Annotated in this window: 48 protein-coding genes and 1 tRNA gene (2 of these 49 cut by a window edge); 21 read left to right on the top strand and 28 right to left on the bottom strand. The window is 67.7% G+C overall.

All coding sequences use genetic code 11. The features are described 5' to 3' along the window. Window positions 1-254 carry the 5' portion of a DUF2218 domain-containing protein gene (locus ACP7C5_RS04370; RefSeq protein ID WP_354288973.1) on the bottom strand. The gene continues 61 nt to the left of window position 1, outside the view, so 254 of the gene's 315 nt are visible here — the first part of the coding sequence; its start codon is at window positions 252-254; its stop codon lies beyond the left edge, outside the window. Beyond that, window positions 254-820: a PadR family transcriptional regulator gene (locus ACP7C5_RS04365; RefSeq protein ID WP_426263386.1), complete on the bottom strand. Its 567-nt coding sequence runs from the start codon at window positions 818-820 to the stop codon at window positions 254-256. Before ACP7C5_RS04365 ends, ACP7C5_RS04370 begins: the two co-directional genes overlap by 1 nt. Window positions 821-1,042: 222 nt before the next feature. On the opposite strand from ACP7C5_RS04365, the gene ACP7C5_RS04360 reads away from it, so the two are divergent. The 4 genes from ACP7C5_RS04360 to ACP7C5_RS04345 all read left to right on the top strand — a co-directional run bounded on the left by ACP7C5_RS04360 (window position 1,043) and on the right by ACP7C5_RS04345 (window position 3,516). Next, window positions 1,043-2,353, top strand: a complete 1,311-nt coding sequence (locus ACP7C5_RS04360; protein WP_426263301.1) for a replication-associated recombination protein A — start codon at window positions 1,043-1,045, stop codon at window positions 2,351-2,353. After that, complete coding sequence (locus tag ACP7C5_RS04355) at window positions 2,350-2,565, top strand: hypothetical protein (RefSeq protein ID WP_426263300.1); 216 nt, start codon at window positions 2,350-2,352, stop codon at window positions 2,563-2,565. Before ACP7C5_RS04360 ends, ACP7C5_RS04355 begins: the two co-directional genes overlap by 4 nt. After that, window positions 2,562-3,422 (top strand): hypothetical protein, encoded by an 861-nt coding sequence (locus tag ACP7C5_RS04350; RefSeq protein ID WP_426263299.1) that lies wholly within the window; start codon window positions 2,562-2,564, stop codon window positions 3,420-3,422. Before ACP7C5_RS04355 ends, ACP7C5_RS04350 begins: the two co-directional genes overlap by 4 nt. 18 nt (window positions 3,423-3,440) lie before the next feature. Beyond that, window positions 3,441-3,516 (top strand) — tRNA-Thr (locus ACP7C5_RS04345). Between the two features lie 74 nt (window positions 3,517-3,590). Here the strand turns inward: ACP7C5_RS04345 and ACP7C5_RS04340 are convergent. The 5 genes from ACP7C5_RS04340 to ACP7C5_RS04320 form a co-directional block, all read right to left on the bottom strand. After that, window positions 3,591-4,349, bottom strand: coding sequence for a DNA-binding domain-containing protein (locus ACP7C5_RS04340; protein ID WP_426263298.1), 759 nt, complete (start codon window positions 4,347-4,349; stop codon window positions 3,591-3,593). Further along, the gene (locus tag ACP7C5_RS04335) at window positions 4,346-5,197 is read right to left on the bottom strand and encodes a DUF692 domain-containing protein (RefSeq protein ID WP_426263297.1); all 852 of its coding nucleotides are present in this window, start codon (window positions 5,195-5,197) and stop codon (window positions 4,346-4,348) included. Before ACP7C5_RS04335 ends, ACP7C5_RS04340 begins: the two co-directional genes overlap by 4 nt. A 73-nt stretch (window positions 5,198-5,270) precedes the next feature. Further along, on the bottom strand, window positions 5,271-5,531 hold the full coding sequence (locus ACP7C5_RS04330; RefSeq protein ID WP_426263296.1) for a hypothetical protein: 261 nt from the start codon (window positions 5,529-5,531) through the stop codon (window positions 5,271-5,273). Window positions 5,532-5,613: 82 nt separating this feature from the next. Beyond that, complete coding sequence (locus ACP7C5_RS04325) at window positions 5,614-6,255, bottom strand: DUF1109 domain-containing protein (RefSeq protein ID WP_133189272.1); 642 nt, start codon at window positions 6,253-6,255, stop codon at window positions 5,614-5,616. Continuing rightward, complete coding sequence (locus tag ACP7C5_RS04320) at window positions 6,252-6,791, bottom strand: sigma-70 family RNA polymerase sigma factor (protein ID WP_189675202.1); 540 nt, start codon at window positions 6,789-6,791, stop codon at window positions 6,252-6,254. Before ACP7C5_RS04320 ends, ACP7C5_RS04325 begins: the two co-directional genes overlap by 4 nt. 234 nt (window positions 6,792-7,025) lie before the next feature. Between ACP7C5_RS04320 and ACP7C5_RS04315 the strand changes: the two genes are divergently transcribed. From ACP7C5_RS04315 to ACP7C5_RS04305, 3 genes are read left to right on the top strand one after another with little or no spacing between them, the layout of a single operon-like run. Further along, window positions 7,026-7,301 (top strand): DUF2282 domain-containing protein, encoded by a 276-nt coding sequence (locus tag ACP7C5_RS04315; protein WP_426263295.1) that lies wholly within the window; start codon window positions 7,026-7,028, stop codon window positions 7,299-7,301. A 60-nt stretch (window positions 7,302-7,361) separates the two neighbouring features. Beyond that, on the top strand, window positions 7,362-7,820 hold the full coding sequence (locus ACP7C5_RS04310; RefSeq protein WP_426263294.1) for a DoxX family protein: 459 nt from the start codon (window positions 7,362-7,364) through the stop codon (window positions 7,818-7,820). A gap of 1 nt (window position 7,821) precedes the next feature. Beyond that, complete coding sequence (locus ACP7C5_RS04305) at window positions 7,822-8,508, top strand: DUF1223 domain-containing protein (RefSeq protein WP_426263293.1); 687 nt, start codon at window positions 7,822-7,824, stop codon at window positions 8,506-8,508. Between the two features lie 22 nt (window positions 8,509-8,530). Here ACP7C5_RS04305 and ACP7C5_RS04300 read toward each other — a convergent pair whose 3' ends face one another. After that, the gene (locus ACP7C5_RS04300; protein WP_426263292.1) at window positions 8,531-9,436 is read right to left on the bottom strand and encodes a LysR family transcriptional regulator; all 906 of its coding nucleotides are present in this window, start codon (window positions 9,434-9,436) and stop codon (window positions 8,531-8,533) included. A gap of 114 nt (window positions 9,437-9,550) precedes the next feature. On the opposite strand from ACP7C5_RS04300, the gene ACP7C5_RS04295 reads away from it, so the two are divergent. From ACP7C5_RS04295 to ACP7C5_RS04250, 10 genes are all read left to right on the top strand, one after another. After that, window positions 9,551-10,096 (top strand): carboxymuconolactone decarboxylase family protein, encoded by a 546-nt coding sequence (locus tag ACP7C5_RS04295; RefSeq protein ID WP_426263291.1) that lies wholly within the window; start codon window positions 9,551-9,553, stop codon window positions 10,094-10,096. Window positions 10,097-10,165: 69 nt separating this feature from the next. Next, window positions 10,166-10,798, top strand: a complete 633-nt coding sequence (locus ACP7C5_RS04290) for a pyridoxamine 5'-phosphate oxidase family protein (RefSeq protein WP_426263290.1) — start codon at window positions 10,166-10,168, stop codon at window positions 10,796-10,798. Continuing rightward, a complete protein-coding gene (locus ACP7C5_RS04285; RefSeq protein WP_426263289.1) occupies window positions 10,795-11,274 on the top strand; it encodes a DUF1348 family protein in 480 nt (159 codons plus the stop codon). Before ACP7C5_RS04290 ends, ACP7C5_RS04285 begins: the two co-directional genes overlap by 4 nt. After that, window positions 11,271-11,522: an NADPH-dependent FMN reductase gene (locus tag ACP7C5_RS04280; protein ID WP_426263288.1), complete on the top strand. Its 252-nt coding sequence runs from the start codon at window positions 11,271-11,273 to the stop codon at window positions 11,520-11,522. Before ACP7C5_RS04285 ends, ACP7C5_RS04280 begins: the two co-directional genes overlap by 4 nt. Window positions 11,523-11,680: 158 nt before the next feature. Continuing rightward, window positions 11,681-12,973 (top strand): c-type cytochrome, encoded by a 1,293-nt coding sequence (locus ACP7C5_RS04275; protein WP_426263287.1) that lies wholly within the window; start codon window positions 11,681-11,683, stop codon window positions 12,971-12,973. Beyond that, window positions 12,970-13,434, top strand: a complete 465-nt coding sequence (locus tag ACP7C5_RS04270; RefSeq protein ID WP_133189294.1) for a (2Fe-2S)-binding protein — start codon at window positions 12,970-12,972, stop codon at window positions 13,432-13,434. The genes ACP7C5_RS04275 and ACP7C5_RS04270 overlap by 4 nt, the downstream gene beginning before the upstream one ends. After that, window positions 13,431-15,740, top strand: coding sequence for a molybdopterin cofactor-binding domain-containing protein (locus tag ACP7C5_RS04265; protein ID WP_426263286.1), 2,310 nt, complete (start codon window positions 13,431-13,433; stop codon window positions 15,738-15,740). The genes ACP7C5_RS04270 and ACP7C5_RS04265 overlap by 4 nt, the downstream gene beginning before the upstream one ends. Window positions 15,741-16,046: 306 nt before the next feature. Continuing rightward, on the top strand, window positions 16,047-16,574 hold the full coding sequence (locus tag ACP7C5_RS04260; RefSeq protein ID WP_426263285.1) for a DUF1440 domain-containing protein: 528 nt from the start codon (window positions 16,047-16,049) through the stop codon (window positions 16,572-16,574). A 26-nt stretch (window positions 16,575-16,600) separates the two neighbouring features. Further along, on the top strand, window positions 16,601-17,044 hold the full coding sequence (msrB, locus tag ACP7C5_RS04255; RefSeq protein WP_133189300.1) for a peptide-methionine (R)-S-oxide reductase MsrB: 444 nt from the start codon (window positions 16,601-16,603) through the stop codon (window positions 17,042-17,044). Between the two features lie 139 nt (window positions 17,045-17,183). Further along, window positions 17,184-18,065, top strand: coding sequence for an SGNH/GDSL hydrolase family protein (locus ACP7C5_RS04250; RefSeq protein WP_426263284.1), 882 nt, complete (start codon window positions 17,184-17,186; stop codon window positions 18,063-18,065). Between the two features lie 48 nt (window positions 18,066-18,113). On the opposite strand, the gene ACP7C5_RS04245 is transcribed toward ACP7C5_RS04250, so the two are convergent. The 6 genes from ACP7C5_RS04245 to ACP7C5_RS04220 are packed head-to-tail and all read right to left on the bottom strand — an operon-like array spanning window position 18,114 to window position 31,284. Then, window positions 18,114-20,042 carry an alpha-L-fucosidase gene (locus ACP7C5_RS04245; protein ID WP_426263283.1) on the bottom strand — a complete coding sequence of 643 codons (1,929 nt, stop codon included), beginning with the start codon at window positions 20,040-20,042 and terminating at the stop codon, window positions 18,114-18,116. An 8-nt stretch (window positions 20,043-20,050) separates the two neighbouring features. Beyond that, window positions 20,051-22,360 (bottom strand): GH92 family glycosyl hydrolase, encoded by a 2,310-nt coding sequence (locus ACP7C5_RS04240; RefSeq protein WP_426263282.1) that lies wholly within the window; start codon window positions 22,358-22,360, stop codon window positions 20,051-20,053. Beyond that, window positions 22,357-23,787: a glycoside hydrolase family 125 protein gene (locus tag ACP7C5_RS04235; RefSeq protein ID WP_426263281.1), complete on the bottom strand. Its 1,431-nt coding sequence runs from the start codon at window positions 23,785-23,787 to the stop codon at window positions 22,357-22,359. Before ACP7C5_RS04235 ends, ACP7C5_RS04240 begins: the two co-directional genes overlap by 4 nt. Continuing rightward, window positions 23,784-26,327 carry a glycoside hydrolase family 3 C-terminal domain-containing protein gene (locus ACP7C5_RS04230; protein ID WP_426263280.1) on the bottom strand — a complete coding sequence of 848 codons (2,544 nt, stop codon included), beginning with the start codon at window positions 26,325-26,327 and terminating at the stop codon, window positions 23,784-23,786. The genes ACP7C5_RS04235 and ACP7C5_RS04230 overlap by 4 nt, the downstream gene beginning before the upstream one ends. Further along, entirely contained in the window at window positions 26,324-28,924 is a 2,601-nt protein-coding gene (locus ACP7C5_RS04225; protein ID WP_426263279.1) for a beta-mannosidase, read from the bottom strand. Before ACP7C5_RS04225 ends, ACP7C5_RS04230 begins: the two co-directional genes overlap by 4 nt. Next, window positions 28,924-31,284 carry a beta-N-acetylhexosaminidase gene (locus ACP7C5_RS04220; RefSeq protein WP_426263278.1) on the bottom strand — a complete coding sequence of 787 codons (2,361 nt, stop codon included), beginning with the start codon at window positions 31,282-31,284 and terminating at the stop codon, window positions 28,924-28,926. The genes ACP7C5_RS04225 and ACP7C5_RS04220 overlap by 1 nt, the downstream gene beginning before the upstream one ends. Window positions 31,285-31,548: 264 nt before the next feature. On the opposite strand from ACP7C5_RS04220, the gene ACP7C5_RS04215 reads away from it, so the two are divergent. Both ACP7C5_RS04215 and galA read left to right on the top strand, forming a co-directional pair. Further along, entirely contained in the window at window positions 31,549-32,286 is a 738-nt protein-coding gene (locus ACP7C5_RS04215; protein ID WP_426263277.1) for a GntR family transcriptional regulator, read from the top strand. 39 nt (window positions 32,287-32,325) lie between these two features. After that, entirely contained in the window at window positions 32,326-35,226 is a 2,901-nt protein-coding gene (gene galA / locus ACP7C5_RS04210; protein ID WP_426263276.1) for a beta-galactosidase GalA, read from the top strand. Window position 35,227: 1 nt separating this feature from the next. On the opposite strand, the gene nagE is transcribed toward galA, so the two are convergent. The 6 genes from nagE to ACP7C5_RS04180 are packed head-to-tail and all read right to left on the bottom strand — an operon-like array spanning window position 35,228 to window position 43,502. Then, entirely contained in the window at window positions 35,228-36,937 is a 1,710-nt protein-coding gene (nagE, locus tag ACP7C5_RS04205; RefSeq protein WP_426263275.1) for an N-acetylglucosamine-specific PTS transporter subunit IIBC, read from the bottom strand. Further along, on the bottom strand, window positions 36,934-39,429 hold the full coding sequence (gene ptsP / locus ACP7C5_RS04200) for a phosphoenolpyruvate--protein phosphotransferase (RefSeq protein WP_426263274.1): 2,496 nt from the start codon (window positions 39,427-39,429) through the stop codon (window positions 36,934-36,936). The genes nagE and ptsP overlap by 4 nt, the downstream gene beginning before the upstream one ends. A gap of 27 nt (window positions 39,430-39,456) precedes the next feature. Continuing rightward, window positions 39,457-40,614: an N-acetylglucosamine-6-phosphate deacetylase gene (nagA, locus tag ACP7C5_RS04195; protein WP_426263273.1), complete on the bottom strand. Its 1,158-nt coding sequence runs from the start codon at window positions 40,612-40,614 to the stop codon at window positions 39,457-39,459. Next, a complete protein-coding gene (locus tag ACP7C5_RS04190) occupies window positions 40,611-41,645 on the bottom strand; it encodes an SIS domain-containing protein (protein ID WP_426263272.1) in 1,035 nt (344 codons plus the stop codon). The genes nagA and ACP7C5_RS04190 overlap by 4 nt, the downstream gene beginning before the upstream one ends. A 50-nt stretch (window positions 41,646-41,695) precedes the next feature. Next, window positions 41,696-42,436 (bottom strand): copper homeostasis protein CutC, encoded by a 741-nt coding sequence (locus ACP7C5_RS04185; RefSeq protein WP_426263271.1) that lies wholly within the window; start codon window positions 42,434-42,436, stop codon window positions 41,696-41,698. Between the two features lie 25 nt (window positions 42,437-42,461). After that, window positions 42,462-43,502 (bottom strand): N(4)-(beta-N-acetylglucosaminyl)-L-asparaginase, encoded by a 1,041-nt coding sequence (locus ACP7C5_RS04180; RefSeq protein WP_426263270.1) that lies wholly within the window; start codon window positions 43,500-43,502, stop codon window positions 42,462-42,464. A 138-nt stretch (window positions 43,503-43,640) separates the two neighbouring features. Here ACP7C5_RS04180 and ACP7C5_RS04175 point away from each other — a divergent pair, with 138 nt between their 5' ends. Beyond that, window positions 43,641-46,703, top strand: coding sequence for a TonB-dependent receptor domain-containing protein (locus ACP7C5_RS04175; RefSeq protein ID WP_426263269.1), 3,063 nt, complete (start codon window positions 43,641-43,643; stop codon window positions 46,701-46,703). A gap of 239 nt (window positions 46,704-46,942) precedes the next feature. Continuing rightward, on the top strand, window positions 46,943-48,385 hold the full coding sequence (locus tag ACP7C5_RS04170) for a carboxylesterase/lipase family protein (RefSeq protein WP_426263268.1): 1,443 nt from the start codon (window positions 46,943-46,945) through the stop codon (window positions 48,383-48,385). 7 nt (window positions 48,386-48,392) lie between these two features. On the opposite strand, the gene ACP7C5_RS04165 is transcribed toward ACP7C5_RS04170, so the two are convergent. The 8 genes from ACP7C5_RS04165 to nuoL all read right to left on the bottom strand — a co-directional run. Beyond that, the gene (locus ACP7C5_RS04165) at window positions 48,393-49,409 is read right to left on the bottom strand and encodes a GGDEF domain-containing protein (protein ID WP_426263267.1); all 1,017 of its coding nucleotides are present in this window, start codon (window positions 49,407-49,409) and stop codon (window positions 48,393-48,395) included. Window positions 49,410-49,528: 119 nt separating this feature from the next. After that, window positions 49,529-49,807, bottom strand: a complete 279-nt coding sequence (locus ACP7C5_RS04160) for a DUF1467 family protein (protein WP_133189345.1) — start codon at window positions 49,805-49,807, stop codon at window positions 49,529-49,531. A gap of 69 nt (window positions 49,808-49,876) precedes the next feature. Beyond that, window positions 49,877-51,514: a ribonuclease J gene (locus tag ACP7C5_RS04155; RefSeq protein WP_133189348.1), complete on the bottom strand. Its 1,638-nt coding sequence runs from the start codon at window positions 51,512-51,514 to the stop codon at window positions 49,877-49,879. A gap of 124 nt (window positions 51,515-51,638) precedes the next feature. Further along, the gene (locus ACP7C5_RS04150; RefSeq protein WP_133189351.1) at window positions 51,639-52,421 is read right to left on the bottom strand and encodes a type III pantothenate kinase; all 783 of its coding nucleotides are present in this window, start codon (window positions 52,419-52,421) and stop codon (window positions 51,639-51,641) included. Between the two features lie 30 nt (window positions 52,422-52,451). Continuing rightward, window positions 52,452-53,243, bottom strand: coding sequence for a biotin--[acetyl-CoA-carboxylase] ligase (locus tag ACP7C5_RS04145; protein WP_426263266.1), 792 nt, complete (start codon window positions 53,241-53,243; stop codon window positions 52,452-52,454). A gap of 5 nt (window positions 53,244-53,248) precedes the next feature. Further along, window positions 53,249-54,688, bottom strand: a complete 1,440-nt coding sequence (gene nuoN / locus ACP7C5_RS04140; protein ID WP_426263265.1) for an NADH-quinone oxidoreductase subunit NuoN — start codon at window positions 54,686-54,688, stop codon at window positions 53,249-53,251. Then, window positions 54,685-56,214, bottom strand: coding sequence for an NADH-quinone oxidoreductase subunit M (locus ACP7C5_RS04135; RefSeq protein ID WP_426263264.1), 1,530 nt, complete (start codon window positions 56,212-56,214; stop codon window positions 54,685-54,687). Before ACP7C5_RS04135 ends, nuoN begins: the two co-directional genes overlap by 4 nt. Before the next feature lie 154 nt (window positions 56,215-56,368). Continuing rightward, window positions 56,369-57,394: the 3' end of an NADH-quinone oxidoreductase subunit L gene (gene nuoL / locus ACP7C5_RS04130; protein WP_426263263.1), read on the bottom strand. It continues 1,128 nt past the right edge of the window; 1,026 of the gene's 2,154 nt are visible here — the last part of the coding sequence; its start codon lies beyond the right edge, outside the window; its stop codon occupies window positions 56,369-56,371.

The following is a 57,394-nucleotide window of genomic DNA, read 5'->3' as shown; positions in this document are numbered from 1 at the left end:
ACGGCGCCCTTCAGGCCCTCGAGCTGCTCGACCGACGTCGCGTCGATCCGCACCTCAAGCACATCGGGATGCGCGTCGAACGTGACCGTCGCATCGCCGGGATGCGCGGCGCCGCGCGCATCCTTGGGGAAGACGATCGTCCCATGGTCGGGGGTGAACACCACCGCCAGATTGTGCTCCCAATGCTTGCACGTCTGCTGGAGGTATTTGCTCGCCGAGGCGGTCGGCACGCGCGCGGTTGCGGTATAGGCCATCACAGCCGCTCGATCTTTTGCGCGGCGTCGTCGATCAGCGCGACGATCTGGTGGAGCGTTTCCTGCTCGACCTGCTCGTGGCGCAGCTTGTGCACCAGCACCTCGCGCAGATTGCCCATCGCGCGGCGCACCGCCGAACTCTCGGTCCGCGCCCGCTCGGCACCGACCTCGGCGAGCCGCGCGAACAGCGCCTCGACCAATTCGCCATTTTCGGCGAGCAGCGCCGTCCCGCCCTCGGTGATCGCGAAGAGCTTCTTCGCCCCCTCGGCCTGCCGCGCCTCGATCAGCTCCATTTCGTCGAGCAGCGTCAGCGTCGGATAGACCACCCCCGGGCTCGGCGCGTAGGCGCCACCGGTGAGATCCTCGATCGAGCGGATCAGGTCATAGCCGTGGCGCGGCTCGTCGGCGATCAGCTTGAGCAAGACGAGCCGCAGCTCGCCGCCGTCGAACATCCGCCGGCCGCGCGGGCCACCGCGCCCCTCACCCTCGCCCCGACCGCTGCCATGCCCGGCGCCGCGCCCGCCACCGAAGTGCCGCCCGCCGCCCGGTCCACCGCGCATGCCCATACGGCCGTGCCCGGGTTGGCAGCCGTGGCTGCCGCGTTCTGAAAATCCAAACATATCGTTCCTTCTGTATAACACGATGGCACTAAGATATATCTTAATGCACTCTTCGCAAGGGCTGCCGCGCACTTTTTTGAGACCCGGCTCGCGCCTCGCCCGCCCGAACCAGCCCAGGCCCCATCCCCACGGGTGGTTAGCGTGCGTCGGAACGCCTATCTTGCTTGGATGCCCGACCTTTTCGCCGCCTTCGATCCGCCCGCCGCCGAGGCTATCAGCGCGACTGCCCCGCTCGCCGATCGCCTCCGCCCGACCATGCTCGCCGAGGTCGTCGGGCAGGAGCACATCACTGGTCCCGAGGGCGCGATCGGGCGGATGGTCGCCGCCGGGCGGCTGTCGTCGATGATCCTGTGGGGCCCGCCCGGCACCGGCAAGACGACGATCGCGCGGCTGCTCGCCGATGCCGTCGGCCTGCGCTTCGTCGCGATCTCGGCGGTGTTTTCAGGCGTCGCCGACCTCAAGAAAGCCTTTGCGGAGGCGCGCGACCATGCCCGGCTGGGCAAGCGGACCTTGCTGTTCGTCGACGAGATCCACCGCTTCAATCGCGCGCAGCAGGACGGCTTCCTGCCCTATGTCGAGGACGGCACCGTCACCCTGGTCGGCGCAACGACCGAGAATCCGTCGTTCGAGCTCAACGCCGCCGTGCTCAGTCGCGCACAAGTGCTGATCCTCCACCGGCTCGACCACGCCGCGCTCGGCAAGTTGCTCGACCGCGCCGAGGAGATCGAGGACCAGCCGCTCCCGCTCACGCCGCAAGCGCGCGATGCGATGATCGCCAGCGCCGATGGCGACGGCCGCTTCCTGCTCAACCAGGCCGAGACGCTGTTCGCGGTCAACCTGCCCGAGCCGCTCGACCCCGCCGGCCTCTCCGCCTTCCTGCAGCGTCGCGTCGCGGTCTACGACAAGGATCGCGAGGGGCATTACAATCTCATCTCCGCGCTCCACAAAGCGGTGCGCGGATCGGACCCGCAGGCCGCGCTCTACTATCTCGCGCGCATGCTCACCGCGGGCGAGGAACCGCTCTATCTGCTGCGCCGGATGGTCCGCATGGCGGTCGAGGATATCGGCCTTGCCGATCCGAACGCGTTGACGCAGTGCCTCGCCGCCAAGGACGCCTACGATTTCCTGGGATCGCCCGAGGGTGAGCTCGCGATCGCGCAGGCATGCCTGTATCTCGCCACCGCGCCAAAATCGAATGCCGCCTACAAGGCGCAGAAGGCGGCGTGGAAATCGGCACGCGAGACCGGATCGCTGATGCCCCCCGAAAACATCCTCAATGCGCCGACCAAGCTGATGAAGGAGATCGGCTACGGCAAGGGCTATGCGTACGATCACGATACGGCCGATGGCTTCTCAGGATCGAACTATTGGCCTGCGGAGATGGAGCCGCAGACTTTCTATGTCCCGACCGATCGCGGCGTCGAAAAGCGCATCGCAGACCGCATGGCATGGTGGGCGAGCTTGAAAGACGCGCAATGAAGGACTGGGCTTCGCGCGCCGCCGCCGCGTTGACCTTGCCCGACACGATCGCCGCGACGCCTGATGGCGGCGCGGCGGTGAAGGTCGGATCGGACGGCCGGACCTTCGTCTCGATCAGCTGGCCCACCCTGCTCATCCGCCACGGCAGCGACGATCCCGACCGCGTCCAGGCAGCTGCGCGCAAACCCAGCAAGCCGCGCACAAAGGCGTGATCCCGACGCACTTCACCCGCTTCGCCGCGATCGATTGGTCGGGAGCGAAGGGCGCGCGCCACCCCGGCATCGCGCTCGCGCTGTGCGAGACGGGCGCGGCGGCCCCGACGCTCGTATCGCCGCCGCGCGGTGTCTGGTCACGCGCCGACATCCTCCACTGGCTGCGCGATCAGGCCGAGACACCGCTGCTCGTCGGCTTCGACTTCAGCTTCGCGCCCCCCTATGTCGAGCGCGGCGCCTATCTGCCCGGCGAGGCCGCGCCGACGACCGCGCGCGCCTTCTGGGGCTATGTCGATGCGCACGCCCCCGATGCCGATCTCGGCGCTGCCTCGTTTCTCGAATCGCGCCGCGGCACGCATTTTTATCTTGGCGCAGCCGACGGCACGAAGGCCGATTTCCTCCACTTCCGCCGCTGCGAGGCGCATCACAATGCCGCCGGGTTCGGCAAGCCCTCGACCGTCTACGACGCGATCGGCGCAGCGCAGGTCGCCAAGGCGAGCTTTGCCGGCATGAGGCTGCTCCACCATCTCGCGCCAGCCATCCCGGTCTGGCCGATCGACCCCGCCCCCCACACCGGCGCGTGCGTCGTCGAAATCTACACGACGATCGCCGCGCGCGCCGCCGGGGTGCGCAAGGGACGCAGCAAGCTGCGCGATGCCGCCGCACTCGACATGGCGCTCGCCACGCTCGGCAGCCGCGCCCACACGCCGCTCGCGCGCTATACCGATCACGCGACCGACGCGATCCTCACCGCCGCCTGGCTCCGCGCGAACGCGGCACGCACCGATTTTTGGCACCCGAGCGCGCTGACCCCCCAAATTGCGCACACCGAGGGCTGGACCTTCGGCATATCCTGACGCATTGAGCGACAACGTGCCGGCTTAGCTCAGTTGGTAGAGCGCCAGTTTTGTAAACTGGATGTCGCGGGTTCGATTCCTGCAGCCGGCACCACTTCGAATCCTCGAGATTCAGGCCGTAACCCATTGATCCAGAAAACTTAAGGGCGACCATTTGAGGGTCCGTGGTCAACGCTGTAAGATGGTGACCCCCACGATCAACCCGTCGGCAAGCCACTGGCCCAGCATGGTCCCGGCGCGCGTTATGCCGGCATGCTCACCATGGGCCTCGACCAATTCCGCACACAGATCGGGAAACGCCACGCCCGCGGTCGCTCGCAGCAGCGCATCGCGCTCGGTGCGGTCGATCGCGCGGAACAGCGAGACCTGATCGCGCCGCCAGACCATAATCGCACCCGGCTTGGGCAGCACCTGAACCGCCGGCGGCGCTTCTGCCGCGAACAATGCCGACCAGATCGCAGGCGCGTTGGTGGTCAGCGCGCGCAGGCGTAGCGTCGGCGTGAACTGCAGCTTCGCCGTATCCCAATCGACATGCGCCAACGCGCCCACGTCAAGGGCTGCGCTATCCGGACCGACAAACGCCTCCCCGAGCGCGTATTCGATCCACGCAAGCTCGGCGACTTCGGGATCATCGGGATACAGCACCGCAAGCGTTGCCGGAAAATCCCGCGGATAGGCGTCGAGCGTCCAGCTCGTCGGTGGCACGCGCTCGATATGGGCGACGACGGCATGGTGAAACGCCTCGCCGCCAACCCAGGCGCGCGTCTGCACAAAGCTTTCCTCAAGGCACGCGACCAGTTGGGCGCGATACGTGTTCTGATAGACCAGCAAGCCGGCTGCGGCCGCGCTGCCATAGCGGCTTGCCGCGTCGGCATCCGCAGCGACGAGCCACGCGCGCATATCGCGCTGGAGCGCGAGCAAGCTCATGCCGCTTTGGCCAAGGGCTGTCCGCCGATCCGCCGGGCAAGGTCCAGCTCGGCGAGAAGCTCGTCCAACGGCGGGATGTCGTCGTCACGCTCGATCATCGTCGCGACCGGCCCGAGCATCGGCAAGACATGCGCGTACAGGTCCCATACCGAGATCGGCACAGGTTGATCGTGCGTGTCGATCAGCATGTCCTGTCCGCGGCTGTGCCCGGCCAGATGAATCTGCCGCACGCGTTCGTGCGGCACGCCGTTGAGATAGGCGATCGGATCGAAGCCGTGGTTGGTCGCGCTGACGAACACATTGTTGACGTCGAGCAGCAGGCCGCAGCCGCTGCGCGCGCACATCGCATCCAGGAACTGCCATTCGGTCATGTCGGCACCCTCAAACGCGATATAGGTCGAGGGATTCTCGATCAGCATCGTGCGTCCTAACGCGTCCTGCGCGCGGCCGATATTGGCGCAGACCAGGGCGAGGGCTTCGTCTGTGTACGGCAAGGGGAGCAGATCGTGCGAACTGAAGCCCTCTATCCGAGTCCAGCTGAGATGATCGGATACGAACAAAGGCTCGATCTCATCGACCAGCGCGCGCAGCCGGGCGAGATACGCCCCGTCCAGTCCGTCGGCCGATCCGATCGACATCGAAACGCCGTGCAGCGCGACCGGATAGGACGCGCGGACATCGCGCAGGATCTGGCGCGGCTTGCCGCCATCGACCATGAAATTCTCGGAAATCGCTTCGACGAAATCGACCGCGACGCGGTGTTCGCGAAACGCGGCGTAGTGCGGTTTACGCAAGCCGAGCCCGAAACCGGCAAAGGGCGTGATGGGCAAGGCCATGGGCTTTGGCATGGGGTCCGTCCTGATCCGTGCTGGAAAGAAGGTCGGTCCGGTCCCCTGACGGCGACCGGGCCGAGTCCCGCGATCAGTTCGGCGCGGTCAGGCTGCCACCGGCCTTCGTGCACTGCTTCGCCGACAGCGCCTTGAAGCCCTGTCCCTTGCAGTCATTCTGGCCCTTGCACTCGTTCTTGGCGGTCTTGCAGTCCGACGTGCCCTTGCAGGTATTGACGCCGTAGCAGTGCACCGTGTCGCCATCCTTTGCGACCGCGACGGTCGGGGCCGCAGCACTGATGGCGACGACGGCGGCGGCGGCGGCGAAGCTGATGCCGGTACGAAGAGTACGCATGGAAAATCTCCCGGAAGGGGTTTGCCGGATTGGCTCCTCCAATTCGCGGGTTCACGATCGACGGTTACAGCTTCGCCAAAACTTACCAACGCAACAGGCGCGGCCCCACCAGCGCGCCGAACGATGCGGCGAGCAGGATGCCGAGCGAATACCAGGTCAGCACGAAGATCGCCGAGGCTTCGGGGCAATGCAGGCAATAGACGGTGGCGGCGAACGCGCCCGCCGCCAATCCTGCCGCCGCGCCGGCCAGACGCAATCGCGTTGGCGCGAGTCGCCGGAACGACCAGAGCAGCCCGATGAAGATCGGCATCGCGAGCGAGAGTACGCGCCACGGACATTGTTTCCAGCTTTGGCCCAACCACATCGCCAGCCATTGCGTTTGCGGTGTGTGGAGGAGCTCGAACACGCCGACGCTGGCCAGCAGCAGTACCGGGATCGCCAGCAGCCACAGCCATCGCAACCGATGCGTTTCGGGACGCGCCAATTGCGCGGTCAGCGCCAACGCCCCGAAGGCGAGCGAAATCGTGTACGCCCACTTCATCCAGAAATAGAAACCGTGCATCGCCACCGCCAGATCAGGCCGCGCGCCCCACATCAGCAACACATAGCTTGCCGACACGGCCGCACCTGCCGCGATACCAAGCACGAGCCGTCGGCCCACCGCACTGCGCTTCACGGGCGGGACATCGCTGGCGAGCGTCGCGATCAGGTCGTCGGTGTTCATGCCCGTCCTCCCTGGATGCGCGCCATCAAGGTCTTGAGCCCGCGATGGACCGAGATCTTCACGTCGGATTCGCCAACACCATGCGTATTGGCAGCCTCGGCGACACTCAGCCCTTCGATCCTGGTCGCGCGGATCATCCGCGCCTGTTTGGGCGGAAGCGTGTCGAGCAAATCGTCCACGTCCATGCGCGCGGAACTGGCGTCCTCGAACCCTTCGGCGATCAAGATGTCTTCCAGCCCTTCGATCGGCTGAGTCCGACGGTTACGGCGGAAATGATCGATCATCTTGTAGCGTGCGATCGCGAACAGCCACGCGGTGAACGGGCGGTCGCGGTCGTAGGTCGAACGGCGGGTATGAACTGCGATCAGCGTATCCTGCACCAAATCCTCGATATCGTCGCCGTCGCCGCTTGCACGACGCCGGTAGAATCCCCGAAGCATGGGGACCAGCAAGCGCAGCAACGCCGCGTGGTCGTCGGCATTGCCGTCGAGCCCAGCGATCATCAATCCGCGCAACTGTTCCTCACTTGCTCGCATGAGCCCTCCCGAGGATGTTTTCGTGCGACATGGCCAGAAGGTTACACCCGAGCGCGCGAGCGGCGGAAAATTCTTTCGCGCCGGCTTTTACGTAACCGAACCAGCCGTGCCGCCGAATTGGCCCATGTGACCGGGTTTGCCCCGACGCCTCCTTCCTGGTCACCGCGTGGTTCGGCGGTCCCCCATCGCCGAACCACGCACCGCAGAGGCTTCCATCATCGAAGGAAACATCTCGTGCATCCGACCCATGCCGCACTCGCCGCCAGCCTCGCCCTCGCAGTGGCCGGCGGTGCCACGCTTTCCGGTGGTGCCCACGCCGCGCCCGCGATGGAGAAATGTTACGGGGTCGCGCTTGCCGGCAAGAACGACTGCAAGGCTGGGGCCGGCACCAGCTGCGCGGGCACGTCCAAGGCCGATTATCAGGGCAATGCCTGGAAGCTCGTCAAGGCGGGCACGTGCGTCACGACAAAGACGCCCAAGGGCACTGGTTCGCTGACGCCCAAGGCGTAATCGCCAGCCGCAGAACCGGGGTGTCGCTCGCGCGCCCCGGCCATTTTTTCGGAGACGCCCATGATGTCGCTCGTCGCCTTGTACGATCGCACCGTTCGACGCGCGGCTGCCTTGCTCCCCGATGCGGCGCTGCTGCTGATCGCCCGGTTGGGGATCGCAGCGGTGTTCTTCCTGTCGGGCCGGACCAAGGTCGGCGGGCTGCTGCAGATCACGGACAGCACCTACGAACTGTTTCGCACCGACTATGCGCTGCCGCTGGTTCCGCCCGCGATCGCGGCGGTCGCCGCGACCTATTCGGAGCATCTCTTCTCGATCCTGCTCGTCCTCGGCCTCGCGACACGGTTCTCGGCAGCCGCCTTGTTGCTGATGACGCTGACGATCGAGATCTTCGTCTATCCCGATGCCTGGCCGACGCATCTCAGCTGGGCGGCGATCCTGTTGCCGCTGATTGCCCGCGGCGGCGGAGCGTGGTCGCTCGACCGCGTGCTGCCGACGCTTCCGACCGAAAAGGAACAGTAAAATGAAGTTCGGACTCCTTCCCGCGCTTGCAGTGATCGCGAGCGGCGCGCCGGCCTTGGCCAATGACCCCACGCATCCGACCGTCGTCGAGCTGTTCCAAAGCCAGGGTTGTTCGTCCTGCCCGCCCGCGATCGCAAATATCAACGGGATCGCCGATCGCCCGGAGATCCTCGCGCTGACCTTCGCGGTCACGTATTGGGATCAGCTCGGGTGGAAGGACAGCTTCGCCAAGCCCGAATTCACCGAGCGCGAACGCGATTATGCCCGCACCGGCATCAGCCAGTTCGCCACGCCGCAGACGGTCATCAATGGCCGAGCCTCCGTCAATGGCGGCAATCGTGCGCAACTGGTGGCGGCAATCCGCACGCAGGATCGTGGTCCGGCGGGCCCGGCCATCGAGGCTGCGCCCGGCACGGTGACGATTGGGAAAGCCGCGACCGCGCAGCCCGCGACGATCTGGCTCGTGCGCTACGATGCAAGGGCGCTCAGCGTTCCCATTCGTGCGGGCGAGAATGGCGGCCGAACGCTTGTGCATCGCAACGTCGTGCGGTCGCTCAGCATCATCGGAACGTGGAACGGGATGTCGAAAACGGTGGTGATCCCGACGAATTCCGATCCCAACCTCAAATCAGCCGTGCTTGTGCAAGCAGGACGTGGCGGGAGGATCGTGGCCGCATCCCGCATTTGACACGTCGAACCGACATCGGATTCTACGCAGCGCGACCGGTCAGATCCAATCCGCTGAAATGCGCGCGCGCTGCATCGATGAAGGCGCGCACGTTGACCGATGTGCGTCGATTGGCCTGATAGACGAGGTGGACCGGTACGGGCGGCGGCGCGGCTTCGTCGAGCAGCGTGACCAAGCGGCCCGACGCGACGGCCGCGAGCGCCTGATAGGACAGCACCCGCGCGATCCCCACGCCATCGGCCGCAGCCGCAATCGCCGCATCGGCGGTGTTGACGGTCAGCCTTGGTTCGATCCGGATGGCGGTCTTGCCAGTCGCTCCGAAGCGCCATTCGTGCGCACGATCGATCTCGGTGAAGGAGATCAAGGCGTGGTCATGCAGCGCTGGCACGGTCACGGGCGTTCCGCGTGCCGCGAGATAGCCCGGGCTGGCGACGAGCACGCGCCGCACTTCCGCAACCTTGAGGGCATGGAGCGCGCTGTCTGACAGATCGCCGATCCGCACGGCGACATCGATCCCCTCTTCGACCAGGCGGACGACGCGATCGATCAAAGTCAGTTCGACACCTAACCGCGGATGGTTGCGCAACAGGCTGGTCGTGATCGGCAGGATATGGAGCCGCCCAAAGGTGACCGGCGCGGTGACGACAAGATTGCCTCCCGGCAGAGCACCGGTGCCGCGCAACGCCAGCGCTGCATCGTCGAGTTCGGTCAGCGCGGCGCGGCAGCGCTCGAGATACGCCGCGCCCTCGTCGGTCAGCCGCACCGATCGCGTCGTCCGCCGCAACAAGGGTGTTCCGAGATCAAGCTCCAGCGCCGCGACTGCCCGGCTCGCCGCTGTAGGCGAAACGCGCAGTCGGCGCGCGGCCTCCGCAAAGCTCGCATGATCGGCGACGGCGACGAAGGTGCGCAGCATGTCGAGCCGATCCATGATTGTCCCGATTTGTGCATGAGTGAAGTGTCGAAGGAACGGATTATCACATCCTAGCCCAAGGCGCATCTTCCCTGGGCAGGCCGCATCCAGCCGCCTACCCGGAGAAAAGACGTGTCCCGCATCGCCACTCCCACCCGCGAAGATTCCCCCGCAAAATCGCAGCCGCTGCTTGATGCGGTCGAAAAGCAGCTTGGCATGGTCCCCAACCTGTTCCGGCTCGTCGGCAGCAGCCCGGCTGCGCTGGAGGGCTATCTCGGCCTCAACGGCGCACTGGGCCGCACGCTCGACGCCAAGACCCGCGAGCGCATCGCGCTTGTGATCGCGCAAGCCAATGGCTGCGATTACTGCCTGTCGGCGCATACCTATCTCGGCCTGAACCTCGCCAAGATCGACGCCGCCGAGATCGCGCTGAACCGCGCCGGTCATTCGGGCGACGCCAAGGCCGATGCGGCCGTCGGCTTCGCCCGCAAGGTCCACGAGGCGCGCGGCCAGGTCAGCGACGCCGACCTCGCCGAAGTGCGTCTGGCCGGCTTCAGCGAGGCGCAAGTGATCGAGATCGTCGCGTCGGTCGCGCTCAACGTGCTGACCAACTACATCAACAATGTCGCCAGAACCGACATCGACTTCCCAGTCGTCCTGGCGGCCGAAGCCGCTTGATGGTCCGGGGTCGGCGGTTTGCGCTCAATGCGCCCGCCGACGCCGCCCTGCAGCAACCGGAGCTCGATCATGGCCAATGCCTTCCTCACCCTTGCGACGACGCCGAGCGTGCTCGCGGCACAGGTAGCGAATGGGAGTGCCGGGCTTTACGACACCGTCGGCGGGCGCCGGCCAGCGGACCGTTTCGGACCGGCCGAAGTCCAGTTCATCGCCGAGCGCGACAGCTTCTACCTGGCGAGCGTATCGGAAAGCGGCTGGCCCTATGTCCAGCATCGCGGCGGCCCGGCGGGTTTCCTCAAGGTGCTTGACCAAACGACACTCGCCTTCGCGGACTTTCGGGGCAATCGCCAATATATCAGCCTTGGCAACGTGGCGGCGAACAACCGCGTGGCGATTTTCCTGATGGACTATCCGCGCCGTCGCCGACTGAAACTCTATGCCCGGATCGAGGCGCGTGATCTCTCGACCGATCCCGTGCTGGCGAGCAAGCTCGACCTGCCGAGCTATCGTGGCGTGCCCGAACGCGTGTTCCTGCTGCACCTCGCAGCGTTCGATTGGAATTGCCCGCAGCATATTACCCCGCGCTTTACCGAGGCCGAGATCGCCGCGGCATCTGCGCCACTCCACGCCAGACTCGCGGCGCTCGAAGCCGAAAACATCGCGCTGCGTACAGCGCTTGCCGAAAAGGACCTGCCCGCATGAGCACGCTCGAAACTCCACGGTTCCCGCTGCCGCCCTTCACGCGCGAGAGCGCCGTGCTCAAGGTGCGGGCGGCGGAGGATGCCTGGAACAGCCGCGATCCCGAGCGGGTGGCGCTGGCCTATACGGTCGACAGCGCGTGGCGAAACCGGGACAGCTTCGTCACGGGGCGACCCGCCATTATCGCCCTGCCGAGCGCCAAATGGTCGCGCGAGCAGGACTATCGCTTGGTCAAGGACCTTTGGGCGTTCACCGACAACCGGATCGCGGTGCGGTTTCAATACGAGTGCCGCATCGCTGGTCAGTGGTATCGGAGCTACGGCAACGAGCAGTGGGAGTTTGCCGAAAACGGACTGATGCGGCGGCGCGAAGCGTCGGTGAACGATCTCGCGATCGCGGAGGGGGAGCGTCGCTTCCTGTGGGATGCCCCCGCACCGCGTCCGCGGGCGTATCCCGGCTTGGCCGGCGTAAACGGATGACCGCGATCCGCATCGCGGCCGTATCGGGCAGCCTGCGGGCAAGCTCGATCAACACGGCATTGCTGCGCACGATCGCAGCTGGAGCGCCCGAGGGCGTTTCCGTCGCGCTGGTTTCGCTAGGCGCGCTGCCGCTGTTCAACCCCGATTTGGAGGCGGATCTGCCCGAAACCGTCAAGGTCTTGCGCGCAACGATTGTTGCCGCGGACGGGGTGATCGTGGCGAGCCCGGAATATGCGCACGAGCGATAGGCTGAATTGCGGTCCTGCGTGCGGCTGACCTCAAAATCACTCTGCGCAATACAGGGATACACCGCTCAAACGGCCACTAGACGCGACAGCGTAAGAGGCCGATGAGGCCAGGCCTCGGATCATCCGATCGAAGGGCTGCGCATGAGATCCTGTTCCCCGTGCTGAAGCGCCTGCTTCTCGGTCTCATCGGCGTCATCGTCGTCGGACTCGTCGCGTTCTGCGTCTTCGCGTGGCGCCCAGCGATCGCCGAGATCGCGCCGCCCGCGCCCGGCAGCTTCGCGCCCGCGCTGGTCGCACAGGGCGAAGTTCTGGCCAGCGCCGGCTATTGCTCTGCATGCCATACCGCCAAGCATGGCAAGCCGTTCGCCGGCGGCTATCCGATGGCGACGCAGTTCGGGACGATCTATTCGACCAACATCACGCCCGATCCCGCGACGGGGATCGGTAAATGGTCTGAACCCGCGTTCCGGCGGGCGATGCATGAGGGGGTGTCGCGCAACGGCGCGCATTTGTTGCCGGCGTTTCCCTACGACCATTTCACCAAGCTGACCGACGGCGACGTGGCCGCGCTGTATGCGTATTTCATGACCCGCGCGCCCGTTCGCCAGGAAGCCAGCGACAACACCGTACCCTTCCCGCTCAACATCCGCCTGTTGCAGGCCGGGTGGAAGCTGCTGTTCTTCACCCCCGGCCGCTTCCAGCCCCAGCCGACACAAAGCGCCGAATGGAATCGGGGCGCCTATCTTGCCGAGGGCATCAGCCATTGCGGCGCCTGCCACACGCCGCGCGGCATGCTCGGCGCCGAGATCCGGGATCGCGCCTATGCAGGCGCACCGATCGACGGCTGGATCGCGCCGCCGCTCGACAAGACCAACCCATCGCCCGTGCCGTGGACGCACGCCGAGCTGGTCGCCTATCTCGGTACCGGCATCGGCCGCTATCATGGCACCGCCGCCGGGCCGATGGGCGCGGTTCCGCGCGGTCTCTCCCACCTCCCCGCTGCAGACGTCGCCGCGATCGCCACCTATTTCGCCAGCCGCAACGGATCGGCGAGCCAAGGCGCGCAGGGCGATGCCGCGATCGTGAAGGCCTTGGCCGCCGACAAGATCGGTACCGGACTGACCTACGATCCCGCCGCGCGGCTCTATGCCGGGGCCTGCGCCGCGTGCCACTATAACGGTCGCCAGCTGAACCCGCTGCGCCCCGATCTCGCGCTCAACAGCGCAGTCAACCTCGACGATCCGACCAATCTGATCCGCGTCATCCTCTATGGGGTGAGCGCGCAGGACGGCGCGCCGGGCGTGGTAATGCCGGGCTTCGCGCACGGCTTCACCAACGCCGACGTCGCACGGATCTCCGCCTATCTGCGGACGACCCGGACGACCAAGCCGGCCTGGGCCGATCTCGAGACAAAAGTCGCCACCATCCGCGCGCAAGGCCAGGGCCAATGACCAGCTTCACCATCAACGGCCGCGCGGTGACCACCGACGTCGAGGACGACACGCCTCTGCTGTGGGTGATCCGCGATCATATCGGGCTGACCGGCACGAAGTTCGGCTGCGGGATCGGGATGTGCGGCGCCTGCACCGTCCATGTCGGCGGCCGCGCGACGCGCTCCTGCATCACCCCGCTCGCGTCGGTCGAGGGCGCCGCCATCACGACGATCGAAGGGCTCGACCCCGCCGCAAATCACCCGCTGCAACAGGCGTGGCGCGCGCTGCAGGTGCCGCAATGCGGCTACTGCCAGTCGGGCCAGATCATGCAGGCGGCGGCGATGCTGCAGGATTTCCCCGCCCCCAGCGACGACGAGATCGACGCGGTGATGACCGGGAGTCTGTGCCGCTGCATGACCTATGTCCGCATCCGCGCGGCGATCAAACAGGCAGCCGCCGAGATGGGAACCAAGGCATGAGCCGCCTCATCACGCGCGCCGAAGCGACGACGCCGTTCAGCCGGCGTGGCTTCCTCGTGGCGAGCGGCGCGGCGGGGGTCGCATTCGGCTTCTCGCGCGTGCTGGCGGCGATCGATCCGGCGGTGCCGGGCAGCGTACCCGCCTCCGCCACCGGGCCGCAATTCGAACCGACGATCTGGTTCGGGATCGACGCGGCGGGTATCGTCACCATCAACATCATCCGCGCCGAGATGGGCCAGCACGTCGGCACCGCGCTCGCCCGCATCCTCGCCGACGAGCTCGAGGCCGATTGGGACAAGGTGCGCATCGTCCATGTCGACAGCGACCCGAAATGGGGCCTGATGGTCACCGGCGGCAGCTGGTCGGTCTGGCAGACCTTCCCGGTGTTCAGCCAGGCGGGCGCCGCAGGGCGGATCGCGCTGATCGAAGCCGGCGCCAAGCTGATGGGCGCCAACCCCGCGAACTGCACGGCTAAAGACGGCGCGGTCCATGCCGGCGGGCGTTCGATGTCCTATGGCGACATCGCCAAGAGCGGCACCGTCGCGCGGCAATTCACCCCCGACGAGCTCAAGGCGCTGCCGATCAAGCCGGTCAAGGAGCGCCGCCTGATCGGGCGCGAGACGCATGGCCTCGACATCGACGCCAAGACCAACGGCACCGCGGTCTACGGCATCGACGCCAAGCTGCCGGGGATGGTCTATGCCCGCCCCAAGCTGCCGCCGACGCGCAACGGATCGAAGGTCGTGTCGGTCGACGACGCCGCGGCCAAGAAGGTCAAAGGCTATCTGCGCTATCTGGTGCTCGACGATCCCTCGGACACCGTGCCCGGCTGGGTGATGGTGATCGCAACCTCCTATTATGCCGCGCTCAAGGCGACCGACCTGCTCGACGTCACCTGGACGCCCGGCCCCGGCGCGGACATGAGCGAGCAAACGCTGCAGGACCATGCCCGCGCGCTCGTCGCCAAGGCCGATGGCGGCATTCTGCTCGACATCGCCGACGACGACAGCACGCCGAACTTCACCGCCGCCGCGGCGAGCACGATCGAGCAGATCTACACCACCGCGACCGTGCTCCATTTCCAGCTCGAGCCGCTCAACGCGCTCGCGTTCGAAAAGGACGGCGTGTTCGAGATCCACACCGGCAACCAGTGGCAGAGCCTGATCCTGCCCACGCTCGCCAAGGCGCTCGGCGTGGCCGAGACCAAGGTGGTGCTGCGCAGCTATCTGCTCGGCGGCGGCTTCGGCCGGCGGCTCAACGGCGACTATACGATCCCGGCCGCGCTCGCGACCAAGGCGCTTGGCCGCCCGGTCAAGATGATCATGACGCGCGAGGACGATGCGCGCTTCGATTCGGTGCGCTCGCCCTCGGTGCAGCGGCTGCGGATGCAGTTCGACGGCAGCGGCCAGATCCAGGCGATGGAGCATCACGCTTGCGCCGGCTGGCCGACGCAGGTGATCGCCGGGCCGACCTTGCTCGCCAAGACCAAGAAGGGCGGCCAATACGATCCCTTCGCAATCTCGGGTGCGGACCATTGGTACGATGTCGGCCACCAGCAGGTCCGCGCGGTCGCCAACGATCTCGCCAACGCCACCTTCCGCCCGGGCTGGCTGCGCTCGGTGGGACCAGGCTGGACCAACTGGGCGCTCGAGAGCTTCATCGACGAAGCGGCGCACCACACAAACATTGACCCGGTCGCGTTCCGGTTGAAGCTGCTGACCGGCAAGGGCCGCAACGCCGGCACCGCGCCCAACGCGGTCGGCGGCGCGCTCCGCCAGGCCGAAGTGGTGCGCCGTGTCGCCGAGAAGGCCGGTTGGGGCGCAAAACTTCCCGCCGATACCGGGCTCGGCGTCGCCACCAGCTTCGGGCAGGAGCGCGACATGCCGACCTGGGTCGCCTGTGCAGCGCAAGTCCATGTCGATCGCGCGACCGGCATCGTCCGCGTGGAGAAGCTGACGCTCGTGGTCGACGCCGGCACGATCGTCGATCCCGACGGCGCGCTGGCGCAGGTGCAGGGCGGCGCGCTGTGGGGCCTGAGCATGGCGCTGCACGAGGGCACCGAATTCGCCGCGGGCCAGGTGAAGGACACCAATCTCAACACCTACACCCCGCTGCGCATCGCCGACGTGCCGCAACTCGACATCAGTTTCGTCGAGAGCGAAAACGTGCCCGTCGGGCTGGGCGAGCCTGCCACTACGGTCGTCGGCCCCGCGATCGGCAATGCGATCTACGCCGCGAGCGGGATCCGATTGCGCCACATTCCCATCACCCCGGCCGCGGTCCTGGCCGCATTGAAAGCGCGGTAGATGTACGCTCGCGGCGGCTGACAGCGCCGCTCGCGGGAACCCTGTATCGCCCGCGATGCTCGGCACTCTGACCTTTTGCGCCGGGCTCCATCGCGTCGCGATGCCGGACGAAAGCTGGAAGCTGGCCGAACGCCTCGACCCGTCGAGCGGTCTCCTTAGGGCCGCTCGCTGGCGCGTCCGCACCGTGCAGCCGACAGTCGAGCGTGCCAACCGAAGCGGCCGAGGCAAAACGCCATCGCAAGCGTTCCCGTCGCAACCCGTCTGCCGCTCCGTCGTTGTCGCGCGGCAGCCCCCAGGAGATATGCGATGGCCTCGACCCCAGCCAAGACCGATGAGAGCGTTGCCGCAAGGCTGGCAAGAGGTGCCGTAGCGGGCGTGATAGCGGGCGCCGTGGCATCCTTTGCGATGGACCGGTTCCAGGCCGCGGTATCGCCGTTGCTTCCGTCGAGCGGGAGCGATTCCGAGCCCGCGACGGAAAAAGCCGCCGATGCGGTGTCGGAGAGCCTTACGGGGCAAGCCGTCGCCGCCGCGGACAAACCGCTTGCCGGCCAGGCGGTTCACTATGCTGTCGGGATTGCGCTCGGCGCGGCCTATGGCATCGCAGCGGAGTTTCGCCCGTCGGTCACCTCCGGCTATGGGCTGGGGTTCGGGCTCGGCACCGCAACGGTGCTCGACGAAGCCGCCGTTCCCGCGACAGGGCTCGGCAGCGCGCCGTGGAACGCCGGGATCGCAAGCAATGTGTATTCCTACGCCTCGCATATCGTCTTCGGCGGCGTGAGCGAGATCGTCCGCCGGCACGTCGCCGGTACGCTGCTGCCCCGCCAGGGCGACTGAACGATAGCAACGCAAGGAGCATGACCATGGCTGATTATCGCAAGACCGACGCCGCAATCGCGCGGCTCTCGCCCGAACAATATCGCGTGACGCAAAAAAGCGGCACCGAGCGTCCCGGTACGGGCGAATATCTCCACACCACGGATGCCGGCATCTATGTCGACATCGTTTCGGGGGAGCCGTTGTTCGCGTCTGCCGACAAATACGAATCGCACTGTGGCTGGCCGAGCTTCACCAAGCCGATCGAGCCCGCCAATGTTGCCGAGTTGCGCGATGCCACGCTCGGCATGGTCCGCACAGAAGTCCGTTCCGCCAACGGTGACAGCCACCTCGGACACGTTTTCAATGACGGTCCGCGGGATCGCGGCGGGCTACGCTATTGCATCAACTCGGCATCTTTGCGCTTCGTACCCCGCGCTGCGATGGAAGCCGAGGGCTATGGTGCGTATCTCGATCAAGTCGAGGGCTGAACGCCGCTTCTGCGCCACCGCTTCCTCCGCAGACGGACGCTTAGCGTAGACCCTTTGACAATCGCGTGACCGCGCTGTTTCCGGCATGTAACGCGCATGAGGGGTCCCGTGCTATCGACGGGTTCCGGGAGGTGAGAGCATGACGGATCCAAACGGTTCACGCTGGCGGGCAGGTCTGGTGGTCGGCGTGTCCGCGTTGCTCGCGGCCTGTACGACAAGCCCGCATCCCCAGGCCCGCGTTGTAGCGCCCGGCGCCCGCTATGTCGCAATGGGAAGCTCGTTTGCGGCGGGGCCCGGAGTCACGTCATCAGCCGACCAGCCCGCCACGCGTTGCGCCCGTTCGACAGACAATTATGCGCATCTCCTCGCGCGCAAGCTCGGCTTGCAGCTCGACGATGTGAGCTGCAGCGGCGCGACCACGGCGCATATTCTCGGGCCCTGGGACGCGCTGCCGCCGCAGATCGACGCGCTGACCCGCGATACCGGGCTGGTGACGATCACGATCGGCGGCAACGATGTCGGCTATATCGGCGGCCTCGGATCGGCCTCGTGCCGCAGCTTTGCTGCGCCGCCATCCGGAACGCCGGGAGGCAGATGCCCCGCGCCCCCGCAGGTCCTCGAAGCCGACTGGGCGAAGCTCGACACCGCGCTGCGCAGCATTGCGGCCGAGGTGCATCGCCGCGCGCCCGCGGCGCGATTGATCTTCGTCGATTATGTATCGGTATTGCCGCCGGTCGAGACGTGCGCGAGCGTGCCGCTGTCCCGCGCCGAGGCCGATACTGGCCGCGCCACGGCGCGACGGCTTGCAGCGCTGACCGCGCGAGTCGCCGCCGAGACCGGATCCGAAGTCCTGAAAGCATCCGACCTGTCGAGCGCCCACACCGCGTGCAGCGCCGAGCCGTGGGTCAATGGCTTCCCCCTGCCCGGCGGACCGAGCTTCGTGCCATATCACCCGAACGCCCGCGGAATGGCCGCGATCGCCGAGGCGCTCGGCCGGCAGATTCAGTCGCGGACGACGTGAGTCCCCAGCGCGGACGCCGCGAGCAACCGACGAAACCTGACCGACGCCCTACCGTTTGAGGAACGCCCCGATGCCTGCAAGCGCAAGCTTGTCGGCGGGGACGGCGGTTTGCGTGAAGGTGAGGCGCAACCACCGCGTCGGCCGCGTTGTGCCGAACGCGATCCGCTGCGTCGCCAGCGCATAGGCGATATTGGGAAGTTCGCCCGCCGCCGCGAGCTCCCAGCGCGCGCCGTCGAGGCTCGTCTCGAACCGATAATCGCGCGGCGGCGCCACGCCTTTGGCGATCGTCCGCGACGGCGTTACGCTTATCCCGGCAAGCGCCATTACTGCGCCCATGTCGATCGTCACGCTGGCGGGCCGGCCCGGCGTCGGGGCAGGCACGGTCCAGCGCGTCGCCGCGTCGTCGTCGAGCAAAGCCTCGGCACCGGGGCCCGAGGCGGTCACGATCCGCCAGCCCGCGCTCGACAGTGTCGTCGCATCGTGCGCACGCACCAGCACGACCGCGGCCGGCTGGACTTGCAGGAACAGCGCGACTTCGCTGATCGCCGGGCAGACCGGCGCCGCGAGGATGCGGAGACGGACCCGCCGCGCGGTGATCGGCTGCGGCAGTCGGATGATGCGCTGCGGTCCGATCGCTTCATGGTCGGCGAGCGTCCGCCATGCGCCTTCGATCTCGGCATCGACTGCAAAGCGCGTCACGCGCGCGCCGAGCGGCAGATATTCGCGCAGCCGAATCAGGTCGAAGCGCCGCCCCGGCGGGAGGTCGAGCGTCAGGCTCGGCGTCGTCACCGCGTCGCCGCTCGACCAATAGCTGTCGCGCCGGCCATCGAGCACGCGTGCGGCGGCAAAAGCCGGGCCGCGCGTGTCGCTCGCGCTCGCGATCGCGCCCTGTGCGAGGTCGCGCGCATAGGTCGCGGCCTGCGCGGCACCGAAGGCGCGCAGCACCGCGACGTCGCCATCGGCCAGCCGCCCGCGCCGATCGGGCGGCAGATTGAGGTTGAGGTTGGTGCCGCGCCCGACCGAGCTGTCGTACAGCTCCAGCAACTGCGCGGGCGTCTTGACCTTGGCATCCTCGTCGGCGTGGTAGAACCAGCCGGGGCGGATCGACACGTCGGTCTCGGCCGGCCACCACAAGGCGCCGCCGCGCACGCCGCTATTGCCCTCGGACTGGACATAGGGATGGTTTGGCATCGTCGGCCAGCACGGATCGCCCGCCACGCCATCCTCGTTGCCGACCCAGCGCAGGTCGGCGCCGAGCGGATCGAAGGTACACGCCATCGGCTGATACTGATGCACCAGCGCGACCGTTTTGGGCCAGTCGTAATAGGCCGGCGCATCGATCTTGCGGGTCTCGCGCGCGCCACCGTAATAGCCGTCGCCGCCATTGGCGCCGTCGAACCAGAATTCGAACAGCTCGCCATAGCGCGTGCAGAGCTCGACGATCTGCTTGCGGAAATAGTCGACATAGGCGGGCCGGCCGTATTCGGGATGATGCCGGTCCCACGGCGAGAGATAGAGGCCGAAGGCGAGCCCCGCGCGACGCGTCGCCGCCGCCATCTCGCCGACCACGTCGCCCTTGCCCTGCTTGTACGGCGTGTTGCGGATGCAGCGCTCGGTCAGATGCGTCGGCCACAGGCAGAAGCCGTCATGATGCTTGGCGGTGAGGATGATGCCCGTCATGCCGCCCGCCTTGGCCGCCGCGACGATCTGGTCGGGCGAGAAGTCGGTCGGGTCGAACAGCGCCGGATCCTCGTCGCCATACCCCCATTCCTTGTCGGTGAAGGTGTTGATCGAGAAATGGACGAAGGCATATTGCCCGCGCGCATGCCAGGCGAGCTGGCGCTTCGACGGCGTCGCGCCCCACGGCTGCGGCGGTGCCACCGCACCCTTGGTCAGCGCGGGCACGGCAGTGGCGGCAGCAGTGGCGGCAAGGCCGGAGGCAAGCACGCGGCGGCGCGAAGGACGGATCACGGGCATCTCCAAAATCAGGCAGGGTGGCCGAACGACGGCGGGCGATCGGCGCGCGCTTCGCCGAAGCGCGGATTGGGCGTGGCCGACATAGTGAAGCGCAGCGTGCCGCCCCCCGCCAGCGTGCGATGGTCGATCCAGCTTTTGCTCCACGGCGCGCCGTTCCACGCGACTGCGGCGACGTACGGGGTGTCCGCGCGGTTGCCGGGTGCCTCGATCACCAGCCGCTTCTCGCCCAGCCGCACGACGGCGCGCTCGAACAAGGGCGAACCGAACACATAGGCCGCCTCGACCGGATCGACCGGATAGAAACCCAGCGCCGAGAAGACGAACCACGCGCTCATCTGCCCGCAATCGTCATTGCCGATGATGCCGTCGGGGTCGTTGCGGTACATTTCGGTGCAGAGCCGCCGCACCAGCCGCTGCGTCTTCCACGGCTGACCGACATAGGCATAGAGATAGGCGGCGTGCTGGTCGGGCTCGTTGCCATGCGCATATTGCCCGACGAGGCCGGAAATGTCGGGCGGCGCGTTGGCGGGCAAGGTCGACGGCGCCGAGAAGAGCGCGTCGAGCTTCGCCGCGAACGCTGCATCGCCGCCGCCCTGCGCGATCCGGCCATAGATGTCGTGCTGGTTGAGAAAGGTCGCCTGCCAGCCATTGGCCTCGGTATAGTCGCGATATTGGCTCGTGTGGTCGAGCTGGATCGGATCGTAGGGCGACCACCAGCTGCCATCGGCAAAGCGCGGCCGGGCAAAGCCGGTGCCGGTGTCGATGACGTTCTTCCAATTGCCCGAGCGTCGCAACAGCCGATCGGCGGCTTCGCTTGCCCCGGCCGCGCGCGCGATGTGCGACGACGCCCAGTCGTCATAGGCATATTCCTGCGTACGGCTGACGCTTTCGTCGACCGCGTCGGCAGGCACATAGCCGAGCCGGTCGTACAGCTCGCGGCCGTGGCTGTTGTTGCGATCAGGCGCGGTGAAGTCGAAACTGCGCTTGGCGATCGCGGGCCAGGCGGCGGCATAGTCGGCGGGCACGCCCTTGGCCTGCGCCTCGGCGAGCGGGACGACGCCGTGCCAGCCGATCATCGTCCCCGTCTCCTTGCCCTGCAACGGCCAGACCAACGGGCCGTAGCGCGATTGCGTGGTCTGGCGGATCAGATCGTCGATCAGGCTCTTGGTGCGCGCCGGATCGATCAGCGTGAGCAGCGGATGCAGCGCGCGATACGTGTCCCACAGCGACCAACTGCTATACGCCGCGCCGCCCGGGGGCACGGTGTGGATATGCCCGTCGAGCCCGGCATAGCGCCCGTCCACATCGGAGAAGAGCGTCGGCGCGAGCTGCGCGTGATACAGCGCGGTCGCGAGAATCGCGCGCTGGTCCGCGCTGCCACCGGTGACGTGCACCGCCCCGAGTGCCTTCGCCCAGGTCGCCCGCGCCGCGCGCGCGACGGCGTCGAAATTCCAGCCTTTGGCTTCGCTGGCCAGGTTCGCCCGCGCGCCGGCGACGTCGACGCCCGAAATCGCACAGCGCAGCACGATCGGCGTGGCGCCGGCATCGTCCCAGTGCAGCACCATCTTCAGGCGCTTGCCCGCGACCTGCCGCGTGCCAGCGGGCTGCGCGACATCGCCATCGCCGAAGAAACTGACGCGGTCGGGCCGGCGCGAGGCTTGCAGCGCAAAGTGGATGCGCCGCCCCTTGGCCCAGCGGAACACACGCCGCCCGCCGGTGATCGTGCCGTCGCCGTCGATCGCTACGCTGACCTCGTCGATGAGTGGCGCCGCGCCGGGCGCATCGCCGATGAGGTGCGACAGGTCGAGCAGGACATGCCCTGCCCCCTTGGGAAAGGTATAGCGGTGCCAACCGGTGCGCTCGGTCACCGTCAGCTCGGCCCGCACGCCCGATTCGAGCGCGACACGGTAGAGGCCGGGCTCCGCCCGCTCGTCCGAAAAGCGTTGGCGATAGCCCGCGTCGGGGTCGGACAACGGCCCCGGCTCGAGCTGCACCGGCCCCGTCCCCGGCATCACCATAACGTCGAGCATGTCGCCAATCCCGGTGCCCGACAGATGGGTATGGCTGAACCCCATGATCGAGCCGTCGCCATGGTGATAGCCCGAGCAGGTCGCCCACCGCTCGACATCGGTATCGGGGCCGAGCTGGACCATGCCGAACGGCAGCGTCGGGCCGGGATAGGTATGCCCGTCGCCGCCAGTGCCGATCAGCAGATTGGGCGCATCGCCGGTGCTACGCGCCGCGCCGCGCCCGGGCAGCGTGCTCGCGAGCAGCGCCAGCGCGGAGCTGCCGAGCAGGGTCCGTCGGTCGATCGTCATAGTGGCTGCCCCAGCAACGCGGGTCGGGACGTGGCGAGCCGCACGATCAGCTCGCCGAACAGCCCGTTGGCCCAGGCGAACCAGCGCCGCGTGAAGCGCGCGGGATCATCCTGGTCGAAGCTTTCGTGGATGAGGCCGGTGCCGGCGTCGCTGTCGCGCAACGTCTTGAGGCAGCGCCGGATGACCGCCGGATCGTCACTCGACAGCGCGCGGACGATCAGCGACATCGGCCAGATCTGGCGCAGGCCGACATGCGGGCCGCCGATCCCCTCCCCGGCCGCGCCGCGGAAGAAATAGGGGTTGGCGTCGCTCCACGCCGCATCGCGCGTCCGCCGCCACAGCGGATCGCGCGGCGCAGCGCAGCCGAGATAGGCGAGCCCCGACAGCGACGGGACATTGGCATCGTCCATGAACAGCGCGTTGCCGAAGCCATCGACTTCATACGCCCAGACCTCGCGCCCGTCGCGCAGCCGCATCCGGCCATAGGCCCGGAGCGCATGCTCGACTTCGTCCGCCAGCGCACGCGCATCGGCGGCGAGCTTTGCGTCTTGACGCGCGCCGGTTGCCACCGTCGCCAGCTCGCGCAAGGCGGTGACGGCGAACAGGTTGGACGGGATCAGGAACGGATAGACACAGGCATCGTCCGAGGGGCGGAACGCGCTGTGGATCAGCCCCACCGGACGCGACGGATTGCCCCATCCCTCGAGCGGCACCGTCTCGATATTGCGGTCCGAGGCGCGCAGGAAGCGGTACGGTCCCGGCCCGTCCTTGCGTTGCTGCGCGCGGAAGGTGGCGACGCTCAACCGGGCAGCGGCGGCCCACTGCGCATCGAACGGCGCCGGGTCGTGCGTCGCCTGCCAATAGCCGTGCGCGAGCCGCATCGGATAGCAGAGCGAGTCGATCTCCCATTTGCGCTCGGCGACGCCCGGCTTCATTTCGGTGCGATCGTGCAGCGCCCAGTCGAGATCGGTCTTCGCGGCCGGATCTTCGAGGAAGGCATTGGCATAGGGATCGATCAGGATCGACCGCGCCTGCCGCGCGATCAGCCCGCGGAACAACGTGGCGAGCGCGGGGTCGCCGCGCACGAGATGCAGATAGGGCGTCAACTGCGCCGAGGAATCGCGCAGCCACAGACACGGAATATCGCCGGTGATGACGAACGCGTCGGGTGCGCCGTCGACCACGCCCATCCGCACCGTCGTGTCGAGCGTGTTGGGATAGCAATTGGCGAACATCCAGCGCAGCTTGGGGTCGGCGATCAGCGCGCTGACGCGCACGATCTCGCGCTCGATCGCGGGGCTGACGAACGAGCGCGCGGCAGCGGCGGGACGCAAGCTCGCGAAAGCCGGTGCGGCGCGGGCGGGCGCCGCCGCCAGCGCGACGCCGCCCAAGCCCACGCCCAGCGCATCGCGGCGGGTGAGCGTCACTTCGGCAAGACCTGGCGCGTGCCGGTGATCGCGAGATCGACCCACACACCGGCAGCGTCGCCCGGCTGGCCGCCACCGAGGAACAGCCGATACGCGCCCGGCTCGACCGCGCGCGTCCCGTCGCGTGCGACCAGGCTGAGGCGACGCGGATCGAGCGTGAAGCTCGCCTCGCCTTGCTTGCCGGGTGCGAGCGCGAGGCGGCTGAAGCCGACGAGTTGGCGCTGCAGCACCGGCGTGGTCAGTCCGCCCCCTGCCCCGGCCGGCGGGACGAGATAGGCCTGCACCACGTCCTCGCCCGCCCGCGCCCCGACGTTGCGGACGCGGACGCGGATCGACGCGCTCTGCCCGGCGACGACGCTGACGCGCGCGACCGGCGCGGCATAGGCGAAGCGCGTGTAGCTCAGGCCGTGGCCGAAGCCCCACAGCGGCGTGCCGGTGAAATAGCGATAGGTGCGCTCCTTCATCCCGTAATCGACGAACGCCGGCAGGTCGTTGGTGCTGGCGTAGAAGGTCACCGGCAGCCGCCCCGAAGGGTTGTTGCGCCCGGCGAGCGTCTCGGCGATCGCGGTGCCGCCCGCTTCGCCGGGATACCAGGCGGCGAGGATTGCATCGGCGGCCTGCGGGTCGAGCGCGACCGCGCTGCCGCTGGTGAGGACGATCACGAGCGGCTTGCCCGTCGCCTTGAGCGCGTCGAGCAAGCGGCGCTGCGCAAACGGCAGCGCGATGTCGGTGCGGTCGCCGCCGACGAAGCCTGGAACGCTGACCGGCAGCGCTTCGCCTTCGAGATCGGGCGACAGGCCGACCACCGCCACCACCACGTCGGCGTCCTTCGCCGCGGCCACAGCCTCGCCGCGCAACGCGTCGGCCGGTGGCTCCCACAGCAAGCGGATGCCCTCATCCTCGCTGCTGTGATCGAGCTCGAGCTTGAACGACAGCGCACGGCCGTCGCTGGTCAGCGGGATTTCGATCCGCCCCTTCGCCACCGCGCCCGTCGCGAGCGGACGTCCGTCGATCCACAGCCGCACGGCGTCGTGCGCCTTGCAATATTTCCAGCAGGCGGGAACGTCGACGACGAGACGGTACGCCCCCGGCCCCGGCGGGACGAGCTCGCCCGACCAGCGCGCGCTCCACGTCGCGCCGAGCCCCGCGACGGGCGCGGCGCGATTGAAGTCGAGATCGATCCGCCGTTCGTGCCGCGTCACCAGCGGCGCGCCGGTGAGATCGTGCGTCGCGAAATACTCCGCACGCAAGCCTGCGGCCCCGTCCGCCCGAAGCGCCGTCTCGGGCACCAGCACCGGCGCGCCATCGGCGAGCACCGACCCCTGGGCGTAGCGCACATTCCCCGCCCCGAACGCGCGGCGGATGCCGTCGAGCGGGGTGATCGGCGCCACCGCGGTGCCGTGGTAATTGCCCTGCAACACGCCGAGATCATCGGCATCGGCGCCGACCACCGCGATCCGCACCCCCGGTTTGAGCGGGAGGCGGTCGCCACGATTTTGCAGCAGCACGATCGACTTGCGTGCCGCCTCGAGCGCGGTCGCCTGATGCGCGGGGGTCGCGACCTGATCGGGCGCGATCCGCGACCATGGGCTGGTCGCGCCATAGGCGATGCCAAGCGCGCGTCGTGCCGCCTGGGTACGCGCTAGCGCGGTGTCGATCTCGCTTTCGCTCACCAGCCCGCGCCGCAGCGCCGCCGGCAGCGCGGCATAGGTCGTGCCGCAATTGAGATCGGTCCCGCCCCTGAGCGACGCCGCCGCGGCACCAGCCGCATTGAGCCGGTAATGGTGGAACAGCTGGACGTTGCCGACGGCATCGCAGTCCGAGACGGTGAAGCCGGTGAATCCCCAGTCACGCCGCAACCGATCGACCAGCAACGGCGCGCGGGCGCACGCCGGAACGCCGTGGATCGCGTTGTACGCACACATCAGCGACCCCGCCTTGCCCTCGGTGATCGCCGCGCGGAACGCGGGGAGATAGGTCGCCTCGAGGTCCTGCGGCGAGGGATCGACGTCGAAGCCGTCGCGCCCCGCTTCGGGGCCGCTGTGGACCGCGAAATGCTTGGGCGTGGCGATCACCTTGGGATGCGCCGGGTCGGGCCCTTGCAGGCCGGTAACGAAGGCGACGCCGAGCCGCCCGGTCAGATACGGGTCTTCGCCGTAGGTCTCCTGCCCCCGGCCCCAGCGCGGATCGCGGAAGATGTTGATGTTGGGCGACCAGATCGTCAGCCCTTCGTAGATTCGCCGCTCGGCATCGACCGGCCGTGCGTTGAACTTGGCGCGCGCCTCGGTCGCGACCACGTCGCCGATGCGCTTGACGAGCGGCGCGTCCCACGTCGCCGCCATGCCGATCGCCTGCGGGAAGACGGTCGCATAGCCGTCGCGCGCGAGGCCGTGGAGCCCTTCGCTCCACCAGTCATAGGCCGGCAGCCCGGCATTCGCATCGGCGGGCGCGCTGCTTTGCAGCTGCGCCGCCTTGTCCTCGGGCGTCATCGCCGCGTGGGCCAATTGCGCGGCCTGTGCCGCGAGCAACATCCAGATCATCGGCGCGACCCCAAAGAGCGCAGCGTCAGTGCCCGCGCCAACGCCGCCGGCGAGGCCGTCGACGCGACGCTGACGGTGCGGCTTTCGCCAGGGAGCAGGTCGAACCCGTCGTCGGACGGCTGCGCGCCGACCGCGCCGAAATCGAGCATCACCGCGCGGGCGAGCGCCGTCGCGGTGACGGTCAGCTCGCGCCCATGCCAGGTCGCGTGCAATCCGGGATCGGGATAGGCCATGTCCCTTGGCACCCCACGCTCGACGATCGCGCGACTGACCGGGGCGTCGCCGACCAGCAGTTCGGCCACCGCATAACTCGTTTTGGCGTCGGCCCCGGCGAACAGCGCGGCATCCTCGATCCGCGCCGCCTCGGTGGCCGAGAGCGGCGGCAGCGTGACGGCAGCGCCGTGCTCGGCGAGCAGCCGACCGGCCATGTCGAACGCCCGGACGCGCCAGCGCGCGGGGGTCGGTGTGGTCGCGTCGGACACCAAGGCGAGCCGCGTCGCCGCGCCGACGTGCTCGGCGACGATCACCTGCGGCGCGAAGAAGCGGCGCGCGGCATAATGGAGCAGCTTCCAGCGGCCGGCATGATCGATGCTCGACCAGGAAATCGCCGGCCAGACATCGTTGAGCTGCCAGTAGAGCGAGCCCATCGTCACCGGGCGGCACGCGCGGTGATGCAGCGCCGCCAGCGCGATCGCCTCGGCCTGATTCACTTGGCTCAGATAGACGAAATCGCCGAGGTCCTTGGGCTCGCCGAGCCGGTCGTGGATGTAGAGCCGCAGCCGCGCATTGCCCTCGCCCGCCAGGAACTTCTGGTGCGCCTTCAGCACCGGACTGTCCGGGGTCAGCGCGCCCGGCCCGGCGAAGTCGCGGATCGTCGCCATGTCGGGCATTGCCTGGAAGCCATATTCCGACATGAAGCGCGGGCACGCATCGAGATAGCGCTCGACCGGCTTCGAGCCCGACCAAACGTCCCAGAAATGCCGGTCGCCCGAAGCATCGGTATCGACCGGCCCCTCATAGTCAGTCGACGGCGAGCCGGGCCAATAGGGCGTCCCCGGCGATCGCGTCAGCACCGCGTCACGCAGAACGCGATCGAACAAGACCGCCATCCCGGCGCCAACACGCTCCTGCTCGTCGGGCCCGACGGCGCGCTTATAGGCCTTGCGGTCGGACCAATTTTCCCAGCCCGACAGCACTTCATTGCCGCCCGCCCACAGGACGATCGAAGGGTGATTGCCGAGCCGTTCGACCTGCTGTTCCGCCTCGATGCGGACGTTGGCGCGGAACGCCGCGTCGGGCGGCGTTACCGCCCCGCCGAACATGAAGTCCTGCCACACCATCAGCCCGAGCTCGTCGGTCATGTCGTAAAAGGCGTCGTCGAGATAATAGCCACCGCCCCACACGCGCAGCATGTTCATGTTGGCGTCGCGCGCGGCGAGCAGCAGCGGGCGCATCGTCTCCGTGGTGGTCCGCGTCGGCAAGCTGTCGAACGGGATCAGGTTGGCACCCTTGGCGAAGATCGGCGTGCCGTTGACGCGGAAGCCCATCGCGCCGCCCTCGCGGATCAGCTCGACCGTGCGCAGGCCGATCCGCCGTTCGGCCGTGTCGGTCGCAGCGCCATCCTGCTCGAGCGTTGCTGCCACCCGGTAGAGCGGCTGCGCGCCATAGCCGACCGGCTGCCAGCGCTGCGGCTGCGCGACGGTGATCGGCAGCGTCACGGCGTTGTCGCCCGCCGCCAATGTGACGCGCTGCGTCACCGTCTGGTGCGAACCGTCGGGCGCGGTCAGCACCACGCGCAGCGTCGCCGCTCCGGCACGATCCGCCTGCACCGTCGCGCGCGCCGACAACCGCGCCTCGGCATCGTTCAGCGCGTCCTGGTCGACACGCAGCGTGTCGATCCGCGCGCTGTCCCACGCCTCGAGCCGGACCGGACGCCACGGCCCGATCGTGATGATCCGCGGACCCCAATCCCAGCCATAATGGTATTTCGGCTTGCGGATATAGGGCGAGGTCTGGCGCCCGCCGGGATCATCGGCGAACGCCGAGTCATACTCGCCCGGCAGCGACCGCTTCGCCGCCAGCACGACCGGCGCGAGCGCGCGGATCGGCGCGGCGATGGTGATCAGGATCGTGTTCGCGCCGGGCTTGAGATAGCGCTTGGCGTCGATCCGCCAGCGACGATGCGCATTGTCGGCGCTGAGGACGGCCTGCCCGTTGATCGTCACGGTCGCGAAGGTGTCAAGCCCGTCGAACACCAGATCGAGATGATCGCGCGCCAGCAGCGCCGGCGTCGCGACGAGGGTGTGGCGATACTGCCAGTCAGTCCGACCGACCCATTGGATCGCGGCTTCGTTCGTCGCGAGGAAGGGATCGGGCACGCGGTGTTGCGCGATCAGATCCTGCTGGATGCTGCCGGGCACCTGCACCGCGAACCAGCGCGCCTCGCGCCGGTGCGCGGCGACCGCATCGGTATCGCCGGGGGCGATCCGTGCCTGCCATCCGCTGTCGAGTGCGATCGCCTGCCGCGGTGCCGCGCCGACGAAGCTCGCGCTCGACAGCAACGCCGCCAGCGCGACCCCGCGGAGGACCGCGCGCATCAGCGGGCTTCCGTCAGCTGGACGTCGGCCACCGCATAATAGGGTTCGGCGACCGGCGAGGTGAACTGGAAGCACAGGTCGCGATCCCCCGCCATCGCAGGCAGCGCGCCCGAGAAGGTCAGCAGCGTCGGCGCGGTCGCCGGATCGGGCAAGGGGAAGCTCGCCGCCACCACCGGTGCGGGCGCATCCTTGTCGGGCGGCCCCTTGCGCCCGGCCTGGCAGCCGGCGAGCACGACGAGCTCGCCATGCGCGGTCACGTTGTAATGCTCGCGCACTGCCGAAGCTTCGTGCGCCAGCCCGTAATGCCGCGCGAGCCGCGCGACTTGCACCGTAAAGCCCTTCGCCACGTCGAGCGGGGCGGCGGGATAGGCGCTGCACGTGTCGAACAGGTTGATGTTGAACACCGGCGCATTGCCCTGCGCCTCCGACGTCAACGGCACGCGCAAGCCGAGCGCGCCGCGCGGGCACGCCACCAGATCAGACGCCGCGCGATGGAGCAGCGCCGCACGGTCGGTCGCGAACGCCCGCGCGCCGGCGATCGCGACGCCGTCGTCGCCGAACGCCGCCGCGCGGATCGTCGCGCCGGACGCGAGCGCCAGCGGTGCGGCATAGGCTGGCGATCGGGCGGTCGGCGCGCTGCCGTCGAGCGTATAGCGGATCGTGCCGGCGGGTGCCTGCGTCGCCAGCGCGACGTTCAGCTTGCCGCTCCGCAGCGCATCGCCGCGCGTCCCCTGCAGGCGATAGGTCACGGCAAAGGCGCTGTCGGCGACCTCGACCCCGCCCTGCCGCCAGCGCAGCACCTGCGGCCGCAGCCGCGCGACGAAGCCGGGAAAATCGCGCGGCGCGGTCGACCAGGTCGTCTCGGCGAGCGCGGCGGCGCGCGGGAAGACGGCGTGCTGCACCTGATACGGCGTGACGAGATATTCGCTCCACGCATTGCCCTGCGCGCCGAGCACGTGCTTTGCTTTGGCGGCATCGATCCCGGCGGGCATCGGCTCATAGGCGTAGACATCGGCGAGCGTCTGGATCGACAGGCGGCCGGGCGGCTCGTCGGCCTGATCGCTTTGCAGGCTGTCGAAATACAGCGTCGGTGCAGGCGTCAGCACGACGTCGTGCCCCTGGTTGGCGGCATCGACCGCGCCCTTCTCGCCACGCCATGACATCACCGATGCGGACGGCGGCAGGCCACCTTCGAGGATCTCGTCCCAGCCGATCAGCCGCCGCCCCTTGCTCGCGAGATAGCGGCCGAACGTGTCGATCATCCAGCTCTGCAGCGCATTCTCGTCCTTGAGACCGAGCGTCTTCATTTGCGCCTGGACGCGCGGCGAGCGCTGCCACTGATCCTTGACCGCTTCGTCGCCACCGAGATGGACGAAGCTGCCGGGGAAGACGGCGATCAGTTCGTCGAGCACGTTCTCGACAAAGGCCACGCCCTTGGGGCCGGGATCGAACAGATACGGATTGACGCCCCAATCGTGGCTCACGACCGGCCGGTCGCCGAGCACGCCCATTTCGGGATAGGCGGCGACCAAAGCCTGCGCATGGCCAGGCAAGTCGATCTCGGGAACGATCGTGATGCTGCGATCGGCGGCGTAACGCACCAGCGCGCGCAGCTCTGCCTGGGTGTAGAAGCCGCCGACGCGCGTCGTCGGCGCCGGGCCGCCGGTGCTGGGCCCCTTCCGCCACGCGCCGATCTCGGTCAGCTCGGGATAGCGCTTGACCTCGAAGCGCCAGCCCTGGTCGTCGGTGAGATGCAAATGGAGCGTGTTGAGCTTCACCGCCGCCATCTGGTCGACGATCCGGTAGAGCGACGGCAACGGCTGAAAATGTCGCGCGGGATCGATCATCAATCCGCGCCAGGCAAAGCGCGGCGCATCGCGAATGTCGAGCAGCGGCACCGCGACCGCACCGCCGCGCGCGCCATCGGGGCTGAGCAATTGCGCCAGCGTCATCGCGCCATAGACCAGCCCGGCATGCGTCGCCGCGGCGATGCGGATGCCGTGCGCATCAACCGTGAGCCGATAACCCTCCGCGCCGACCACCGCCGGATCGCGCTCGAAGCGGATCGGCGCGGCGTCGCGCGTCAGGCGCAGCGCGAGGCCGCGTGTGCTGGCGACCTGCGCGACCAGCAATTGCGCCGCGCCTTCGGCATCCGCGTCGCCCGCCGGAACACTGATCCCCGCCCCAGCAGCCACGATGAAACTGCCAGCGCCGCGAACGATGCTGGCGGGCATGGGAAGCAGCGGCAACGTCGCTTGCTGGGCGGCGAGCAGCGCCGGGGTGACGGCTGCCGCCGCGGCGGCGAGACGAGCGATCCGTCGCATGGCGCGCTGGCTCTTGCTGCGCGTCCCGTTCGTCATCGACCGTCCCCCATTGCGACGCGACAGCGCGTGCTCTTGCGATGAAGTGTAACCAATATAAGTCCACTTGCAAGCGCGACAAAGCAGCCGAAGTGGCTCCTTTTGCGCAATCGCAGCATTGCACGCGCCCTGAGCAAGAATACCAATCTGGATTCCGACCAAACCCGATTGCTCACCAGCCATCGACGCATTAGGCTCGCCTCCATGTCTGCGTCGCGGCCCGCGACGCAGGCGGGGGCCGGTACGGGGCAAGAGGGACGGACTTTGGAATTTTCGCAACAGATCGGCCATTTCCGCAAGGGCAACCCGGCGCCGCTCTACATCCAGCTGCAGCACCTCATTCGCGAAGCGATCGGCCAGGATCTGCTCGCGCAAGGCGACGCGATCCCCGCCGAGCGCGACCTTGCGACCGAATATGCCATTTCGCGCATCACCGTACGCAAGGCGATCGGCGGGTTGGTCGAAGAGGGTCTGCTCACGCGCCGACGTGGTGCGGGCACCTTCGTCACCGGGCGCGTCGAGAAGTCCTTTTCGAAACTGTCGTCTTTCTCCGAGGATATGGCAGCGCGCGGCAAGACCGCCTCGACCCATTGGATCAGCCGCGCCGCCGGTACCGTCGATCCCGAAGAGGCGATGTCGCTCGGACTCTCGCCCGGCACGCCGGTCTATCGCTTCCACCGCATCCGGCTTGCCGACGACCAACCGATGGCGCTCGAATTCTCGACCATCGCCGGCTATTGCCTGCCCAATCTCGGCGCGGTCGAGGATTCGCTCTACACCGCGCTGGAAAAGGCCGGCAGCCGCCCGGTGCGTGCGCTGCAGCGCTTGCGCGCCGTCCCGTTCGGCACGGAGCATGCGCGGATGCTTGGCGTCGATCCAGGGCAACCCGGGCTTCTGATCGAGCGCCGCGGGTTCCTCAAGGACGGCCGCGCCGCCGAATTCACCCGCTCTTACTATCGCGGCGACGCCTATGATTTCGTCGCCGAACTGTCCGACCTTTAGCCGGGTTCGCGAGCCGACTTTCCCTCCCGGAGTATTGCCATGAACCGTCGCCAGCTTCTGCTCGCCAGCGCGGGCCTGAGTGCCTTGCGCGCCGTTCCCGGCGTGGCAGCTGCCGCCGTGCCGAAAGAGACCGGCGGTTTCCCGATGCCGCAACCCGAAACGCAGCTGCCACCCCGGCTGCCGCAACAGGATCCGGCGCGCATGCTGCTCGACCTCGGTTGGCGTTTCCAGGAAGGCGACATTCCCGCGCCTGCGCCCGCCAGCCATAACGACACCTATCTCTCGGCGATGGCGGGCAACGCGATCGGCGCGGCGGCGGTGCTGTATGACGATAGCGATTGGGCCGCGGTGCGCTTGCCGCATGATTGGGCGGCGGCGCAGCCATACGTGCACAGCGCGAACGTCTCGCAAGGCTATCGCTCTCGCGGGATTGGCTGGTATCGCCGCACGCTGCTGCTCGACCCCGCAGATCGCGGCAAGACGATCGAGCTGCAGTTCGACGGAATCGCGACAAATGCCACGATCTGGGTCAATGGCAGCGTCGTCGCGCATAGCTGGTCAGGCTATGCCAGCATCCATGCCGACATCACGCCGTTCGCGACCTATGGAGACGAGCCCAATGTCATCGCGATCCGCGTCGATGCGAGCGCGTGGGAAGGCTGGTGGTATGAAGGCGCCGGGCTCTATCGCCACGCCTGGCTGGTGCGCCGCGCGCCGGTCGCGATCGTCAGCGACGGTGTGCATTGCGATCCGCGCCGCGATGCCGCAGGGCGCTGGCACGTTCCCGTCGTGGCGACGCTCGGCAATATCGAGCGCGCAGCCGCGGCGGTAACGATCGAGGCCGCGCTGCTCGACCCCGATGGCCGCGAAGTGACGCACGCAAGCGTCGCCGTGAGCGTGCCGGTGCTCGACCAGGTCGATGCCGCGCTGACGCTCGACGTCGGCGATCCAAAACTGTGGTCGGTCGAGACGCCGACGCTCTACACCGTCCGCGTACGCGTGCTGCGCGAGGGCACCGTGGTCGATCTGCGGCAAATCCCGATCGGCTTCCGCACGATTCGTTTCGATGCCGCGCAGGGCTTTTTCCTCAATGATCGCGCGATGAAAATCAAAGGCGTGTGCATCCATCAGGATCACGCTGGCGTCGGCACCGCCATGCCCGATGCCCTGCTCTACTGGCGGCTGCAACGGCTGAAGGCGATGGGCTGCAATGCGGTGCGCATGTCGTCCAATGCGCCGACCGCCGAACTGCTCGACTATTGCGACCGGATCGGGATGCTCGTGATGAACGAGAACCGCCACTTCAACTCGTCACCCGACCATAAGGCGCAGCTCGAATGGCTCGTCCGGCGCGATCGCAACCACCCCAGCATCATCATCTGGACGCTGTGGAACGAGGAACCGCTCAAATCGACACCGCAGGGCGTCGAAATGACGCGGCGGATGGTTGCGACGCTCAAGCGGCTCGACTCTGCGCGGCCGGTGACGGTCGCAATGAACGGCGCGTTCAACGATCCGGTCAACACCTCGACCGAAGTCGATGTCACCGGGTTCAATTATTATCAGGACCAATATGACGTCTACCATCGGCTGGTCCCGACCAAGCCGATCATCAGCACCGAAGATACCAGCGCCTATCAGACGCGCGGCGCGTTCGAGAGCGACCCGAAGGCGCATGTCGCGACGTCCTATGACCGCGAGGCGGCAGGCTGGGGCGCACCGCATGGGCCGAGCTGGAAGATGATCGCCGATCGCCCGTTCGTCGCGGGCGGGTTCGTCTGGACCGGCTTCGATTATCATGGCGAACCGACGCCCTATGACTGGCCGACCACGTCGAGCGTGTTCGGCATCCTCGATCTGTGCGGCTTCCCCAAGACCGCCTTCGGCTTGCGCAGCGCGCAATGGATCGACGATGCGCCCGTCGTCAGCCTCGCCCCGCATTGGACCTGGCCGGGGCGTGAGGGGCAGAGCATCGATGTCGTGGTGATGAGCAATGCCGAACAGGTGACGCTCAGTCTCAACGGGCGCGATCTCGGCACGCAGCCGGTCGACCGCTTCCTCGGCAATAGCTGGACCGTTCCCTATGCCCCCGGCCGGATCCAAGGCGTCGCGCGCCGCGCCGGGCGGATCGTCGCGCGGGCTGCGCACGAGACCGCCGGGCCGCCGGTGGCATTGCGGCTGACGCCTGCGCGCAGCGTGATGGCAGGCGATGGCGAGGATGTGCAGCCGATCACGGTCGATGCGATCGACGCGCACGGGCGCCATGTGCCGACCACCAATCTCCCGGTCGATTTCACGGTGCAGGGTGCAGCGATCATCGGGCTGGGCAATGGCGATCCCAACTGCCACGAGCCCGAGCAGTCCGCCGCGCATGCCGGCGCACGGTCGCTGTTCAACGGCTTGGCGCAGCTGATCATCCGCGCCGATGTCGGGCGCGGGCGGGTGCTGGTCGAGGCACGCGCCGACGGCCTGAAGCCCGCGCGGCTGTCGATCGACCGCCTGGCCATCGCGCCGCCACCGCAAGCTGCGGTGACGGTAAGCGCGCAGCGGATTGCGCAGTGGCGGCGCTCGATGCGCTTCGCCGAGCGCCCCTCGCCCGATCTGGCGCCGGCCGATGGCGACAATAACAGCTGGGCATTCGTCCGCGCCGGAACGCCATCCCCGCCTGAGGCGGCCGGCGGCTGGCAGCTCTATCGCGCGTCCGTCGAGCCATGGCGCGCGGTGGCGGCTGGCGGCGGCACGCTGCGCTTCGCGTCCGTCGCGGGGCGCGCCGAGCTGTGGATCGACGGGCAGCGCGTCGCCGACAAGGGCCCGGGTACCGCTGCGCTAACGGGCCGGATGCCCGCTGGCGCGGGGCGTCGCCGCATCGTGCTGCTGGTTCAGGCCGAGCGCGACACCGCGTCGGGGCTGCTCGGCCCGGTGACGCTGGCCGCTGATTAGGTCAGCCGACCACCAGCGCGGCCAGCGCGGTCTCATTGCCAAGCAGATGCACGAGCCCCGGCGCCGGTCGCGCGATCCCGTGCGGCCCAAGCGCGGCAAGCGTCGCCGCATCGGCCGCGGCGTCGTCGCGGAGCGCGATCCGCAACCGGCCATGATGCCGTGAACTGCCAGCGATATTGCCCGAACCGCCCAGCGCCGCGATCAGCCGGTCCGACAGCACCAGCGGTGCCGTCTCGTCCGCCACCGGCGTCACCGCCGCGACGTCGCCCATCGCCAGCGCGTCGCGAATCTCGACCGCCACCAGGTCGGCGATCGGGCCCAGCACGACTTGCAGTGCGGTCGCAGAGGGGCGGATCAATCCACGCGCACCGAGCGCCTTCAACGCCGCCTCGTCGACCGCGGCCTGATCACGCACCACCAGCCGCAGCCGCGTCGTGCAAGCGCTGACCGCGGTGAGGTTCGCGCTGCCGCCAAGCGCTTGCGCAAACGCGCGTCCGCGCCCTCCTGCCGCGACCGGCGGCGCGCTCGTCGGCGTACCGAGTAGCGGCTCGCGACCCGGCGTCGGCAAGTCGAAGCGCCGGATGAAGAAGCGGAACAGCCCGTAATAGAGCAGGAAATACACCGCCCCGACCGGCAACAGCAGCAGCGGCCGCGTCGCCTTGCCGTAATTAAGGACATAATCGAGCAGCCCGGCCGAGAAACCGAAGCCGAGCTTCACGCCGAGCAGGTCCATCACCGCCATCGACAGGCCGGTGAGCAGCGCGTGGATCACATACAGCAATGGCGCGAGGAACATGAAGCTGAACTCGATCGGCTCGGTCACCCCGGTCAACGCCGAGGTCAGCGCCAGGCTGAACAGCATGCCCCCTACGGCCTTGCGCCGGTCGGGCGCGGCGGCGTGGTACATTGCCAGGCACGCCGCGGGCAGGCCGAACATCATCACCGGGAAGAACCCCGCCATGAAGCTGCCCGCGCTCGGGTCGCCGGCGAAGAAGCGCCGCAAATCGCCGGTCGTGCCGTGCCAGTCACCGACGACGAACCAGGCGACGTTGTTGAGGACGTGGTGCAGCCCGGTCACCAGCAGCAGCCGGTTGAGCACGCCGAACGCGAACACGCCGGGCGCCCCGGCGCTGGTCGCGGCAAAGCTCAGCGCGTCGATCCCGCCGCTGATCGTCTGAAAGCCGAAGCCGACCACCATCGCCAGCAGCAACCCGGCCAGCCCCGCCACGATCGGCACGAAGCGGCGCCCACCGAAGAAAGCGAGATATTCTGGCAGCTTGATCGTCGCGAACCGATTGTAGAACAGGCCACCCACCAGCCCCGAGAGAATGCCGATCGGAACGTCGAGCCGCGCCATCACCTTGGCCTTCCACGCCGTGACCGCGAGATCGATCGACGCACCGGTGAACCCGGCGGCGGCCTCTGGCGGAACGCTCAGCAAGGTCTTGCCCGCCTCGGTCGTCACCAGGAAGCAGGTCACGCCGGCGAGGCACGCCGCGCCATTGCCGTCGCGCGCAAAACCGGTCGCCACGCCAATCGCGAACAGCAGCCCGAGATGCGCGAAGATCGCCTGCCCCGCCGCGCCGATGAACGGCAGGCCGTGGAGATCGGGCTGGCCGAGCCGCAGCAGGAGCCCGGCGATGGGCAGAACGGCGATCGGCAGCATCAGCGCCCGACCGAGTGGCTGGAGCGCGCCGAGGATCGATTTCATGCCGGCATCTCCCGGGGGGCGAAGGCGCGCGCGAGCGCGCGGATGTGATCGGCCGAGGTGCACTCAAGCGCTTGCGCGGCGTGCGTGCGGCACGCGGCGAGCGTCAGGCCGGCGACCAGCGCCTTGATCGTCGGAATCATCCCCGGGGTCGCGGACAATTCGGTCACGCCGAGCCCGAGCAGGATCGGCACCGCGAGCGGATCGGAAGCGAGCCCGCCGCACACCCCAGTCCAGCGCGCATGGCGCGCGCCGCCCCGACACGTCTCGCCGATCAGCCGCAGGACCGCGGGGTGGAGCCCGTCGAGCGCACTCGCCACCGCCGGATTGGCGCGGTCCATCGCCAGCGTATATTGCGTCAAGTCGTTGGTGCCGATCGACAGGAAATCCGCCTCGCGCGCGAGCAGGTCAGCGGTGATTGCCGCCGCCGGGGTCTCGACCATGATGCCGAGCGCGACGGGCTCGGCGATCGCCAGTTCGCCACGAAGCCGGTCAAGTACGGCACGCACCGCGCGCAGTTCCTCGATCCGCGCCACCATCGGCAGCATGATCCGGCACTGGCCGATCGGCCGCACCGCCAGGATCGCGCGCAACTGGTCTTCGAGCAGGTCGGGATGCGACAATCCGACGCGGATACCGCGCAAGCCGAGCGCCGGATTTTCCTCGGGCGCGATCGGCAGATAGGGCGCGGGCTTGTCGCCGCCGATGTCGAGCAAGCGGACGATCAAAGGTCGCCCATTGAGCGCGTCGGCGATCGCCTGATACTCGGCGGTCTGTTCGGCCACACTCGGCGGCGTCGCGCGTTCGAGGAACAGGAATTCGGTGCGCAGCAACCCGCAGCCTTCGGCCCCGTTCGCCACTGCCGGAGCCGCCTCGGCGCGATTGCCGAGATTGGCGACCATTTCGATCCGCGCGCCATCGGCGGTGTGGCACAGCGTATGCGCACGGGCGAGCGCGTCGGCGCGACGCGTTGCGGCAACGGCCTGTGCCCGTTCCGCTTCGGCGAATTGCTCGGCCGAGGGTGCGATATGCAACAGGCCGGCCGAGGCATCGAGGATCACGCGCGTGCCCTCGGCCACGCCCTGCAAACCCACACCGATCGCGACCAGCGCCGGAACGCCGGTCGCTGCGGCGAGGATCGCGACGTGCGAGGTCGGCCCGCCCTTGGCAACGCACAGCCCGGCCAGCCCTGCGCCTGCCGCAAGGAAGTCCGAGGGCATAAGGTCCTCGGCAAGCAGGATCGTCCCGGCGGGGTATTCGACCGTGCCCGACCCCGCCCCGGCGAGCCGGGCCAGCACTTGTCGTTCCAGATCGAGCAAATCATCGGCGCGCTCGGCGAGGCGGGCATCGCCGCCGCCGCGCAATGCGTCGGCCTGCGGCCGGATCGCGCTGCGCCAGGCATGGCCGGCGCTTTCGCCACGCGCGATCCCGGCGTGCGTCGCATCGAGCAACGCCGGGTCGCCGAGTAGCGCGGCATGCGCGTCGAGAATGGCGCGCGCCGCGCCGCTCGCCGCGACCGAGCGCTCGGCGAGCTCACCAGTCAGCGCGGCATGTGCGGCCCGGAAGGCGGTTTCCTCGGCAGCAATGCCATTGCCTTCGAGCGCAACCTCGCGGTCGACCGCACGGTGATGCCGCACCGTCCCGATGGCGATGCCGGGCGCAGCGGTGACACCGGCCAGCGCGCCGTCGGGCACGTCGCGGGGCATGACCGCGGCCGGCGCTGTCGGTGCCGCCACCGGCTCTTCCATCCCACTCTCGATCAAGCCGACCAGCGCATCGAGCGCCGCCAGCGAATCCTGCCCGCTCGCGATCAACCGCACCGTGTCGCCCCGTCCGATGCCGAGTGCGAGCAGCGCGGTCGGGCTCGTCGCCGGAGCCCCCTGCCCGTCTTTCTCAAGCGTGATAGTCGCCGCAAAACTGCGCGCCAGCATCGCGATCCGTCCGGCGGGGCGCGCGTGGATGCCGTGCGGCAGCGCGATCTGGAGCAGGCGCGTCTCGGTCGGCCCCGTCGCATCGGTGGCCAAGGTCTCGCCGAGGCCACCGCTCAACGTCATCAACGGCGCGCCGACTTCGATCAGGCCGATATCGGCGGTTCGCTCGACCGTGATCCCGGCGCCCTCGACGAGCAGGATCGGCGTCACCACCGCGCTCGCTTCGCGCACCAGCAAGTCGAGATCGAAGTCGATCAGCGGGTCGCCCGCCGCCACCACATCGCCGACCGCGACACGCGGGGTAAAACCGCGCCCGCCCAGCGCGACGGTGTCGATCCCGAGATGGATCAGGATCTGCGCGCCGTTATCGGCTTCGAGCGTCACCGCGTGGTGCGTCGCCTGCAAGCCGACGATGCGCCCGGCGCACGGCGCGAACAGGCACGTACCGGTCGGATCGATCGCGATCCCGTCGCCGAGCATCCGGCCCGCGAACACCGCGTCGGGAACGTCCTCGAGCGCAGTGACCCAGCCTTGCAGCGGTGCGAACAGCAGGATCGGCGCCATGGTCTCTCCTAGAAAGGTGGGTCGTGCTCAGGCCGCGACCGATGGCGGCGGAGCGTGCGCGGCGATCTCGCCGGCGATGACCGTCGTCACTGCATGGAGACCGGCGTCGAGCTGCACCCAATCGGCGCGGCGTCCGGTCGCGATCGTGCCGCGTTCGCGCGACAGGCCGAGGAATGCGGCGGGATTGGTCGCCGCCATCGCCGCGGCACGGTCCGCAGGCACGCCGAGGCGGTCCACGGTATTGCGGACCGCCGCCGCCATATCGAGGTCCGATCCGGCGAGCGTGCCATCGGCGCCGACGCAGCGTCCGCCCTCGACATGGATCTCGCGCCCTTGCAGCACGAAGCTCTTGGTCGCCGCGTTGACGCACGGCATCGCGTCCGACACCAGCATCATCCGGTCGGCCGGTCGTGCGCGCAGCGCGATCCGCAGCACGGCATCGTCGACATGGAAGCCATCGACGATCAGCCCGCAATAGACATAGCTGTCGTCGAGCGCCGCACCGACCACGCCCGGTGCGCGGTGGACCAGCGGCGACATCGCGTTGAACAGGTGCGTCACGCCGGTCACCCCGGCGGCGAACCCAGCGGTCGCCTCGGCATAGGTCGCGTCGCTATGTCCCAGGCTGACCAGCACGCCGGCCCGCGCCAGTGCCGCGATTCGATCGGCCGGCGCCAGCTCGGGCGCGAGCGTCACCATCACCTGGCCGCGCCGCGGCTTGAGCAGCAGCGCCATCAGCGCATCGTCGAGCGCACCGAAATGCCGAGGATCGTGGATCCCCTTGCGCGCGATGTTGATGACCGGGCCCTCGATATGCGCACCGAGCACGCCCGGTACGCCCGCCGCGATCGCCGCGTCGGTCGCGTCGAGCGCTTGCGCAATCGCTTCGTGGGTATCGCTGATCAGCGTCGGCAGGAACGCGGTTGTGCCAAACGGGCGATGCGCATCGCCGATCGCGGCAATGCCCTCGACACTCAGCGCGTCGTTGAAGAGGACGCCGCCGCCGCCATTGACCTGTGTATCGATGAAGCCGGGCATCAGCCAACCGCCGTCGAGGTCGATCGCTCCTGGACCGGCGCGGTCGACGATCGCGACGATGATACCGCCCTCGACGTCGACCATCGCGTCGCTGAGCACCCCACGCGGCGTGACGATATGACCGTTGACGAACGAATGCGAAGTCATAGCGTAATGGTTACCTTGCTGAGGTGGCTTGGCGCGTCGGGATCATAGCCGCGCGCCCGCGCGAGCGCATCGACCATGCGATAGCAGCGCTGGATCATCAGGATCGGCTCGATCGCGGGATGACCGTGCAGCGCGGGCGCCGCGGCGGCATCGCACAGCGCGACGTTCGCGCCGCGCGCGGTAAATTCGGCCGCGACGGCGCGGACATCGTCGCCCGCCCGGTCCGAGGTGGCGAAGGCCAGGATCGGGAAACCCGCGCCGACGATCGCCATCGGACCGTGGCGCACTTCGGCGGAGCTGAAAGCTTCGGCATGCAGCCCGCAGGTTTCCTTGAGCTTGAGCGCAGCCTCCTGCGCGATGCCGAGCCCCAGCCCGCGACCGATCACGAACAGGTTGGTCGCCGGCCGCAGCATCGCCGCGGCGTCTGGCCAGTCGAGCGTCCAGGCGTGCGCCAGCGTCTCGGGCAGCCGCGCGACAGCGTCCTGCAACGCCGCATCCTCGCGCCACGCCGCCACCAGCGCGGCGAGCGCGGCGAGCGCGGCGATATACGATTTGGTCGCCGCGACCGACCGCTCGACCCCGGCCGACAGCGGCACCAGCGTATCCGCCATCTGCGCGAGCGGAGATTCCACATCGTTGACCAGCGCCACCACGTGGCCGCCGGCTGCCTGCTGTGCTGCAACCGTGCTCAACAGGTCCGTGCTCCGCCCGCTTTGCGAGATCGCGATGCACAGCGCCCGCCCTGCCGCGGCCGGGGCATGATAGACCGAGGCGACCGAGGGTGCGGCCGAGGCGACCGGCACGCCGAGATAGGTTTCGATCAGATATTTGCCGTAGGTCGCCGCATGGTCGGACGAGCCGCGCGCGCACGTCACCACAACGGCCGGCGGCGCATCGCGCAAGCGCGCGCCGAGCGTGGCAAAGGTCGCGGCATTGGCCGCGAGCATCCGCGCAACCGCGTTGCCCGCGTCGGCGGCCTCCTGGAACATCAGCGTGGCGCCCGCAGGCTCTGGAGACTTGGTTTCGTGCATGCCCGATCCATCTGCGAGGTCAGGCTGGATAGGTTGTATATTGGTATTACTCAAGGGGCGGACCGCAACTTTTCAGCAAGCGCCGCAACCTGCGCGACATCGGTGTCGCCCGCTTGGGGACCGAGGAAGCCGAAACGCCGTTCGGGAAGCTCCTCGGCGACATCGTGGAGCGTCCGCGCCGAGGCGTGGACTTCGCGGATTCCGGTCGCGAGAAGCGCCGGCACAGTCGCGGGGGTGACCCCGCTCCCAGCGAGCAGGACGATCCGCCCCGCGGCCTGCACTTGCAGCGCGGCGAGCCTCGCCACGCCGTCGATCGCGCGCGGCGCACAGCCCGAGGTCAGGATCCGATCGAACCCGAGCGCGATCGCTTGCTCGAGCGCCGCCGCCGGATCGGGCACCAGATCGAACGCGCGATGCAGCGTGAGCGACAGCGGCACGCCCCGCGCCGCGCCAAGCGCGCGCGCCTGTGCGATCCACTGCGCCAGCAGCGTCGTATCGAGGCAATAGTCCGGGGTCGACGCGCCGATCACCACGCCCGCAAGCCCGGCCTCGGCAGCATCGCGCATATCCCCGGCAATCAACGCTTGCTCGGCCGGACCATAGACGAACCCGCCCGCACGCGGCCGCGCCAGGAGATGAACCGGCAAAGGCGCCTCCGCCGCCGCACGGATCAGCGAGCCCGGAGGCGTGAGCCCTCCAACCGACAGCGCCGCGCACAGTTCGATCCGATCGGCACCACCCGCCACCGCGGCGCCGATCCCGGCGACGGTCTCGACACACACTTCGAGCATGACCCGGTCCTTCACCCTGTGCCGCCTAGGCCTGGAACAGCGACGCCGCTTTGTGGATCACCGTATGGCCCGCCATGTCGGTCACGGCATAGGTGAACCCCGGCAGCAGACAAAAGGCGCCGACATTCCCGCGCGGATCGAGCGCGAGGAATCCGACCTGCACGCCGCGGATCGCAGCGCCGCGCAGGGTGGCGATGTGGCGCACGACCTCCTCGCATGCCGCTTGCGGCGATCGCCCCGCGCGCATCGAGGCGATCACCCGCGCGCTGCCCGCGACACGAGTCACTTCTTCGCCGAGACCCGTCGACGTCGCGCCGCCGACGCCCGCTTCGACGAACAGCCCGCTGCCGACCTGCGGCGAATCGCCGACCCGGCCGCGCATCTTGAACGCCATGCCCGAGGTGGTGCAGGCGCCCGCCAGCCGGCCCCGCGCATCGCGCGCGAGCAAGCCGATCGTGTCATGATCGAGCGCCCCGCCAGGCGTGTGGAAGGGCGCATTCTCGCTGTTCGCCTGCGGGCTATAATGCGCGGTCTTGAGCCACTCGCGCCACGCCTTCTCGGATTCGGGGGTCAGCAGCGTCTGCTGCGGAAAACCCTGATCCTTGGCGAAGCGCATTGCGCCGGCACCAACCAGCAGCGTGTGCGGCGTCTTCTCCATCACCCGTCGCGCGACCGAAATGGCGTGCATCGTATCCTCGAGCGCGGCGACCGCGCCGACTTGCCCGGTGTCGTCCATGATGACTGCGTCGAGCGTCACATGCCCATCGCGGTCGGGATAGCCGCTATAGCCGACCGAGTGATTGTTGGGGTCGGCCTCGGGCACCATCGCGCCCGCCTCGACCGCATCGAGCAGCGAACCGCCACGCCGCAGCCGCGCGAACGCCGCGTCATTGGCGGCGGCGCCGAAATCCCAGGTCGACACGATCTGTGCACTCGCGGGCGCGCCAGCACCGGTCGCCCCAAGCACCTTTGCAGCGGGCCACGCACCGGCCGCTGCGCCAACCATCGCAAGCAATGATCTTCTACTGGTCATGTCGTTCCCCTTCGCTTCCGATGATGCGATCATGCCACATGCCACATAAATGTCAAAAGAGGTTCGGTCTGGTATCATTTAGGTATTGACCGACTAGCAATTTAAATAGAACCTACTGACCAGATGCGGTGACGCAAAATGCGCGCTGCTGGTCGAATTAGGGGAAGCTCCATGGTGTTCCGACATTCCGTATCCTTGGGCGCGCTGAGCGCGGCACTGGTCTTTGCGACCCCCGCGTTCGCGCAACAAACGTCAGCGGATTCGTCCGCGAGCCAAGACCAGTCGACCGCGACCCGCACCGCAGTGATGACCGGCCAGGCCGCCCCCGAGGAAACCGGCGCCGACATCACGGTCACCGGCACGCGCATCCCATCGCGTCCCAACATCACCGCAGCAGCACCGATCACGTCTGTCACCTCGGCCGACATCAAGGCACAGTCGCCGAGCAACATCGAGGAAGTGCTCAACCGCCTTCCGCAGATCTCGCCCGACAGCCAGCAGAACTATCAGGATTCGGATGGTCGCCAGCGCATCAAGCTGCGCAGCCTCGGCTTCGAGCGCACGCTGGTCCTGGTCGACGGCAAGCGGCTCGGCACGCAGAACGGCGAAGACGCCGGCATCATCCCGGTCTCGCTGATCGAGCGCGTCGACGTGCTGACGGGCGGCGCCTCGTCGGTCTACGGCTCGGACGCGGTCGCGGGCGTGGTCAACTTCATCCTGAAGCCCGACTTCAAGGGCATCCGCGTCGACGCCAACTATAATTTCTACAACCATATCAACCGCGCGAACATCGTCACCGATCAAGCGCAGAAGAACGGCTTCCCGACCAATACCGGGATGGTCACCGATGGCGGCCGCGCCGACCTGACGCTCACCGCCGGCACCGCCTTGTTCGACGACAAGCTGAAGGTGTCGGGCTTCGTCAACTACAAGCACGCCGACCTCGTCCCCTATGGCAACCGTTCGACCTCGGCGTGCCAGCTCATCCAGACCGGCAAGGACGGCCCGCTCAGCTGCTCGCTGTCGAGCTATTCCAAGAGCGGCTACATTTCGCCGCGTTCGGGCGCGAACAACGGCGCCGCCTATATCAACAATCCGGATGGCACGCGGACCTTCGTGCCGTACGGCCCGGGCCCCAACAATGCCGCCAACCCGTACGACAACTATTCGTATCAGCGCGCCGACGAGCGCGTGAATGCCGGTGGCTTCGCCTCACTCAAGCTGTCGCCTGAGATCGAGTTGTACGGTTCGGGCCTGTGGTTCCGCGACAAGTCGACCAACAATGTCCCGACGCGCGTTTTCGCCTACAACAACTATGGCTCGACGCCGTACCAGGTAAACTGCAACAACCCGTATCTGTCAGGCTCGCAGGCAACTGCATTGTGCGGCGCGGCGGCGGGCACCAGCGCGCTGGTCCCGCTCGAGATTCGCTATCGTCTTAACGCGCCCGACCTGGTCGATACCTATATCAACACCGGCATTCGTGCGACCGGCGGCGTCCGCGGCAAGATCGGTACGGCGTGGACCTACGACGTCGGCGGCGTCTATGCGCGCAACCAGCAGGACTGGATGCCGGCAACGCTGCCGAACTTCAGTCGCATCAACCAGGCGCTCAACGTCGTCAACGTCGGCGGCACGCCGACCTGCGCGGTCGGCGCGGCGGCCGGCTGCGTTCCGTTCGACGCGTTCAGCGCGGGCAACGCCAACCAGGCGTTCGTCAACTTCATCTCGGGTGGCGTCGATCCCGAAAAGCAGCGCACGGTCAATACCCTGACCAACGTGCTCGCCAACGTGACCGGCGACCTTGGCAAATACGGCATCACCTCGCCCTTCGCCGAGCAGGGTCTCGCCTTCGCGGCGGGCGTCGAATATCGCGAGGACCGCCTGACCTCGGTCGGCAACGCGGCGTTCCGCGCCGATTACGGTGGGTCGGATTCGAACCTCAGCCAGCATGTCTGGGAAGGCAATATCGAGCTCCAGGCGCCGCTCGTCCAACACAAGCCGTTCATCGAGCAATTGCAAGTCAATGGCGGCTTCCGCCTGTCGAAGTACAATACCAATCCCGACAAATTCACGACGTGGAAGCTCGAGGGCCTCTATTCACCGGTCCGCGACATCGTGCTGCGCGCCTCGTTCAACAAGGCGCAGCGCGCGCCGACGGTGACCGAGACGTATCAGGCGACCAACATCAACTTCAGCAAGCAGGGCGGCTCGCAAAACGATTTCTGCGCGCCCGTCCCGCGCCTGATCGCCGACCCGGCGCGTCCCGGCCAGACGATCACCACCACCGCGCCGCTCGCGTCGCAGGCGGTGTGCCGCGCGACCGGCCTGTCCGACGCGCTGTACGGCAGCGCGCTGCTGCTGTGCCCGGACAATCAGTGCACGGTCCGGTCGGGCGGCTTCACCGCCAATCCCGAGACCGCCTACACCCAGACCTATGGCATCATCCTCAAGCCAAGCTTCATTCCTGGCCTGGTGCTGTCGGTCGATCGCTATCGGATCAAGATCAACAACTCGCTCGGCTATAACGACGACAGCTATTACACCGATGGCTGCATGCGCTCGAACGGCGATCCGTTCTTCTGCTCGGGGATCGTCCGCGCCGCCAATGGCACCTTGTACGCCACCGCCAACACCAACCCGACCAGCGGCTTCATTCGCGCGGGCACGACCAATTATTACTTCTCGATCTCGCGCGGCTATGATTTCCAGGGGCAGTACGGCGTGCGCCTCGGCTCGGTCGGCAAGCTCGACATGAGCTTCAACGGCTCGCTCACCACCTTTGCCGGCGGCCAGGATTCGCCGCTGCAGCCGCAGCGCAACTGCGCGGGCTATTATGGCAATGGCTGCAGCCAGCTGCTGCCGAAGTGGAGCCACGGGCTGCGCACGACCTACACCACGCCCAACGGCGTGTTCAACGCCTCGTTCAACTGGCGCTATGTGGGTTCGTTGACGAGTGCCAACAATTCGGGCGATCCTGCAATCGGCGGCACGCCCGACCGCGCGCAGACGACCTTCTATCGGATCGCTCCAATCAGCTATTTCGATCTCGCGCTGACCTTCAACATCGCCAAGCGCTACAGCCTGCGTCTCATCTCGAACAACCTGCTCGACAAATCGGCGCCGATCCTGCCGAATTCGTACGACATCAGCCTCGCGCGCAGCAACACCATCCCGGCGCGCTACGACAGCCTGGGCCGCAACATCGCGATCGGCTTCACCGCCAACTTCTGACGATCGGTGTAGGGGCGTGCAAACGCCCCTACACTTCGTCTGTATTGATCACGTGGACGGCAGTCTGTCAGGACACCGAACCTCGCACCCCATCGAGCGTATCCGCTCGTCGTGCCGATCACCGCAAGTCGCTACCCGCCTGCGCGCTTGATCCACCCACGCCATTCGCGCGACGGAGCGACCTCGCATCGTTGCCGACAATCGCGTAGCGTCCTCCGCTCAACGAGGGGACGCACCAGATGACATCGCACCGCCTGATCGCCTGGCTTGCGGGCCTCGCCCTCGCCGCGCCTGCCGTCGCACACAGCGAAACGCCGCCAGTCGTGCAGACCGACACGGGCAGCGTTCGCGGAGCCCTCACCGAGGGCGTCGCCAGCTGGAAGGGCATTCCCTTTGCCGCACCGCCGATCGGCGCGTTGCGCTGGCGCGCACCGCAACCCGTATCGCCGTGGACGGGCGTTCGCGACGCGACCGCCTATGCGCACGACTGCATGCAGCTGCCCTTCCCCAGCGACGCCGCCCCGCTCGGCACGCAGCCGGCCGAGGACTGCCTCTACGCCAATGTCTGGAAACCCGCCGCGGCGGCTGCGAAACTGCCGGTGATCGTGTGGATCTATGGCGGCGGGTTCGTCAATGGCGGGGCCTCGCCGCCGACCTATGCCGGCGCGGCGCTCGCGCGGCAGGGGGTCGTCTTCGTCAGCTTCAACTACCGTGTCGGGCGGTTCGGCACCTTCGCTCTGCCGCAGCTGACCAAGGCGAATGCCGACGGCGGACGGCTCGGCAATTACGGCATCATGGACCAGATCGCGGCGCTGCAATGGGTGCGGCGCAACGTCGCGCGCTTCGGCGGCGATCCGGCGAACGTCACGATCATCGGCGAAAGCGCCGGCGGCCGCTCGGTCCATGCGCTGGTGACGTCACCGCTGGCGTCCGGCCTGTTCGCCAAGGCGATCGTGATGTCGGGTGGTGACGCCGCCGTCGAGCCCGGCAAGCCGCTCGCGGCCGCCGAGCAGATCGGCATGACCTTCGCCAAGACGCACGGCATCGACCCCGCCGCACCCGACGCACTCGCCAAATTGCGCGCGTTGAGCGCCGACCAAGTCACCGATGGGCTCAGCTTGATCGAGCTGTTCCAACCCAAGCCCGGACCGGCCACGTATGGCGGCCCCTTCACCGACGGAACCGTGGTGGTCGATACGCGGCAGGCCTATACGACCGGGCGCTTCGCCAAGGTGCCGATATTGATCGGCGCGACGAGCGCCGACATGGGCGGCAAGACCGGAGGGATGATTGCCGGCGCGCGCGATATTTCGGCAATGCTCGCCGAGGCAGGCGTGCCGGTCTGGGGGTATCGCTTCAGCTATGTCGCCACCTCGATCGGCAAGCCCGGTGCCCAGCACGCGACCGATATTCCGTTCTTTCTCGATACCGCCGCGATCAAATATGGTGCTGCGACGACCCCCGCGGACATCGCGGTCGCAAAGACGATCAGCCGCGCGATCGTCACCTTCGCCAGGACCGGCACGCCCAACGGCGCGGGCCTTCCCGTCTGGCCGCGCTACACGCGTGCGAACGACATGATCATGGATTTCGGCGCAGACGGCAAAGCCGACGCGCATCGCGATCCCTGGGGTGCGGAGATCGACGCCGGGCGTGCCGCTGCGGCAGCGCCGGCGAAATAAGCGCCCGTCAGGCGGCGAGCGCGGTGTCCTGGACATACACCGTGTTTCGCCCCGCCTGCTTCGCGCGGTAAAGCAGCAAGTCCGCGGCGGCGATCGCGTCGAGCGCCCGGGTCCGCTGCGTCAGCACGATCCCTGCAGAAAAGCTGATCGGAGCAAGCGCTTCGCCTGATTCCCGGATCCGGAACGCGCGCTTCTGCAGCGCCTGGTTTGCGGTCGCGATGATCTCGTGCGCCTCATCGAGCGTGACGCCGTCCATCAGGATGACGAATTCCTCCCCACCCCAGCGCGATACGACGTGCGGTGCGCAGCTGCGCGCAATCGACTCGGCAACCGCCTTGATCACGCGATCGCCGACGGGATGCCCGTGGCGATCGTTGATCGCCTTGAACCGGTCGATATCGCAAATCGCCAAGGCGAGCGGCGCATCGCCCGGCCCCTTGGTGAGTTCGGCAGCGAACCCACGCCGATTGGCGAGCCCGGTCAGCGAGTCGCGCAGCGCATCGTTCTGCGCGGCGGCGACTTCGGCATGCAAGGCGTCGATCTCCTTCAGCGCCGCGACGAGGTTGCGCTCGGCATCGCTCGACCGCGCGATCATCGTCGAGATCGTCCGCGCGATCGGCAGCGATTCGACCTCGATCTGGTCGAGCTCTGCGGTGAGATCGCGCCCGAACTGCCCGGTGACCGACACTGCATCGGAGGCCAGGTCGTGGAGCTGAAGCGTCTGGTGACGCAACCGTGCGCCGGTCCTGGTTTCGGCCTCGGGCGCGGCCTCTGGCGAAGCTCCCTGCGTTCGTACCAAGGCGTGATAGGCGCCGAGGATATAATCGGCCTGGTCCTGCCGCAGCTTTGCACCGGTCGTCAGGACGCCGTCGACCGAGCGGGCGGCAAGACTCTCGGGATCGGTGCGATAGAGGAACCCCAGTTCGTAATTCCCCGGAGTCGGATCGAGCGACTGATCGTCAAGAAATGCAAGGACACTCGCAGCGATCTCCTTGAACGGCGTGCCGCTCTCAGAACCGTCCATCGCCCCATGTTGCGTCCGCCCGAACTTCATGACCTGCCCCGTTTCCCGCAGCCATGGTATCGACAGCGGGTTAATAACGGATGCAGAACGATGTGAAAATCGTCGCCGGGGCGGTCCCTTTATTCGACGCCGTTCCACGTGCCGAACACGTCGAGCATTTGCGGCGTGAGCCAGCCGAAATGGAAGTTGAGCATGTAGAGCGACCACAGGATCGTCGCGAGGATCGTCACGCGCTTGGCGATCCGGCCGGGGTTGAATTCGTGCGGCGCGCTTTCGGCCTGGCCGGGGATGCGCTCGACGCCGGCTTCATCACTGGTCTTCACGCCGAATGGCAGCACGAAGAACACCGAAAAGGCCCAGAACAGGAAGTAGATCGCCAGCGCCGAAGTCCACCGCATTGGTCTTGATCCCGTCCCGAGCCCGATAGGTTCGCCCTTCCCGATCAAGGGAAGGGCACCGGCGTTGTCTTACGCCTCGATCAGCAGCACGTCGACGTTCGGCTTCTTGCCGGTCCAGCGCGTCGCGACCTTGCGCGTGGCGAGGCGGATCTGCTCGCGCAGCTTGTCGCGGTCGCGCCCGCCCTGCTTGGTCGCCGCGATCACCGCGCTGACGGTTTCCTCGAGGAACGGCTCGCGGTCTTCCTCGACCGGGATGCCCTGGATGCGGACTTGCGGCGTGCCGATCAGCCCACGCGACCCGATCGCGACGGCAACCGAAATCTGGCCGTTGAGCGCGAGCTTGCGGCGCTCGTTGATCGTCTGGCCATCACCCGGCAAGATCACGTCGCCGTCGAGCACGAGCCGGCCGACCGGCGCATTGCCGATCTTGGTCGGCGCACCCGGCGCGAGGCGCACGATGTCGCCATTGGTCTGCACCAGCGCGCGCGGAATGCTCTCGGACAGGCCGAAGCGCGCATGCTCCATCAGGTGGCGCATTTCGCCATGGACCGGCATCAGGATCTCGGGCTTCATCCAGCGGTACATCTGGAGCAGCTCGGGGCGACCCGGATGGCCCGACACATGGACATGCGCCTGGCGGTCGGTGATCATGATCACGCCCTTGGCGGCGAGCTGGTTCTGGATGCGACCGATCGCAACTTCGTTACCGGGGATCTGCTTCGACGAGAAGACGACGGTGTCTCCGCTCGCCAGCGCGATCGGGTGCTGGCCATTGGCGACGCGCGCGAGCGCGGCGCGTTCCTCGCCCTGCCCGCCCGTCGCGACGACGAGCACCTTGTCGCGCGGCAGCCGCATCGCGGCCTCGGCGTCGATCGTCTCGGGGAAGTCCTTGAGATAGCCCGTCGCACGCGCAACCTTGAGGATCCGGTCGAGCGAGCGGCCCTGGACGCAGAGCGAACGGCCCGTCTCGATCGCAACCTTGCCAAGCGTGTGGAGTCGCGCGGCGTTCGACGCGAACGACGTGACCATCACGCGGCCCTTGGCCTTGCTGATCACGTCCATCAGCCCCGAGAACACGTCGCTCTCCGAGCCCGAAGCCTCGTTGTTGAAGATGTTGGTCGAGTCGCAGACCAGCGCCAGGATACCGTCCTCGCCGATCGCGGCGAGTTCGGCCGGGCTCGACGGATGGCCGATGACGGGCGCCGCATCGAGCTTCCAGTCGCCGGTGTGGAAGATCCGGCCGTAGGGCGTGTCGATCAGCAAAGCGCTCGCCTCGGGAATCGAGTGCGACATCGGCACGAAGGTCACGCCGAACGGCCCGAGGTCGAACGGCGCGTTGGGCTGGATCACGCGCAGCTTGACGCGGTTGGCGTTGCCCTCTTCCTCGAGCTTGCCGCGGATCAGGCCAGCCGTGAACGGCGTCGCGTACAGCGGCACACCGAGGTCCTCGGCGAGATACGGCAGCGCACCGATGTGATCTTCATGACCATGCGTCAGCACGATGCCGACCAGATCGTCGAGGCGCTCCTCGATGAACTGCAGGTCGGGCAGGATCACGTCGATGCCGGGATATTGCGGATCGGCGAAGGTGATGCCGCAATCGACCATCAGCCACTTGCCTTCGCAGCCGTAGAGATTGACGTTCATGCCGATTTCGCCCGACCCGCCAAGGGCCAGGAAGAGAAGCTCGTTCTTTGGTTTCGTCACGTAGAATCGGTACTTTCATTTCGGCCGCGCCAAGCGCGTGCCTTCGGGTTTGCGCCTGTTAAGCGCGGAATTTCGTAAGAGTTGGGGAAGCGGGGCTCCGAAACGCGGCGCACACTCGCTGACTCTAGGCCTCTATATGGGCGCGATCCCACAGAATCGCCAGCCCCTGAATGGTAAGATCGGGTTCGACCACATCGAACATGCTGGTGTGCTGCTCGAACAGGATCGCGAGACCGCCCGTCGCGACGACCTTGATCGGCCGCCCGACCTCGGCCTTCATCCGCGCGACGAGCCCCTCGATCATCGCCACATAACCCCAGAAGATGCCGATCTGCATCTGGCTGACGGTATCGCGGCCGATCACGCTGCTGGTAGCGGGCGCCTCGATCGCGATGCGCGGTAGCTTGGCCGCGGCAGTGACGAGCGCGTCGAGCGACAGATTGATCCCCGGCGCGATGATCCCGCCTTTGTACGCGCCGGTATAATCGACGACGTCGAGCGTGGTGGCGGTGCCGAAATCGATCACGATCAGGTCGCCGGGGTGACGCGCGTGCGCCGCGATCATCGTGACGGCGCGATCGGCGCCGACGCTCTTGGGCTCGAGCACGTCGAGCGCCATACCCCATTCGACCGGCGGTTCGCCCGCGACGAGCGGCTCGGTGTTGAAATATTTCCGCGCGAGCGTCTGCAGGTTGTGGAGCGCGCGCGGGACGACGGTCGCGATGATCACGCCGCTCACCGACTGGCGGTCATAGCCTTCGAGGTTGAGCAACTGGTGGAGCCACACGGCATATTCGTCGGCGGTGCGGCGCGGATCGGTCGCGATCCGCCAGCGCGCCTTGATCGCGCCTCCTTCGAGCAAGGCGAAGACGATATTGGTGTTGCCGGCATCGATCGCGAGCAGCATGGGATGAGCCTTGTCCGAACGGATGGGAAGCTAAAGCAGGAACACGTCGCCGGCGTGAATGACACGGCTGCCGCTATCCGCCAAGCGCAGGATGAGCGCGCCGTCGCCGTCGAGCCCGCCGAACAGTCCGTCGATCGCCTGGCCGTCAGGCAGCCGCGCGGTAAGCGCGGTGCCGACCGGGTGCGCGCGCTCGAGCCAGCGCGCGCGGATCGGGGCGAGCCCCTGCCCGCGCCAGATCGCGAGCCAGCGAGCGAAGCCCTCGGCGAGCGTTTCGGCGAAGTCGGCAGGGTCTGGGGTTACGCCGTGCTGGGCAAGGCTGGTGGCCAGCCGATCGGTGTCCTCCGGGTGATGCGCGAGGTTGACGCCGATCCCGACGATCACAGCATCGCCCGAGCGCTCAAGCAGGATACCCGAGAGCTTAGCCCCGCCGAGGAGAAGATCGTTGGGCCACTTGATCCACATCGTCGCCCCGGCGCAGGCCGGGGCCGCTGGCGCATCGCGCGCACCGGCCGGTGCATGTCCTAACGCAGCGCCCCCGGCCTCCGCCGGGGCGACGGTATTGTTCAGATAGACGCGAACCACCTCTTCCAAGGCAATCGCAGCAACCAAAGCCAGCGTAGCCGCCGCCGGATCCCCGGCGCGCACCCGCACCACCGTCGACCCGTAAAAATTCCCGACCGGCGAGGCCCACACGCGCCCCTGCCGCCCGCGCCCGCCACTCTGCCGCTCGGCCCGCAGCCACACCCCCTCCTCGGCGCCCGAGGCGGCGAGGAGGAGCATATCGGCGTTGGTAGACCCCGTCTCGGCGACGGTGCGGATCATCGCCGTCAGAACAGCGCCTTCGCCGCGAACATCGTCGCCACGCCGAGCGGCGCGAGCAGCAGCCAGCCGATCGGCGACACGAACACCGCCGACACCGCGATTACCGCGCTCTCGACCGGCGTCGCGCGGCCCGAATAGGCCTCGGCAGGTTCATCGAAGTACATCACCTTGATGACGCGCAGATAATAGTACGCACCGATCACCGAGGCGACGAAGCCGACCACCGCGAGCGGATAGAGCCCCGCATTTACGGCAGCCGTGAACACCGCCAGCTTGGCGTTGAAGCCGAGCAGCGGCGGGATACCCGCGAGCGAGAACATGAAGATCGCCATCGCCAGCGCCAGGCCCGGCCGCGCACGCGACAGGCCAGCCAAGCTCGCCAGCGTCTCGACCGGCTCGCCCTCGGCATCCTTCATCTGCAGGACGACGACGAAGCTGCCGAGCGTCATCACGACATAGACGGTGAGGTAGAACAGCACCGACGCGACGCCCTCCTGCGTGCCGGCGGCAAGGCCGACGAGCAGGAAGCCGACATTGTTGATCGACGAATAGGCCAGCAGTCGCTTGACGTTGGTCTGGCCGATCGCCGCGACCGCGCCGAAGATGATCGACGCGAGCGACGCGAAGATCACGATCTGGCGCCACTGGTCGGTCGCCGGGCCCATCGCCTCGATCGCGACACGCACCGCGAGCGCGACCGCCGCAACCTTCGGCGCCGAAGCGAAGAAAGTCGTCACCGGGGTCGGCGCGCCTTCGTACACGTCGGGGGTCCACATGTGGAACGGCACCGCGCTCATCTTGAAGGCGAGCCCTGCGAACACGAACACCAAACCGAAGGTCAGGCCGAGCGAATGGCCTGCGCCATACGCCGTCGCGATCGAAGAGAAGAGCGTCGTGCCGCTGAAGCCGTACACGAGGCTGATGCCGTACAGCAGGATGCCGCTCGCCAGCGCGCCGAGCACGAAATATTTGAGGCCCGCTTCCGCCGAGCGCGTATCGCGCCGCATGAAGCTCGCCAGCACGTACGCCGCAAGGCTCTGCAGTTCGAGGCCGACATAGAGCGTCAGCAAATCACCCGCCGACACCATCATGCCCATGCCCGCTGCCGAGAGCAGGATCAGCACCGGATATTCGGGACGCAGATCGTCACCGCGCCCCTGCGCGAAGAAGCGCGGCGCGATCAGGATCGCAACCGCCGAGGCTACGTAGATCAGCACCTTGGCGTAAGCCGCAAAGGCATCGGCGCGATACAGCCCTTCGAACGCCGCGCCACCCTTCGACGCCGGCCCGAGCAGCGCCAGCCCGGCACCGATCAGCACCGCGACCGAGGCCCACGACACCAGCCGCGTCGAGCCCTGCCCGCCCCAAGCGGACACCAGCATCAAAGCGATCGCACCCGCCGCAAGCACCAGCTCGGGCAGCGTCATCAACAGCGAAGCGTTCATGGCCGTGCCTCCGCATGTACCGCGGGTGTGGCCGGAGCCTTGCCCGGCGTCGGCAGCGAGTCACCCTTGGGCGTCGCGCGTGCGATCCGCGCCTCGAGCGTCGCGACATCGCTGCGCATCGGGGCGAGGAAGCTCTCGGGGTACACACCCATCCACAGAGCGACCGCGGCGATCGGGGCGAGCAACGCCATTTCGCGCAAGCTGATGTCCTTCATCGCACGGACGTCGTCATGAACGATCTCGCCGAAAACGACACGGCGGTAGAGGTAGAGCATGTAGGCGGCACCCAGGATGATGCCCGTCGTGCAGAGCAAGGTGGCAGTGGTGGAGACACGGTAGGTCCCGGCGAGCGAGAGGAACTCGCCGACGAAGCCGCTCGTCCCCGGCAGGCCGATCGAGGCCATCGTGAAGAACAGGAACAGCAGGGCGTAGCGCGGCATGTTGATCGCCAGGCCGCCATAGCGCGAAATCTCGCGGGTATGGAGCCGGTCGTAGATCACGCCGACGCACAGGAACAAAGCCGCCGAGACGAGGCCATGCGACAGCATGACGATCATCGCGCCCTCGATGCCCTGCCGGTTGAAGGCGAACAGGCCGATCGTCACGATCGCCATGTGCGCGACCGACGAATAGGCGATCAGCTTCTTCATGTCGGACTGCACCAGCGCGACGAGCGAGGTGTAGATCACCGCGACGGCCGACAAAGCAAGGATCAGCCAGGTCAGCTGTGCCGAGGCTTCGGGGAACATCGGCAGCGAGAAGCGCAGGAAGCCGTATCCGCCGAGCTTGAGCAGCACGCCCGCCAGGATCACCGACCCTGCGGTCGGCGCCTGCACGTGCGCGTCGGGAAGCCAGGTGTGGAACGGCCACATCGGCATCTTCACCGCAAACGAGGCGAAGAAGGCGAGCCACAGCCACGTCTGCACCTGCACCGGGAAATCGGTGTTGAGCAGCGTCGGGATGTCCGAGGTGCCGGCGAAATTCACCATCCACAGCATCGCGACGAGCATCAGCAGCGAGCCGAGCAGCGTGTAGAGGAAGAATTTGTACGACGCGTAGATCCGGTTCGCCCCGCCCCAGATGCCGATGATCAAATACATCGGGATAAGGCCGGCTTCGAAGAAGATGTAGAACAGGAACAGGTCCTGCGCCGCGAAGGTGCCGATCATCAGCACTTCGGTGATGAGGAACGCCGCCATATATTCCTGGACGCGCTTCTCGATCGCGACCCAGCTCGCGCCGATGCAGATCGGCATCAGGAAGACGCTGAGCATGACCAGCAGCAGCGCGAACCCGTCGAGGCCGAGCTTCCAGCTGAACACGCCGAGGCTGCCGGCATTCTCTACGAACTGCCACTGCGGACCGCCGATGTCGAAGCTGGCCCACAGGCCGATCCCGAGCACGAAATCGATCAGCGTCGCGATCAGCGCGATCCAGCGTGCGCCCTGCGCACTGACGAAGAGGCACGCGACCGCCGCAAGCGCGGGGATGGCGAGCATCACGGAGAGGATGGGGAAACCGGTCATTATATCCCCGTCACCCCGGCGAAGGCCGGGGTCGCTGCGTTGGTGTGTCCGGCGTCAGCCACATGCGGCTGGCCGGCCCCGACCTGCGGGGTCCCCAAAAAGTAATACTTTTTGGGGTGCCCCGGCGCCGGGGCGACGGTGTGGAGGCGCGCGCTCATCGCGTGATCGCCCAGGTGACGGCGCCGGTCAGACCGAGCAGCATGACAAAGGCATAAGTGTAGACATATCCAGTTTGCAGCTTTCCAGCGACGCGCGAGCCTTGCGACACGACCCAGGCCGAGCCGTTGGGGCCGAGCCGGTCGATCGTCTGCTCGTCACCACGGTGCCAAAAGAAGCGGCCGATGGCGAAAGCGGGTTTGACGAAGAGCAGGTTGTACAGCTCGTCGAAATACCATTTGTTGAGCAGGAAGTCGTAGACCGGGGCATAGGTCTCGGCGAGCTTCCGCGGCGCGTGCGGCGAGCGGATATAGAAGATGTAGGCGCCGAGCAACCCGGTCAGCATCGCGATCGACGCCGACAGTTTCACGCCGAGCGGCACTTCGTGCATCGCGTGCATCAGATGCTCGCGGAACGCGATCGCGCCGTGCCAATATTCCTCGCCCGCGCTCGGCTCGATGAAATAGCCGTGGAACACGAAGCCCGCGAAGATCGCGCCGAGCGACAGGATGATAAGCGGCAGCAAGATCGGGAACGGGCTCTCGTGCGGATGATAGCCGCCCGTGCCGTCGCCATGCGTGGTGAACACCGGGTGCGCCTGGACGAGGTGCCCGTGGTCGTGGCCGTGATCATGAGGCTCGCTGCCCTGCCCTTCCTCGGCGGCTTCGCCGTGGTGCGCATGCGCTGCCGTCGTGCCGTGGTCGTCATGGCCAGCGTGCACGGCGTCATGGCCGTGACCATGTGCGTCGTGGATCGCGTGCTGGATATGCTCGGACTGCTCCCAGCGCGGCTTGCCCCAGAAAGTCAGGAACATCAGGCGCCACGAATAGAAGCTCGTCAGCAGAGCGACGATGATCCCGACGATCGACGCGCCATGCTGGCCCGAAGCCCACGCCGCCTCGATGATCGCATCCTTCGAGTGGAAGCCGGCGAAACCGATCGCGAGCGGATTGCCGAACACCGCGGGGATACCGACGCCGGTGATCGCCAGCGTGCCCATCATCATGCCCCAGAAGGTGATCGG

Origin of the sequence: Sphingomonas sp. PWP1-2, from assembly GCF_049898305.1 — a bacterium.
Lineage (GTDB): Bacteria > Pseudomonadota > Alphaproteobacteria > Sphingomonadales > Sphingomonadaceae > Sphingomonas > Sphingomonas glacialis.
This window is presented reverse-complemented; position numbering and strand designations above follow the sequence as displayed.

Bases quoted from the DNA above. Each gene is read 5' to 3' on its own strand.
- ACP7C5_RS04365 (WP_426263386.1), bottom strand. From the start codon at position 820: ATGGGCATGCGCGGTGGACCGGGCGGCGGGCGGCACTTCGGTGGCGGG.
- ACP7C5_RS04360 (WP_426263301.1), top strand. From the start codon at position 1,043: ATGCCCGACCTTTTCGCCGCCTTCGATCCGCCCGCCGCCGAGGCTATC.
- ACP7C5_RS04355 (WP_426263300.1), top strand. From the start codon at position 2,350: ATGAAGGACTGGGCTTCGCGCGCCGCCGCCGCGTTGACCTTGCCCGAC.
- ACP7C5_RS04340 (WP_426263298.1), bottom strand. From the start codon at position 4,349: ATGAGCTTGCTCGCGCTCCAGCGCGATATGCGCGCGTGGCTCGTCGCT.
- ACP7C5_RS04335 (WP_426263297.1), bottom strand. From the start codon at position 5,197: ATGCCAAAGCCCATGGCCTTGCCCATCACGCCCTTTGCCGGTTTCGGG.
- ACP7C5_RS04330 (WP_426263296.1), bottom strand. From the start codon at position 5,531: ATGCGTACTCTTCGTACCGGCATCAGCTTCGCCGCCGCCGCCGCCGTC.
- ACP7C5_RS04325 (WP_133189272.1), bottom strand. From the start codon at position 6,255: ATGAACACCGACGACCTGATCGCGACGCTCGCCAGCGATGTCCCGCCC.
- ACP7C5_RS04320 (WP_189675202.1), bottom strand. From the start codon at position 6,791: ATGCGAGCAAGTGAGGAACAGTTGCGCGGATTGATGATCGCTGGGCTC.
- ACP7C5_RS04310 (WP_426263294.1), top strand. From the start codon at position 7,362: ATGATGTCGCTCGTCGCCTTGTACGATCGCACCGTTCGACGCGCGGCT.
- ACP7C5_RS04305 (WP_426263293.1), top strand. From the start codon at position 7,822: ATGAAGTTCGGACTCCTTCCCGCGCTTGCAGTGATCGCGAGCGGCGCG.
- ACP7C5_RS04300 (WP_426263292.1), bottom strand. From the start codon at position 9,436: ATGGATCGGCTCGACATGCTGCGCACCTTCGTCGCCGTCGCCGATCAT.
- ACP7C5_RS04290 (WP_426263290.1), top strand. From the start codon at position 10,166: ATGGCCAATGCCTTCCTCACCCTTGCGACGACGCCGAGCGTGCTCGCG.
- ACP7C5_RS04285 (WP_426263289.1), top strand. From the start codon at position 10,795: ATGAGCACGCTCGAAACTCCACGGTTCCCGCTGCCGCCCTTCACGCGC.
- ACP7C5_RS04280 (WP_426263288.1), top strand. From the start codon at position 11,271: ATGACCGCGATCCGCATCGCGGCCGTATCGGGCAGCCTGCGGGCAAGC.
- ACP7C5_RS04270 (WP_133189294.1), top strand. From the start codon at position 12,970: ATGACCAGCTTCACCATCAACGGCCGCGCGGTGACCACCGACGTCGAG.
- ACP7C5_RS04265 (WP_426263286.1), top strand. From the start codon at position 13,431: ATGAGCCGCCTCATCACGCGCGCCGAAGCGACGACGCCGTTCAGCCGG.
- ACP7C5_RS04260 (WP_426263285.1), top strand. From the start codon at position 16,047: ATGGCCTCGACCCCAGCCAAGACCGATGAGAGCGTTGCCGCAAGGCTG.
- msrB (WP_133189300.1), top strand. From the start codon at position 16,601: ATGGCTGATTATCGCAAGACCGACGCCGCAATCGCGCGGCTCTCGCCC.
- ACP7C5_RS04250 (WP_426263284.1), top strand. From the start codon at position 17,184: ATGACGGATCCAAACGGTTCACGCTGGCGGGCAGGTCTGGTGGTCGGC.
- ACP7C5_RS04245 (WP_426263283.1), bottom strand. From the start codon at position 20,042: ATGCCCGTGATCCGTCCTTCGCGCCGCCGCGTGCTTGCCTCCGGCCTT.
- ACP7C5_RS04240 (WP_426263282.1), bottom strand. From the start codon at position 22,360: ATGACGATCGACCGACGGACCCTGCTCGGCAGCTCCGCGCTGGCGCTG.
- ACP7C5_RS04230 (WP_426263280.1), bottom strand. From the start codon at position 26,327: ATGATCTGGATGTTGCTCGCGGCACAGGCCGCGCAATTGGCCCACGCG.
- ACP7C5_RS04225 (WP_426263279.1), bottom strand. From the start codon at position 28,924: ATGCGCGCGGTCCTCCGCGGGGTCGCGCTGGCGGCGTTGCTGTCGAGC.
- ACP7C5_RS04220 (WP_426263278.1), bottom strand. From the start codon at position 31,284: ATGACGAACGGGACGCGCAGCAAGAGCCAGCGCGCCATGCGACGGATC.
- galA (WP_426263276.1), top strand. From the start codon at position 32,326: ATGAACCGTCGCCAGCTTCTGCTCGCCAGCGCGGGCCTGAGTGCCTTG.
- nagE (WP_426263275.1), bottom strand. From the start codon at position 36,937: ATGAAATCGATCCTCGGCGCGCTCCAGCCACTCGGTCGGGCGCTGATG.
- ptsP (WP_426263274.1), bottom strand. From the start codon at position 39,429: ATGGCGCCGATCCTGCTGTTCGCACCGCTGCAAGGCTGGGTCACTGCG.
- nagA (WP_426263273.1), bottom strand. From the start codon at position 40,614: ATGACTTCGCATTCGTTCGTCAACGGTCATATCGTCACGCCGCGTGGG.
- ACP7C5_RS04190 (WP_426263272.1), bottom strand. From the start codon at position 41,645: ATGCACGAAACCAAGTCTCCAGAGCCTGCGGGCGCCACGCTGATGTTC.
- ACP7C5_RS04185 (WP_426263271.1), bottom strand. From the start codon at position 42,436: ATGCTCGAAGTGTGTGTCGAGACCGTCGCCGGGATCGGCGCCGCGGTG.
- ACP7C5_RS04180 (WP_426263270.1), bottom strand. From the start codon at position 43,502: ATGATCGCATCATCGGAAGCGAAGGGGAACGACATGACCAGTAGAAGA.
- ACP7C5_RS04175 (WP_426263269.1), top strand. From the start codon at position 43,641: ATGGTGTTCCGACATTCCGTATCCTTGGGCGCGCTGAGCGCGGCACTG.
- ACP7C5_RS04170 (WP_426263268.1), top strand. From the start codon at position 46,943: ATGACATCGCACCGCCTGATCGCCTGGCTTGCGGGCCTCGCCCTCGCC.
- ACP7C5_RS04165 (WP_426263267.1), bottom strand. From the start codon at position 49,409: ATGGACGGTTCTGAGAGCGGCACGCCGTTCAAGGAGATCGCTGCGAGT.
- ACP7C5_RS04160 (WP_133189345.1), bottom strand. From the start codon at position 49,807: ATGCGGTGGACTTCGGCGCTGGCGATCTACTTCCTGTTCTGGGCCTTT.
- ACP7C5_RS04150 (WP_133189351.1), bottom strand. From the start codon at position 52,421: ATGCTGCTCGCGATCGATGCCGGCAACACCAATATCGTCTTCGCCTTG.
- ACP7C5_RS04145 (WP_426263266.1), bottom strand. From the start codon at position 53,243: ATGATCCGCACCGTCGCCGAGACGGGGTCTACCAACGCCGATATGCTC.
- nuoN (WP_426263265.1), bottom strand. From the start codon at position 54,688: ATGAACGCTTCGCTGTTGATGACGCTGCCCGAGCTGGTGCTTGCGGCG.
- ACP7C5_RS04135 (WP_426263264.1), bottom strand. From the start codon at position 56,214: ATGACCGGTTTCCCCATCCTCTCCGTGATGCTCGCCATCCCCGCGCTT.